Below are 46,176 nucleotides of genomic sequence, written 5' to 3'. Positions count from 1 at the left end.
CGGCGCCGATCAGCGCGGCGGTGGCGAGGATCTCGTCGATCTGGTCGCGCGCGGCGTCGATCGATCCGGCCTCGCGGATGGCCTTGACCATGTGCACGGCGAGTACGCCCTGCGAGTGGCCGAGCACGGCGGTCGGGTTGGCGCGGGTGACGTCGTAGCCCAGGTGGTTCAGGTCGATGAGCGCGCCGAGCTGGGTCAGGGCGATGCCCTCGACCGAGGCGGTGGCGTCGGCCGCGGCGCCGAGTCGGGCCGGGTTCGGGGTGAAGCCGAACAGGTCGACAGGGCGTCCGGTGGTGGCCAGCAGTTCGGCGTTGACGGGGGTGAGCTTGGCATAGGCGGCGTCCACGTGGGCGTGGAGCGCGTCGGCCAGCTCGGGGTCGGCGGTCTGGTCGGCGAGCGCGACCGGCCACGGCGTGGACTGGCCGGCGAAGGCGAGCGCGTGCGGTTCGCCTTCGGCCAGGCGGTTGAGGAAGAAGGTGGTCATGTGTGTTCCTATCTGTGTGTTTTTCTTACGTGCTGTTATGCGATGAGTCTGTTATGCGATGAGTCTGTTATGCGATGAGTCGATGAGTCAGAGCGGCTGGTTGCCGTGGTGCTTGGTCGTGTGCCGCACGCGCCGCTTGGTGGCGAGCGTCGCGAGCGATTCGACGATCGCCTCGCGCGTCTGCTCGGGGTCGATCATCGCGTCGATCTGCCCGAGTTCGAGCGAGAGGTTCGCGTTGACGGTGGTCTCCTCGTAGTCGGCGATGTACTGCGCACGCAACGCCTCCACGTCCTTGCCGGCGGCCTTGGCCTTGGCGAGGTCGTGACGGTGGATGATGTTGACCGCGCCGGCCGCACCAAGGACGGCGATCTGCGAGGACGGCCACGCGAAGTTCATGTCGGCGCCGATCGCCTTGGATCCCATCACGATGTACGCGCCGCCGAACGCCTTGCGCAGCACGACGGTGACGAGCGGCACCTGCGCGTTGGCGTAGGCGTAGATCACCTTGGCGCCGCGGCGGATGATGCCGGCGTGCTCCTGTTCGGCACCGGGCTTGTATCCGGGGGTGTCCACGAGGGTGATGACCGGCAGGTTGAACGCGTCGCACAGACGCACGAACCGGGCGATCTTCTCGGAGGCGTCGACGTCGAGGATGCCGGCGTTGACGTTCGGCTGGTTGGCGACCACGCCGACCGGATGCCCGTCGATGCAGGCGAAGCCGACAAGCGCGGACGCGGCGAAGCGTTCGTGCACCTGCACGAACTCGCCGTAGTCGACGATGCAGCGGATCACGTCGAGCATGTCGTAGGGCTGACGATCATTGTCCGGCACGATCTCGGCGAGACGCTTGGCGGTGTCGCGTTCGGCGCGTGTGGCGGCGTAGGCGTAGACCGGCGGCCGCTCGTCCGAATTGGACGGCAGGTAGGCGAGCACGGTGCGCGCGTAGTCGATCGCGTCGGACTCGTCCTCGCCGAGGTAGTGCGCGACGCCGGACTTGCGGCTGTGCACGTCGCCGCCGCCCAGATCGGCCATCGAGATGGTCTCGCCGGTCGCGGCCTTGACCACGTCCGGTCCGGTGACGAACATGTTCGAGTTCTCACGCGTCATGATGATGAGGTCCGTCAGGGCCGGGCAGTAGACGGCGCCGCCGGCGCAGGGGCCGAGGATCAGGGAGATCTGGGGGATGAAGCCGCTCGCCTCGCACGTCTTGCGGAAGATGCGCCCGTACTGGGTGAGCGCTGCGACGCCCTCCTGGATGCGCGCGCCGCCGGAGTCGACGATCGCGACGACCGGCACCTTGAGGCTGATCGCCATGTCCATCAGATGGCAGATCTTCTCGCCCTCCGCGGTGCCGAGCGTGCCGCCGCGCACGGAGAAGTCCTGCGCGTAGACGGCGACCTTGCGCCCGTAGATGAGTCCGAAGCCGCAGATCACGGCCGATCCGGCGTTGCCCGCGTTGATGTTGCCGCCCTGGAAGCGGCCGATCTCCTCGAAGCTGCCGGTGTCGAACAGCAGGTCGAGGCGCTCGCGCGCGGTCTTCTTGTGCTTGGCGTGCTGCTTGTCGCGGGCGCGGCTTTCAGCGTCGCGGGCGAGCTGCGCCGCTCGGATCACGGCGGCGCGCAGCGGCTGGCCGCTCTGTTCCACGGGTTGTTTCACGGCGTCACGCACGGCGGGGCTGTTCACGATGTCGGTCATTTCGCGGCCTCCTCACCCTTGGCCGAGCCGGACGCCCCAACCACGTCCAGCGTGACCAACGTGTCGCCGGCCTCCACGCCATCGGCGGGGCCGACGAAAATCTTCGTGACCGTGCCGGCGGCCGGCGCGTACACGTAGTTCTCCATCTTCATGGATTCGAGCACGACGAGCAGATCGCCCTTCGCGACCTGCTGGCCTTCGGCGACGTTGATGCGCGTGACGACCGCCTGCATCGGGGAGGCGATGATGCCGGACTTGGCGCCGTCGTCGACCGCGCCGCGGGCGGGGCCGGCGCTGTGCGAGCCGGAGCCACGCAACGGCTGCGTCGGGCGCTTCGCTCCGCGCGCACGCACGCCGCCGGTCAGGTTCTCGACGATGTCGATCGGCACGGTGAGCTTGACCCGCTTGTCGTTCATCTCGATGACGAACGTCTCGGTGGTCTCCTTCTTCTCGCCATTCGCATCCGCTCCCGCCGTCGCTCCGGCGAGGGATGCGGGCTGGCCCGCGTGCACCGTGTCCGGCTCGCGGTTGAGATACGTGCGTTCCAGCCACTTCGTGCTCACGTCGAAGGCGTGGCCGTGTTCGGCGGTGAACGCGTCGTCGCGGAAGATCTTCTTGAACAGCGGGATCGGCGTGGGCACGCCCTCGATCGTCATCTCGTCGAGCACGCGGCGCACGCGCGCGACCGCGTCGAGGCGGTTCTGCGCGGTGACGACGACCTTGCCCATCATCGAATCGAACTTCGGGGAGACAGTGTCGCCCTCGACCACGCCGGTGTCGATGCGCACGCCCGGGCCGGACGGCCAGACGATGCGCTCCAGCGTGCCGGCCGACGGGGTCAGGTTCGTGGCCGGATCCTCGGAGGTGATGCGCAGCTCGAAGCTGTGGCCGCGAGGCTCGGGAGCGGGGGTCAGTTCGCCGCCGGAGGCGATGACGAGCTGCTCGCGCACGAGATCGAGGCCGGAGACCTCCTCGGAGACGGTGTGCTCGACCTGAAGCCGCGGATTGACCTCGAGGAAGTAGACCTTGCCGTACGGCGTCACCATGAACTCGCAGGTGCCGAGCCCGGTGTAGCCGACCGTCTCGAACAGGCGGCGCGAGTACTCCTTGAGGGTCTCGACGACCTTCTCGGACAGGAACGGTGCGGGCGCCTCCTCGACGAGCTTCTGATTGCGGCGCTGCAGCGAGCAGTCACGCGTCGAATAGACGGTGAAGTTGCCGTGGGAGTCGCGTCCGGACTGGGTTTCGACGTGACGCGCCTTGTCGATGAACTTCTCGATGAAGTACTCGTCGAGGTCGCCGCCCTCGAGCGCGTCGTGATTGGTGTAGAAGCGGCGCAGCTCCTCGTCGTCGCGCACGACGGTGATGCCGTGTCCGCCGCCGCCGTCCGTGCGCTTCATCATGATCGGATAGCCGTGCGTGTGCGCGAAGTCGAGCAGCGTGCGGATGTCCTTGACCGATTCGGACAGGCCCGGCACCGGCGGCACCTTGGCGCGCAGGGCGACCCTGCGGGCGGTGATCTTGTCGCCGAGATCGACGAGCGCGGTGTGATGCGGACCGACCCAGATCGCGCCGGCCGCCTCGACCTTCTGCGCGAAGCTCGGCACTTCGGAGAGGAACCCGTAGCCCGGGTGCACCGCGTCGGCACCGGAACGGTGGATGATGTCGATCAGCAGATCCTCGTTGAGATACGTGTCCTGATAGGTGTCGCCGGGCAGGAGGTACGCCTCGTCCGCGAGACTGACGTATTGCGATCCGCGGTCCTGTTCGGCGTACACGGCCACCGTGGCGATGCCCATCTCGCGCGCGGTCCTCACCACGCGCAGGGCGATCTCACCACGATTGGCGATCAGCAGTTTCTTGACAATATGCCCCATAGCGTCAGATTCTTCTCCTGATTACTGACGCTTTCAATCGAAATGTCTACAAAACGACCGTGGAACTTTTGTCACGTTCCACAAACGTCACCGTAGCTTAACGGGATTATCGTCGGGGTCAATCACTCAACAGAAGGGGAACATCATGTCCAATACGCCTGAAACCACCGCCCGGACCGCCGAGGCGACCGAATCCAAGACCGTCTCCACCGCGCGCCGTGTGGCCGCCGTTTCGTGGAAGCCGGTGCTGTTCGCCGTGCTCATGTGGGTCTCCGCCGCGGCCGGCCAGATCCCGGTTCCGGGGACCCCGGTGCCGATCACGCTGCAGACCTTCGTCGTCATGCTCGCGGGCCTCATGCTCACGTGGCGCCAGGCCGGCGCGGCCGTCGCCGCCTACCTCGCCGCGGGCGCGGCGGGCCTGCCGGTGTTCGCCGGCGGCGCCTCGACGATGGCGCTGGTCGGCCCGAGCGCCGGCTTCCTGCTCGGCTTCCTGCCGGGCGTCGTCGTGATTGCGCTGCTCAAGGGCTCCAAGGACTCCAAGGACTCCAAGGGCAAGCCCGCCACGATCCTGACCGCACTGCGCTACTTCGCCGCGGCGTTCGTCGGCGGCGTCGTGGTCGTCTACACGTTCGGCATCCTCATCCAGTCGACGCTGACCGGCCTGCCGGTCGCCGCCGTGACCGCCGCCTCGATGGCCTTCATCATCGGCGACATCGTCAAGGCGTTCGTCGCCTCCCTCGCCGCCGCCGGCCTCGCGCGCCTGCGCTGAATCGGCCGGCAGGCCCCTGTCCTTCCGGCTCCCCTTGTCAGGGGAGCCGGCCCGCAAAGCGGGACTGAGGGGTAGTCCAGACCGCGGGATGGCTACTGCAGCAACCCCACCTCGCTCGCCAACAGCGCTCGCGTCACGCCATCGGGCGTCTCGACGTTGATCGACGCGTCGTCGTTCAACGCGACGACCACGCCGCGCACGGCCGACCCGTCGATCAGCTGCGCTTCGATCTCGCGTCCCATCATCCAGCAGACGTGACGCATCTCCGAACGCAGCCGCCCGGCCTCGACCATCGGCGAGTCCGCGAACGTCTCCAGACGCCTGCGCAGCGACTCGACGAACCGGGAGAGCACGCCGTCGCGCAGCTCCTCGATGCCGGGCAGGGGCCCCACGTTCATCTGCAGCGACGTGGCCTGCGGCGTGGGCAGGTGGTCGGCGGGCACCAGCAGATTCGCGCCGAAGCTGAACGCCACCACGCGCCACGCTCCGGACGCGGGGCCACCGGACGGCGACGGCATCACCTCGGTGACGGTGCCGCCGATCTTGAGCCCGTGGCAGTAGATGTCGTTCGGCCATTTCAGTTTGAACCCGCAGTCCTCGTCGTACGGGCGGGCGCCGCACGCGTCGATCTCGCCTTCGAGCGCGTCCAGCGCGGCGAGCTCGCCGATCATCGCCAGCCAGCCGTTGAACAGCTCGTCGTCGGCGACCCGTGTCGGCACCGGCACGACCGCCGTCGCAGTGAGCGATTTGCCCGGCACCGTGATCCACGGCCGGCCGAACCGCACCAGCGCGTTGCTCAGGTAGTCGGCGGCGATCACTGTGATCGGCAGGTGGCCCGAGGCCAGTTCCCCGGACTCGCCCACGTTCACGACGATCTCGCCACGCTCGACCATGCGTCGCGCCTCCGCATGAGTCGAATCCATGTCGGCCACCGAGACAACCATGTCCGCGACCGATCTCGTTCTTTCCAGTCGCGGCGCTGCGACCTTCAGCAATGACATCATGGTCTTCACCATACGCCCACATGTCCGACGAGTCAAAACCACTGGACGTAATCGGCCAGAAAACAACCCGTCAGCAGGGGAAGAGCGCGGTCATGGACCAGTTACCAGCGTCCTCCTCAATGGTGAGCGAGCCGCCGCGCCGCTCCGCGAAGTCCCGGTAGTAGGCGAGCCCTCGGCCGGTGGAAGCCCCCTCGGCCGGACGATCACGGTCGGCGCCGTGCGCGCCAGCCCGCTTCGGCGTATCCGCCAGTGACACGACGATGCCTTCCGCGCGCCCCGAAACGCCCAACGCATAGCCCCGTTCGGGATCGGCGTGCTTGGCGATGTTCGCGAAACACTCCTTGAGGAAGGACGCCGCCATCGTCAGATCCGCGCGCCCCAGACCGGTCGGCACACTCTGCGGCATCACCACGGTGCCATTGCATCCGATCCGCTCGAGCCGCGCGGATTCGGCCGTCACCAAGGCGCGCAACGCACCCCACGACGTTTCGTCACAGACGGACCCGCCGGACGCGCCAGACGGATCGGCCGGATCACCGACGCCGGGGCCCGCCGCATCCGCGCCCTCATTTCCCGAGAGCACATGCACCGCCCGCCGCGTACTGTCCAGTGCGTCACGCACGTCCTGAACCATCTCCTGATCGCGATCAGGCCGACCGCCATCACGACCGTCCCGATCATCGCGTTCGTCGCGCTGAAACCGGAGCAGCACGTAGCTCAACCGGTTCGCCACGTCGTCGTGCAGCTGATGAACGACCTGGTCGCGGCGCAACCGCTGATCGCGCTCCCACTGGTCACGCTCACGGCGACGGAGCGCGGACGCCGCCACGATCACCGCCATCACGGCGTTGAGGCACACCATGATGAAGGCACACAACACCACCATCAGGTAGTCGGGATGCACCACGTCCGCGATTGACCCAGTGACCAGCGGCGTCAGCACGCACAGATCAAACGCGATCTGTCCCGCCAGCACGTTCCCGTGCGCGGTCACGGCGATGGCGAGCAGCACGTTGAGCATCAGCGTCCACGACGACGTGAACAGCGACGCGGGAACGCAGCACATGACGAGCCATATCCCGCACACGACATGCGCCGCACGGTATGGCGTGCGGCCGATGAACGGCGTCGCGACCACAAGGCACGCCGTGCCCGCGAGGGAACAGACACCCATGAGCGCGTATCGGGGATCGTCGAGCGAAAACCACCCGTTCATGAGGAGGTTGCCCGTATCGACCAGATTGGCGACCGCGATCAGCACGGCCACCACCGTCAGCAACGGATGCGGACGGCCATCGGCCAGCCCACCCTCCGCCGCGGTTCTCGGCCGGAACAGCCTCATTAGCCCCGTCAACGATGTCATGAACGTCATATGCGATGCTGTACCTGACATATCCGTATTACCTCCTGTCGCGTGGCGACTCCCAGTTTCCTCATGGCGTGGTGCATGTGCACGTGGACGGTGGATTCGCTGATGCCGAGTGCCCGCGCGATCTCCCCGGTCGTCAGATGCCTGCCGTACAGTCTCGCGACCGCCAGCTCGCGTTCGCTGAGACGGCCGAGACGATCAGGACCCGCGGCCGGTTGACTGTGGCCGTCGGACGACTCCGGTCGACTCCAGCCCTGTGCCGCCTTGACTATCGCGGAACCGAGTACGCGCGGAATATCCTCTTTAGCGACGAGCGCCTGCCCGCCGGCCCGAGCCAGACTGTCGGCGAACGACTCCGGGTCGAGGGCTGTGATGCCGACGACACCGATCGTCGATCCGCCCCGGCGCAGGGCGGCGCACACCTCCGGCCCGGTCATGTCGGTGAGCGACATGTCGCTCACCAGCACGTCCGGCGGCTTCGGCGTGTGCAGACACCGGTGGATCGCCGCGGCCCCGGTGGAGACCGCCCAGATCATATGGAATCTCGGGTCGAGTCGTTCGATGGCCACGCGAAGGTACGCCAGGGCGTATGGATCGTTATCCACCAGCCCGATGGCGACGGCATGCGCGGACCTCACGGGTCCCGAGGACCCGTCGCGGGGAGATCCCGATGATTCCGATGCACGGCTGTTGTTGTTCATGAGGCCCATGCTAGGGAGCCGGCCGATGATCCCCTAATCGAAGTAAACGATCCCTTTACCGCGTCTTGGCGGGCGGGATCGGCCGGTTCACAATGGTGGTGACAGCACGGAATCGCGGCCACTCGCGAACGAGACGGGAGACGGCATCATGAACGCACGACACATGGCCAAGATCGCGGGATTCATCGTCCTGCTCATCGGCGGTCTCGCCGCCACGCCGATGCTCGACGGAATCCAGTACCTGCATTGGGAGATGCCCGTCTTCGCCGCGCACAGCAGCCGCTCCGAAGCGGGAACGACTGTAGAGCGGGCGATCGGACCGGGGTACGAGGTCACCGGACTGCGCACCGAGCACGACCGATACATGGACATCTCGCCGATATGGCGGACCGATACGGACTGCACCAAGCGCCCGGAGCCCATTCTCCGGGCGACGAGGAAGGCCGTATTCCACCGCCACAGCGCCGAGGTGACGGGTTACGACGACGGCATCGAAGGCGTCTGGGTAGCCAACTGCATGCCGCAGGAGGACGGCACGGTGGTCGTCTACGCCATAGCGGCCGAACGCAATGAATACGGATTGTCCCCGGACACCGTCAGCGCCGAATGTGTCACCCTGTCACCGCAGGATGACGGATATGTGGTCACCGACTACGCCGACGCCACCGACCCCGGACGGAACTTCCATTTCTCGCCGGAGAACGGCGGCTACCCGTTCCCCCAGTACATCTACGAGATGTGGACGGGGATGTCGAACCAATTCAACGACGCGGAAGGACGCCCGCGGGATCCGATGTTCTGATTCATCGATCCCTCACCGATCCGCCGGCACCCGAGCCGGCCTATGACCGGACGCGTCCGCGAAGGTGCGGCGCAGCCAGTCCTCCGCCAGGCGCGGCCAGCATTGCACGCACGGGACGACGTTGGCGAATTTGCCGTCGCCCGCGGTCTCCTCGTCGCCCAATGACAACCCGTGGCTGCCCTCGGGGAAGAGGTGCGCCTCGACGCTCACGCCGGCGGCATGACAGGCTTGGACGAGCATGAGCGTGTTCTCCACCGGCACGGTGGTGTCGGTCATCGTGTGCCAGACGAACACCGGCGGCGTCTTCACGTCGATGTGCCGCTCGATCGACAGGCGCTCCAGCATCGCCGCGTCATCCGCCGCGTCGTCCAATAGGCAGCGGAAACTGCCGTGATGAGCCAGCGGCCCGGAGGTGATGACCGGATAGGCCAGCATCAGCGCGTCCGGACGGACCTCGTCCGGGTCCAGACCGTGCGCGCGAAGGTCGTCGTCGCCGGCCGCGGTGGCGAGGTTCGCCGCCAGATGGCCGCCGGCCGAGAAGCCCAGCACCGCCACGCGCCGTGGGTCCACATGCCAGTCGTCGGCATGATCGCGAATGAGGCGCATCGCCTCACCCGCCTCGACCAACGCCACCGGATACCGGCTCGGACGAACCGAATACCGCAGGATGAACACATTGAATCCGCGGCCGAGGAACCTGAGCGCCACCGGCTCGGCCTCACGGTCCGAGGTCATTGCGTACCCGCCGCCGGGCAGGATCAGGATGGACGTGCGGCGCCGCACCGGATCCATCTCCCGACTGTTGTCCGCCACGTATCCGACGAACCGTGCCTCACTGCCGTCGATGCCCTCGATCGTCCGCTCGATGTACTGCATATATGCCTCCTCACTCTCCATCGTAACCACCACTGGCCGGATCGTCCCAACGCGCGCCCGCCGAAATGCGGACCCCGCGCGTATACTGTTCGCGGCCTTTTCGCGGACACCCGCCGTTTCCGTTCCGGACAGCTCCGGGCAACCCCGGACGGCGACCGCATATGAGGAAGCAGCACACGACAACGACCATCATCGATCGAGAGAGAGCATGATCAAGACCGACACCGACATGAGGAAACGACCCGAACCCGCACCCCCGTCCAACGACGACGCGACGACCGCCCAAACCATGGTCGGCGGCAGCGAGGCCACCGACCGCAACAGCAATAGCAAGCACGCACTGCACACCAACCTCAGGCGCGGCATGGAATCGCGACACCTGCAGATGATCTCGCTCGGCGGCGTGATCGGCACCGGCCTGTTCCTGAGCTCCGGCTACACGATCCAGCAGGCGGGCCCGATCGGCACGATCCTCGCGTACGGCATCGGAGCCGTCATTGTGTACCTGGTGATGCTCACGCTCGGCGAGCTGTCCGTGGCGATGCCGGTGACCGGCTCGTTCCACGTCTACGCCGAGAAGTTCATCGGACCGGGCACCGGATTCGTCATCGCGATCCAGTACTGGCTCACTTGGACGGTGGCCTTGGGATCGGAGTTCACGGCCGCGGGTCTGCTCATGCAGCGATGGTTCCCGCACACGCCCACCTGGATATGGTCGGCGGCGTGCATCGTATTGATCTTCGTCGCCAACGCCCTTTCGGTGCGATTCTTCGCCGAGGCGGAGTTCCTGTTCGCCTCGATCAAGGTGTTCGCGATCTGCGCGTTCATCCTCATCGGCCTATTGGCGATCTTCGGCGCGGTGCCGATCTCCGGCTACGATCACGCTCCTCTGTTCGGCAACCTCGTCAAGGACGGCATCTTCCCCAACGGCTTCATGCCGGTGTTCGCAACGATCCTCACCGTCAACTTCGCGTTCTCCGGCACCGAGCTGATCGGCGTGACCGCCGGCGAGACGCGCGATCCGGAGACCGCCGTGCCGAAGGCGATCCACACGACATTGTGGCGCCTCGTTCTGTTCTTCATCGGATCGATCACCGTGATGTGCGCGCTGATCCCATGGCGCGAGGCCGGCGTGGGCGAAAGCCCGTTCGTGCTCGTGTTCAATTCGATCGGCATCCCGTACGCGGCCGACATCATGAATTTCGTGGTGCTGACGGCAGTGCTGTCCGCGTCGAACTCGGGCCTGTACGCCTCCACGCGCATGGTGTGGTCGATGGGCAACGAGGGCATGATCCCCCGCTGGTTCGCCAAGACGAACCGCCACGGTGTGCCGATGCTGGCCCTGTGCGCGGCGATGGCCGGCGGACTCCTTGCCCTGCTGAGTTCGGTGATCGCGGCCTCGACCGTGTACCTGGTGCTGGTGGCGTTCTCCGGCCTGTCCGCGGTGGTGGTGTGGATCGCGATCGCCTACTGCCAGATCGTGTTCCGCAAGCGATGGATCGCCTCGGGACACACGGTCAAGGAGCTCAAGTACGCGACGCCGGGCTACCCGTACACCTCGTGGGGCGCGTTCATCCTGTGCACCGCCTCGTTCCTCCTGGTCTTCTTCGACAAGGAACAGCGGTTCGCTCTCGGCGCCGAGATCGTCTTCATCATCGTGTGCTACGCCGCCTACTTCGTCCAGCAGTGGTGGCGCAAGCGTCATCCGGCCCCCGAGCTCGACCTGCACTGACACGCACTGATATGCGAAGAGCCTCTGCCGGATTCCGGTGGAGGCTCTTCATGTTCAGGTGGGCGATGTAGGAATCGAACCTACGACCCCTTCGGTGTGAACGAAGTGCGCTAGCCGCTGCGCCAATCGCCCGAATCTTCGATTATTGGCTTACGAAAAACAAAACCGGCAGTCACCTGCCGGCCGTTTTCGAGTGGGCGATACAAGATTCGAACTTGTGACCCCTTCCGTGTCAGGGAAGTGCGCTACCACTGCGCCAACCGCCCGGGTCATTCATCCAGCCGAAACCGGCTTTCCGAGAGCGGACAACGGGACTCGAACCCGCGGTCTCAACCTTGGCAAGGTTGCGCTTTACCAACTAAGCTATGTCCGCAGTGCAACGCTCGAAGCGAAGCAACAGGGGGATAATATACACGACATTCCGCCGTCGCGCATCCTCGGCGTGTCGCGCCGATGTACAACCCATTTCCCAACCGCACGATTCCCCGATATCCGCCGAATATCACACGAAATCCTCAGGTTTATCCAGCGGATACACCACCCCTCCCCGACTACTATTGAGGCGAAGCCCGAAAGGAGGCGCGTCCATGACCAACGTGTTCGATTACGTCATGACGGAACGGCGGCCTCTCACCGACCCTGACGCGCCGTTCAACGAGATCGACGCCCTCGTCTTCTCCTCGCTCTCCTACGAGGACGTGACCGCCTTCTCCCCCACGATTTCACTCGACGAGGATCGCGAGGTCTCCTTCCCGGCCCGACTGCGCGCCTTCGAGCCGGATCACCCGTGGGCGTGGCTCAAGGGGCTGGTGCGCGAGCCGTTCGATTCGGTGACGCTCGCCGATGCGAAGGCGTCGCTGCATGACGGCGAAGGCACGGAGGCCGGGGATCTCGACACGCAGACGGTCGGACTGGTCGATCCGAACAAGACGCACGACTTCTTCGACGCCGTGGCCGATTCCCCGCGATTCGCCGAGGCCCGTCTCGGCGCGGTGGTCGAGCATGTAAATCCCGGCGAGCAGACGCAGTTCGCCGCGATGACGTTCATGCTCCCCGACGGCCGAGGCTGGAACGGCAAGCCGCGCGTCAAGGACCCGACGCGCGGCGGCACGCTGGTCCTCGCCTTCCGAGGCACCGATGATTCGCTCATCGGCTGGAAGGAGGACTTCAACATGGCCTTCCAGTACCCGGTGCCGGCGCAGCGGGCGGCGAGCGCGTACCTCGACATGGTGGCCCGTCTGTGGCGCGGCCCGATCGTGTTGACCGGCCATTCGAAGGGCGGCAATCTGGCCGTGTATGCGGCGATGAACGCGACCGAGGCCGTGCAGAAGCGCATCCGTCACGTCTATTCGCTTGACGGCCCGGGATTCCCGCCGAACGTGGTCACGTCCCGTCAGTACATCGACATCCAGCCGAAGGTGACGAAGATCGTGCCGAGTTCGTCGATCGTCGGACAGATCTTCGAGACGCCGGAGCCGTGCCGCGTGGTGACGTCCGATTCGGACGGCATCATGCAGCATTTCACGTTCTCCTGGCAGGTGGAGGGCGATCATTTCGTTTCCGAACCCGATCTGGCACCGAGTTCGCAGTTGTTCAACGAGTCGCTGAACAACTGGATGCAGGGGCTGACGGTCGAGCAGCGCGAGCGGGCGGTGGACGCCCTGTTCGCGGTGCTGCACGCGAACGGCGCGACGACGTTCTCCGAGGTGATCGCCGGATTCCCCGGCTCAATTCCGGCGATGATCGGGTCGATGCTGGGCCTGTCCGCGCAGGATCGCAAGCACCTTCTGGAGGCGGTGGCGATTCTGGTCAAGGCCACGATCGCCCGCAACAGCAAGCGGTAGTCCCACCTCTTCCGCCATGTCGCATTATTGGTTATACTGTCTAGACAAATCGTCTCAACAGGTCGCCCAATAATGAAGTAGAAGAGGTCGTCATCATGCCACGTCCACGCAGGGATTCGAACGTTCCGCCCGCCAAGCAGCGCATGGAGGACGCCTTCTGGGAGCTGCTCGCGGATCGCGAGTACCGGCGCATCACCGTCACCGACGTCGTGCGCAAGGCACAGGTGAACCGCAACTCGTTCTACTACCACTTCTCCGGGCTGCCCGAACTGGCCGACGCGGCGATCCTCGCGGAGATCAAGACTTCCCCGCTGATGCAGGAGGTGCCGCCCAGCCCCGAGGAGCAGGAGCACCTCAAGGAGCAGTGGCGCAAGCACGTCACCCAGCTCATCAGCACGCCGCGCGAGCGCGAACGCCTCAATCGCCTCGCCATGCTCGCCGGCCCCCACAGCTCCCCCGAACTGGTCGAATCACTGCGCGACTTCGAACGTCTGTCACTGATGGAGATGCTCGAGCTCGACCCGGAGCGCATCGATCTCAAAACCGATCTGATGCTCGACTTCACCGTCGGTGGCCTGCTCACGGTGCTTCGCCGCTGGCCCGAACTGCGACAGTCGGCCTCGATCAAGGACCTGCTCAACGAGGACGTCGCCGTGCTCGCCCTTGGCATCTACCTGTCGATGTCCAAGGAGAACATGCTCGACTACTGGAATCGCATCTTCAACAAGCGGCAGTAAGCTTTCTCACAGAGCCGAATCACACGATCATCATGGCGTTTCGCGCGGCCGCACGGGATGATGGGAAGTATGACGAACAACGATTCGAACATCGATCCCAAGGCCAAGGCACCCGCGGTATCTGCGACTTCCGCTCCCTACACCGCGCAGCTGGCAGACAAGGCGGCCGGCATCGTCCGCGGCAACGAACACCACACCCGCATCGAACACGACTGCATCGGTGAACTGCCGGTGCCCGACGACGTGTACTGGGGCATCCACACGCAGCGCGCGATCAGCAACTTCCCCGTCTCCGGCATCGCCGACTCGTCGCACCCGGAGCTGATCCGCGCGTTCGCGACGGTCAAGCGCGCCTGCGCGAGCGCCAACGAGGAGCTGGGCATCCTCGACAAGGACAAGGCGCGATTCATCCGCGAGGCGTGCCTCGAGATCGAATCCGGCAAACTCGCCGACCAGTTCCCGGTGGACGTCATGCAGGGCGGCGCCGGCACCTCGTCGAACATGAACATGAACGAGGTGATCGCCAACCGCGCGCTCGAACTCGCCGGTCACAGGCGCGGCGACTACGCGTACATCCACCCGAACGACGACGTCAACGAGTCGCAGTCGACCAACGACACGTACCCGGCGGCCTGCAAACTCGCCCTGATCGACGCGATCCACCCGCTCGCCGAGTCGACGAAGCGACTCGCGCAGGCGTTCCACGACCTCGCCGACAAGCACATCAACGACGTGACGATCGGCCGCACGCAGCTGCAGGACGCCGTGCCGATGACCTTCGGTCAGGAGTTTCACGCGTTCGCCACGCTCCTCAAGTCCGATCTGGCCGGTTTTGAGCGACTCGTACCGCAGCTCGCGCAGCTGAACCTCGGCGCCACCGCCATCGGCACCGGCATCTGCGCGGATCTGCGATTCCGCAAGTCCGCCACCGAGCATCTGGCGCGCATCACCGGCCTGCCGATTACGGCCGCGCCCGATCCGGTGGCCGCGATGACCGACATGGGAGCGTACGTGGCGACCTCCGCCGCCCTCAAGAACCTCGCCGTGCACTTGAAGAAGGCGGCCGACGATCTGCGACTGCTCAACTCCGGTCCGCGCGCCGGCTTCAACGATCTCGACGTACCGGCCCGTCAGGCGGGTTCCAGCATCATGCCGGCCAAGGTCAACCCGGTGATTCCGGAGTGCGTCAACCAGTGCTGCTTCATGGTGTTCGGCATGGACGTGACCGTCAACTGGGCCGTCGCCGAAGGCCAGCTGCAGTTGAACGCCTTCGACCCGGTGATGGTGCATGAGATCCTCTCCGGTATGGCGCTGCTCACCAACGCGATGGACACGTTCCGCGTCAACTGCGTCGAGGGCATCGTCGTGCACACCGAGATCGGACGCGCGCACGCGGAGACGTCACCGTCGATCGCGGCCGCGCTCAACCACTACATCGGCTACGAGAAGGGTTCGGCGATCGCGGCCGAAGCGGTGCGCACCGGCCGCACGGTGCGCGAGATCGCCGGCGAGCAGACCGATCTGCCCGCCGATCAGCTCGACGAGATCCTCGATCCGATCCGCCTCGCCCGCGGTCTCGGCCAGACCTGCCGCGAGCATCAGGAAGCGTAATCGTCTGGATTATCCTGTGACCGCATGGGACGGGATTTCCTGTTCGTGACACGCTCAAGGCCGCTCGGCCAAGCCTACGGTCCCGAACAGGAAATCCCGTCCCATGCTCCGTTTTCTATATAACTCGCCGTGTTCTTCACAGCATTTCTTCGGGTGATGCGCGGCTGTCGCCGGTTTGCCCGGTTATGGTGGGCGTATGACTGATTTCAATGAGATGGTGGTGGCCTGGTTCCACGCGAACGCGAGCAAGCTGATCTGGCTGCTGATCGTGTTGATCGTCGCCGCGATCGCGGATCGCGTGCTGCGTCGACTGGTGCGCAAGGTGCTCGATAATTCGCAGGTACCGATCCCGAGCGCGTCGATCTTCATCAACCTGATGCGCGTGGTGCTGTGGTGCCTCGCGGCGGGTATGGTGCTCAAGCCGGTGTTCGGCATCGACCCGACGACACTGGTCACCGCACTCGGCGTCGGCGGCGTCGCGATCTCCTTCGGTTTGAAGGACACGATCGCGAACGTGATCGGCGGATTCGGTCTGATGGTCGGACGCGTGATCCAGCCGGGCGATCCGGTCACCATTCAAAGCGTGACCGGCACGGTCGTGGACATCACATGGCGCCACACGGTGATCGAGACCCGTTCGGGTGATCGCATGGTGATCCCCAACTCGGTGCTCAACACGGCGTCGCTGACCAAGCTCACGGCCGCGTCCGAAGGATCTGTCTCCGTGCCGTTCACAGTCAAGGGCGGCAGCGATCCGGAGGCCGTGAGCCGCGACATGCTCAAGCGCGTGACCGAGGCCACCGCGGACATGACCCAGCCGGACAATCCCCCGCTGGTCAAGTTCACCGGGTTCTCCCCCTACGGCACCGAAGGCCAGATCCTCCTGTTCGCTCGAGAAGGCGTGTTCCTCTCGACCGTCAAGGACCGTGCCGCACGCGCCCTCGCCTCCGCCGACTACCTCGTCACCGACGGCGGCATCTCCGAGTGATACGTGCGCTGAATCCAGAATCCACATGCAATGCCGGGACATCATCCCGGCATTTTTCACTGCCGCAACATATCGAAATACGATACACTTAGTATCAAGTTACGATATTCTTCCCTAGGAGGAACCGCCATGAAATCCGTAACTGTCCGCAAGATTCTCGTTGGCGTCCTGCAGTTAGCCGCCGCTCTCATCACGCTGCTCGCCGTCGCCGTGATCCATGAGACGGTCGCCGAAGGATTCCGCAACTGGCCGGAGATCGCGTTCATCCAGCCGTTCATCACCGCCTCGATCATCATCGGAACTGTCCTGCTCCTCGTCGTCGAGGTCGAGACCGTCGCCATCTGCTGCGCATCCGTCACCCGCATGAGCGATAAGGCTCTGGCAACGCGCCTGCGCATCACCCGAGCCACCCTGCTCGCCCTGACCGCCTACATGCTGGTCGCGTTCGTCATCTTCTGGGCCACGACCGGACTCATGCACTTCACGATCCTCACCTCCACCATCCTCCTGAGTGCCCTCGGCCTGGCCGCATCCGGCCTCTTCACCGCCCGACTCCACAACTTGCGTCCGATCCCGTAGGATCCGACGTTATGGGGACTTGCGGAGGCCTCAAAACGTCCGATCCCGCAGGATCCACCACAGGATCCGCCGCGAGAGCTCTCATTTCTCGCTCCATTACGTTCGATCCCACAGGATCCGATACGGCGACCGGGGCGGATCGGGGATGGATGCGTGATGAGTTTGCCACTCGGCGTATGTCAATCGATTGATGTTCGTTGGGCGGCAGAAAACCGTGCCGCTCAACGCGATTTCGGTGTTTTTTCACGTTGAGCGGCAGACAGATCGGCGGCAGAGACAGTTCTTGAAATACTGGCTGTTGCAGAATCGCTGGAAAATAGCCATTTTGACAACATGTCAAAAAGGCGATGGGGTGGCAATGACGCATCGTCGTGCCGCTCAACGCCAAAAATACTGAAAAATGCGTTGAGCGGCACAGCCGGAGGCACAGCCGGGCAGCATGGTTAAAGCGGCGCGGCCGAGCAGCGCATCGGACGCAACATCCCCAACAAAACGGAGCGGGGGGGGACGGCGATCACCGCTGGAACCGGAATCAACCGGAACCAGCGGAATGATCAGACGAGATCAGACGGAAAGAAGGCCCGTCAGCAGGCCAGCGCCGCCACCGGGCGAGGCGCGACGACGACCTCGTCTCCGGTCGCGAGCCCGGCCGGCAGTTCGTTCGCCGGCAGCTGCACGGTGACCTTGAGCTGCTCGCCCTTGTTCCAGTGCTGGTATTCGCCGGTGGAGATCTCGCAGTCCACGCGCGCGACGGCGCCGAGGAAGTGGATCACCTCGACGCGGGCGTGCTCGCCCACCTTGGAGGTGGCTTCACCTGCGCGCACGAGCGTCAGATTCTCCGGACGCACGAGCACCGTGACCAGATCTCCCTTGCGGGAGTTCGGCAGCAGCGGGACGCGCTGGCCGAAGACGACCGCCTCCTCGCCGTTGGAGACGCCGGGCAGACGGTTGGTCAGGCCGATGAACGTCGCCACGTATTCAGTAGCCGGACGCTGGTAGAGGTCCTGCGGAGCGGCGATCTGCTCGATGCGGCCGTGGTTCATGACGCCGATGCGGTCGGCGACGGCAAGCGCCTCCTCCTGATCGTGGGTGACGAACACGGTGGTGGTACCGGTGTTGAGCTGGATGCGGCGGATCTCGTCGCGCAGCTGGACACGCACCTTCGCGTCGAGGGCGGAGAGCGGCTCGTCGAGCAGGAGCACGCGCGGCTTGATCGCAAGAGCGCGGGCCAGGGCCACGCGCTGCTGCTGACCACCGGACATCTGCTGCGTGTACTTGGTGGCCTGATCGGCGAGGCCGACGAGTTCGAGCTGCTCCATCGCGATCTTGCGGCGCTGGTCCTTGCCGACGCCACGCACTTCGAGGCCGAATTCGACGTTTTCGACAGCGGTCATGTGCGGGAAGAGCGAGTAGGCCTGAAACACCATGGCCATTTCACGCTTGTTGACCGGCACGCCGGTGACGTCCTGACCGCCGACGAGGATGCGGCCGCCCTGAATGTCCTCGAGACCGGCGAGGGAGCGCAGTGCGGTGGACTTGCCGCAGCCGGAGCCACCGAGCAGCACGACCATCTCGCCGGGCTTGATGTCGAGGTTGAAGTCGTCGAGCGCGCGGGTGGTGGCACCCGGGTAGATCTTGACGACGTCCTGCATCTGGATGCCGCCACCGCGGGTGGTGGAGTCCTTGAGCAGGGCCTTGGCGGCCTTGGTCACGTCCTTGCCGCGCACGCCTTCGAGCGTGGCGGTCGGATCGTTCTTGAAGGCGTCCTCGGCCTGATCGGCCGAGGCTGCGCTGACGTTCTGTTCTGCGAGTGACATGGGAGTTACTTGCCTTCCTTGGTTTTGGCCACACGCTCGGAAATCAGGTCGAGGGCGACCAACAGCACCACGCCGAACAGCAGAGCAAGCAGCGACATGGCGGTGGAGATCTGGGAGTTGGACTGGCCGAGCTGGTAGAGCGCGACCTGCAGGTTCATACGGCCGAGCAGCGAGGCCACGGTGTATTCGCCGAGCACGACGGCGATGGAGATGAAGCTGGCGGACAGGATCGACTGCCACAGGTTCGGGATGATCACGCGGAAGAACACCTTGGGCCAGGAGGCACCGAGCGAGCGGGACGCCTCGACGAGGGTCTTCACGTCAATCGAGTTGAGCCCGACGGCGATCGCGCGGAAGGCGAACGGCATGACGAGCACGACGTACGCGAAGCACAGCCAGATCGGGTTGGTGTCAAACACCTGGGAGCTCAGCCAGCGGTAGATCGGGCCAAGGCCGACGACGAGCACGATGGCGGGGATGGTCAGCGGCAGGGTCGCGACCCATTCGATCGCGCGTTCGAGCGCCTTGGAGCGGATGTGCACGATCACCATGGTCGGCACCATGAGCAGCAGCATGAGCACGACGGTTACGAGGCACAGGCCGAGCGAGGCGCCAAGGCCCTGCCACAGCACGGTCAGGTCGGCGCCGAGCGATTCGCCGTTGCCGGTGAAGATCGCGATCCACGGTGCCGCGGACCAGCGTCCGGACAGCGGGTGACGCAGCGTGAACACGAGCATGGAGATCAGCGGCACGAACAGGAACGCAAGCGTGATGAACAGGATCACGAACTTGATCACGCTCTGCTTGCGGATGCGTGCGGCGCGCAGCTGCGGCGGCTTGGGTCCGGTCGGCTCAAGCGTTTCGTTTGATTTCACTGCCAACGTCCGGCCCTCTTTTCCACGGCGTGGCTCAACAGCATGACGATGGCCACGACGATGATCATCGCGAATGCCAGCACCTGGGCGAAGCCCTGCTGGTTGGGGTCCATCTCGTTGCGCATCGCGCCCTGGATCATCAGCGGCACGAGGATCGAGCGCTGGGAGAACAGGGCGGCGGCCGTCGCGTACGCGGAGAACGCGGAGGCGAACAGCAGCAGGAACGCGGAGATGAATCGAGGGGCGAGGATCGGCAGTGCCACGCGCGTCCAGTACTGGAACGTGTTGCCGCCGAGCGACTCGCAGGCCTCACGCCACTGCGGACGGATCGAATCGACCGCGGGCAGGAAGATGATGATCATCAGCGGGATCTGGAAGTAGCAGTACACGGTCACGAGGCCCGGCAGGGAGCTCAGCCAGTTCGGGTTGACGGTCAGGCCGGTCACGGTCTTGATGAGCATCGTGCCGATGCCGTTGATGCCGATGGTCGCGATGAACGCAAACGCGAGCATGACGCCGCCGAACTGGGCGAGCACGGACGAGATCGCGGAGACCATGCGGCGCAGCAGGCCATTCGGCTTGGAGCCGATGACGAGCGCGTAGGAGGCGAGTCCGCCGACCACGGCACCGATCACCGACGAGGCGATGGACACGAGGATCGACGTGACGAACGCGGAAACGGTGTTCGCCTCGAACAGCTTGTTGAAGTTGGCGAGCGTGAAGCCACCGTCACGCGTCTGGAACGCGCCGATGATGACGATCACGGTGGGGGCGAGCAGGAAGCACGCCGTGTACGCGAAGAACGGGATGGCCACCGCGAAGGTGCCCAGTTCCTTGCGATGCCGCGCGATGGCGGACGATGAGGAAGTAGCGGAAGGGCCCGCCGGCTTGGCGGCGGACCCGTTCTGTGCGATTGCTGCAGTCATGGTGATTGCGTCTCGCGTGTGATCAGTGATGATCGGTGATCTGCGATTTGCCGCGGATCAGTTGCCGATCGTCTTGTCCCAGTTGTTCTGGAGCCACTCGGTGATGCGGGTGGCGTCATCGTTGGTGTAGGAGACCGGCTTGCCTTCGATGGTGATGGCGTCCTTCAGGGTGTCCTGATCGACGGTGCCATCTTCCTTCATGGAGGAGAGCAGGACCGGGTTGGCGCCGCCCTTGAACCACAGGTTCTGGGCTTCGGCGGAGTACAGGTACTCCTCCCACAGGCGGGCGGCCGCCGGGTGCGGGGCGTCCACGTTGATGGCCTGGTTGTAGTAGCTGACGACCTGGGCCTTCGGGAAGGTCTTGTACTCCCAGTTGACGCCCTTGGACTTCAGCTCCTTCTTGTAGGAGGCCTGGTTGTAGGTCCAGTCCATGACGACGCCGGTCTGGCCGGAGTCGATGGTGCCGTTGGTCACGTCGACGGTGGTGAGGTTGCCGGCGTCCTTGAGCTTCTTGAAGAAGTCGAGGCCGGGCTGGAGGTTGTTGATGTCGCCGCCGGCCAGCTGGTTGATCATCAGGTAGCCGTTGAAGGCGGCGCCGGCCTCGGCGGGCTTGCCGTTGAGGGCGACGGTGCCGGCGAACTTCGGGTCGAGCAGGTCCTCGAGCTTGTTGATGTCGCCGTACTTGTCCTTGTTCCAGCCGATCGACATGATGCCGGTGTAGTCGGCGTAGTAGGCGCCGTTGGCGTCCTTGTTCTCAGCCGGGATCTTGTCCCAGGCCTGCACCTTGTACGGAGCGAAGGCGTCGGTGGAGGTGGCGGCGATCTGCTGGCCGACGTCGAAGACGTCCGGCGCGGCGTCGGTGCCCTTGTTGGTCTTGGCGGCGTCGAGCTCCTCCTTGGAGGAGGCGTTCGGGTTGAGCTCGGTGACCTTGATCTTCGGGTACTTCTTCTTGAAGGTGGAGATGACCTCACCGTAGTTGGACCAGTCGTGCGGCAGGGCGATGACGTTCAGAGCGCCCTCCTTCTCGGCTGCGGCGACGAGGTCGTCCATGGCGCCGAAGTCGGACAGGGAGGTGGCCTTGGCGGACTTCTGGTCAACGGTGACGGACTTGCCGGCGGACTGCTGGGAGTCGCCGTTGGAGGAGGCGCTGCTCGAGCCGCAGGCGGCCATCGAGAACGCGAGCACGGTGGCGATGGCGCCAGCCGCAAGCTTACGCAGGTTCTTCATTCGATTTTCCTCTTTACTCAACTAACCTCTAGGGAGTCGGGGCTTTCATTCGCGCTGTATTCACGCGGCCCATAATTCCAAGGCAACAAGCTACGGCCGCTATCTGTCGCGACACCGGACTGCCGGTGAACATCGCGCGACCTTGCGCGACACCTCGATGAATTTCAGAAAACTACAAGTGAACTGTGACAGCTACGTCATTTTCGTCACTTTTTCGTGAGGACTCTTCCGGCTGTTATTTTCAGTTCCAGCAGTGGCCGCGGGGGATGGCGATTCTCTGTTCGCGACACACTCAAGGCCGTTCGGCCAAGCCTACGGTCCCGAACAGGGAATCGCCATCCCCCGCTCCGTTACGTTTCAACGTTACGCTTCACGCCCCTCAGCTCCGTTACGTCAAACGTTACGTGACATTCCCGCCGCTTCCGCTCCCCACGCTACGTTTCGCGACGTCCCCACTCAACGGAGCAGTGGGCGGCGATTTTCTGTTCTGGACCGTAGGCTTGGCCGAGCGGCCTTGAGCGTGTCCAGAACAGAAAATCGCCGCCCACTGCGGCCACCCGCTAAAGAGCGAGAAAAGGACAAAGCGAAACGCTAGCGCAGCACCCCTTCGATGAGACGCGTGATCAGCTCGGTGTAGCTCACGCCGGTGGCGTCCCACGCCTTGGGGTACATGGAGATCGGCGTGAATCCGGGCATCGTGTTGATCTCGTTGACCATCACGGAGCCGTCGGGCTGCACGAACGTGTCGACGCGGCTCAGGCCGGCGCCGTCGACCGCGACGAACGCGCGGCGGGCCACGTCGCGCACGTCCTCGAGGACGCTGACGGGCAGGTTGGCCGGCACTTCGACGTGGCTGGCGGTGGCGTCCATGTACTTGGAGTCGAAGTCGTAGAACTGGTCGTCGTCGTTGTGGTCGAGGACGATCTCGCCCGGCCAGCTGGCTTCGGGTTCGTCGCCCGGATGCGCGCACAGTACGGCGCATTCGATCTCGCGGCCGTCGATGCCCTGCTCGATGAGGACCTTCCAGTCGTGCTTGCCGGCTTCGGCGATGGCCGACCCCAGCTTCTCGATCTGTTCCTCACGCGTGCGCGCTTCCTCGACCTTGGTCACGCCGAAGCTGGATCCGGCGCGAGACGGCTTGACGAACAGCGGGTAGGTGAGTCCCGCCTGTTCGACCTGCTCCAGCGCGGCCGCAGGCTTGACGGTACGCGCGTCGACCATGACGCCGGGCGCGGTGGGGATGCCGGCGGCAGCGAGCACGACCTTCGTGTAATGCTTGTCCATGCAGGCGGCGGAGGCGAACACGCCGCAGCCGACGTACGGCACGTTCATCATCTCGAGCAGGCCCTGCACGGTGCCGTCCTCGCCGTACGGCCCGTGCAGCACGGGGAACACGGCGTCGATGTGGCCGAGCGATTCGAGCGTGCCGTCGGCGTTGCGCGCGAAGAAGCCGTCCTGCCCCAGAGCCACGTCGAGCACGACGTCGCGCGCGCCCGCGATCTTTTCGACGACCGGCAGCGTACCGCCGTCGAGGTTCCAGCCGCGCGGGTCCTCGCCGTCGACGATCCACTTGCCGTCCTTGGTGATGCCGATCGGGATCGCCTCGAACCTGTCGGTGTCGAGCGCGCCCAGCACGCCGGCCGTGGAGATGCAGGAGATCGAATGTTCGTCGGCCCTGCCGCCGTACAGCACCACGATGCGCTTCTTGGCCATGTTCCTTGTTGTTCCTTTCGTCGCCTTCCGGCCTCGTGCCGGATCGGCCGGTCGGTGTCGCCCGCCCATTGTCGATTACGGTTGCCCGGTTGCCCGGCCCGTTTCTGTCCGTCGTCGATTATCGTCCGTCATGGGACGACGGTCCAGCGGACGCGGGGTTTCTCCACAGATTACCCGGCGACAGTTTCGCGTCGATGGCGCGCGGGCCTCACTCGGCGGTGACCTCGCGGCCGAACAGCTGGGAGAGCATGTCGGCGCAGGAGATGCCCTCGTCGAGCACGCGGCTCATCGCGTAGGCGAGCGGCGTGGGCACGCCGAGTTCGTCGCCGAGCGCGACGACCGCTCCGGTGGTGGGCACGCCTTCGGCGACGCCGTTGCTCACGCGGGTCGCCTCCTCCTTGCTCAATCCCTTGCCAAGGTTCGAGCCGAACGTGTAGTTGCGGCTCAGAGGCGAACCGCACGTGGCGATGAGATCGCCCACGCCGGCGAGTCCGGCGAAGGTCTTCGGGTCGGCACCGGCCGCCTGACCGAGGGCGGTCAGTTCGGCCAGTCCTCGCGTCTCGATCATCGCGGCCGTGTTCTCGCCGTATCCGGCGCCGCGGGCCATGCCGACGGCGAGCGCGACGACGTTCTTGAGCGAGCCGCACATCTCCAGTCCGATGACGTCGGTGGTGACGAACGCCTTGAAGTAGTCGGTGGTGCAGGCCTGGGCGACCTTCGTCGCGTTGTCGATGTTCTCGCAGCCGACGACGGTGGCGGAGGGCTGGCGAAGCGCGATCTCCTTGCTCAGGTTCGGGCCGGAGATGGCGGCGAAGCGTTCGGCGGGCAGGTCGAGGGATTCTCGCACGACCTCGTCCATGCGCTTGTTCGTGCCGCGTTCGATGCCCTTCATGAGGCTCACGACGATCGCGTCATCGGGGATGAGTCCCTTGAAGTCCTCGAGTGCGACGCGGGCGAACTGCGCGGCGATGGCGACGACGACGATTTCGGCGTCCTTGACGGCTGCGGCCTTGTCACCGGTGGCGTCGATCGCGTCGGGCAGATGTTCGATGAACGGCAGTCGCACTTCGTTGCAGTGACGTTCGTGGATGCCTTCGACGATTTCAGGCTCGCGCGCCCACATCATGACCTCGTTGCCGGCGTCGGCTAGCACCTGGCCGAAAGCTGTACCCCATGCGCCCGCGCCCAATACCGTGATTCTCATACGTGTTCTCCTTACTTCTTACGCGCTATTTCTCCGCTGGCAGCGGTTTGCGGCTCATCGTGCGATAGTCCCAGTATCCGGCTTCGGGGAACCGTTCGCCGCGGATCTCCTCGAGCTGCCTGTTGAGCTGGCGGAAGATGCGCCAGTTGAGCGCGTCCACCGCCTCGGCCGGCGGCTCGTCGCCCCACGAATCCATGTCGGCGAGCAGGTCGGAGTAGTCGAGCTGCGGCCCGTAGTACATGACGACGTTCTTACGCGGCCATGGCCACCAGTGGTTGATCGACGCCGCGCCCCAGGTCGCCGCGCAGAACAGCGGCACCTGAGCCCCAAGCCTGCGGGACGCTTCGAGCGCGATGAACGCGGCGCCTTCCTTGGTGCTCATCACCCATTTCTTCGGGTCACGCGTGACCGTGCCTTCGGGCCAGACGGTCAGCGGGCGGCCGGAGGTGAGGATGTCGATCGACGTCTCCTCGATCTGCTTGGCCTTGCCGGAGTGGCGCTGGACCGGCTGCATGCCGACCAGCTGGAACCATTTGCCAATGACCGGCCATTTGGCCATTTCAGCCTTGGCCATGTAGCGCGGGCGGCGGCCCATGTGGAACAGGCTCGCCATCGGCACGAACACGTCGAACATCGTCACATGCGAGGCTGCGGTGATGAACGGGCCGTCCTCGGGCACGTGCTCGAGCCCCCATGCGCGCGTTTTGCAGCTGGCGCGGAAGACCACGTCGACGCCGGTGAGCAGTCGCTTGGTCGCTTTCGGGTTCTGCGCATTGATCTCGGCGACGTTGGCCTTGCGGTCGCGCCCGGTCGGGAAGTCGTGCATCGGATCGACGAGATGATGCCGCTCGGCGAGCTCGGCGACCCTCGCATTGCTTAAGGGTGTGACCGCGGAGCGCGGCGACGGTTTTCCTTTGGATGCCATGCGCCTTATTCTACAGTCCCTTACAGCGACTTGTTCTCATTAACGAAAGTGTGAGGATTGACGATCCGTCAATCGCACACCAATACTCCGTTTTCCGCGTGATTCCGCGGTTTTGACCCGATGTGCGATTGTGCGGAAGCGTGCGTTTGGCTCACACGTTTCCTATTGAGAATGATTCGCTGTAAAACGCCTAGTATACATACCGACCGTCGGTATGTATACTAGATGGTCAAGGAGGCACGCATGGCACGCAACAAGCACCCGGAACGCACCCGCGCACGCATCCTCGACGTCGCGAAGCGGCTATTCCTCACCAAGGGGTATGACGGCACCACGATGCAGGACATCGTCGACAGCCTCGGCGACCTGTCGAAAGGCGCGGTCTACTACCACTTCAAGTCGAAGGAGGCAATCCTCGACGCGATCGGCGAGGAGGACCAATCCCGCCATGACCCCACGGCGATCAACGACACGGGGCTGACCGGATTGGACAAGCTGCGTGAGGCCTTCCGCCGTTCCGCGGCCGACAACGAGCATATGCGTCTGATGAACATGGCCTATCCCGCGATGCACGATCCGAAGCTCCTGGCCGCCAATCTCAAGGTCTGGCGTACCCAGGTCGCCGATATGTTCGAGGCGATGATCCGCGAAGGCGTCGCCGACGGCTCGATCGACACCGCATACCCACGCGAGGCGGCGGAACTGCTCGCCCTGTTGACCAACTACTGGCTCGTCCCCACGTTCTACCCGGCGACGGCCGACGAACTGCATCACCGCGTCGAGGCTCTGGCCGCGGTATGCACCGGGTTGGGCGTACCGATCCTCGACAAGGATCTCATCGAAACCGTTTCCCGCGGATACACCGCCCTGATCTGATCGGCCCCCCTCATGAACCCGAATACCCATCTTATTTCACGCGATTTCATCCTACTGGTCGCCGGTCAGGGCATCTCCCTGTTCGGCAATCTCATGCTCCGGTTCGCGATGTCGATGTGGGTGCTCGACGAGACCGGTTCCGCAACGGTCTTCGCGTCGATCCTCGCGGTCTCGATCGTCCCGACCATCATCCTCTCGCCATTCGGCGGCGTGCTCGCCGACCGCATGAACCGCCGCACGATCATGGTGGCACTCGACGCACTCTCCGGCGTGCTGGTGCTCGCGTGCGCGCTGCTCTTCGCCACGATCGGCTTCAATATGATCGCGATCGCGGCGATGCAGGTGGCCCTCGCCGTGCTCGGCGCGTTCGAGACGCCGACCGTGCAGGCCGCGCTCCCCCAGATGTACCGCAAGTACGGCCAGTCGACGCTGCGCCGGGCGATGGCGGTCGTCAATCAGACGCAGCAGCTCGGCTCCCTGCTGCCGAGCTTCCTCGGCGGCGTGCTGTACGCGATGTTCGGCATCCATCTGATGATGGCGATCACGATCGCGAGCTTCGCCGCGGCCGCCCTGCTCGAATGCTTCATCCGTCTCGGCGCGCCCGACCGCGGCGACGAGGAACTGCCGACGCCACTCGAGGACCTGAAGGCCGGCGTCCGCTTCCTCACCCATGACCGCCCGAACGTGTTCCGGCTGGCGTTGTTCGTGGCTGGACTGAACTTCATCGTGATCGGGTATTCCGCAGTCGGATTCCCGTATACGATCCGCACGGTGCTCGGGTTCGACTCGACCGTCTATGGTGTGGCCGACGGGCTGGTGGGTGTGGCCGGAGTCGCGGGCGCCTTCATCGCCGGACTATTCGCGGCGAAGCTCACGATGCGGCATATGCCGGTGGCGTTGGCCGCGTTCGTGCTGCTGCTCGTCCCGCAGGGAGTCGCTTTCCTGCTGCCGATCGGCGCGTGGGCGCAGCTCATCGTACTGGTGGCGTTCACCTGCGGCACGATGGTCGCGACCTGTTTCACGAACCTCATCACGATTCCGGCGATCCAGCTGAGCACGCCGGAGGCGATGACCGGCAAGGTCATGGCAATGCTCTCCGCGCTGGCCATGTGCGCCCAGCCGCTCGGACAGATGGTGTACGGCTGGGCCTACGACCGGTTCCCCGTCGCCGTGGTGCTGTTCGCCAGTGCCGCTGCGATGGCCGTGCTCACCGCGGCGATGGTGCCGCTCGCCCGCAGATTCGACGAATAACGCCTCCGATCAGTCGATGTCGGCGCCGAGCTGGTGCAGCTTGCCGCGGAAGTCGGCGTAGCCGCGGTCGATGAGCGAGATGCCCTGCACGTTGGACGGGCCCTTCGCCGCAAGCGCCGCGATGAGGTGTGAGAATCCGCCGCGTAGATCCGGCACGTCGATGTCGCGGCCGGTCAGCGGGGTCGGTCCGAAGATCACGGCCGAATGCTTGTAGTTGCGCTGCTGGAAGCGGCACGGCAGGGAGCCGAGGCACTCGCGGTACAGCTGGATCGTCGCACCCATCTGCACGAGCGGCTTGGTGAAGCCGAAACGGTTCTCATAGACGGTCTCGTGCACGATCGACAGGCCGTTGGCCTGCGTCAGGGCGACGACCAGCGGCTGCTGCCAGTCGGTCATGAAACCGGGGTGCACGTCGGTCTCGATGGCGACCGGGTGCAGGTCCCCACCCGGGTGCCAGAAACGGATGCCCTTGTCCGTCACGTCGAACTGGCCACCGACCTTGCGGAACACGTTGAGGAAGGTGATCATCTCGGGCTGCGTGGCGCCCTTGACGAAGATGTCGCCGTGCGTGGCGAGCGCCGCGGAGGCCCAGGATGCGGCCTCGATGCGATCGGTGAGCGAGGTGTGCGTGTAGCCCTTGAGCTCCTTGACGCCCTCGATGCGGAACGTGCGGTCCACGTCCACGGAGATGATCGCACCCATCTTCTGCAGGACGCACACGAGATCCATGATCTCGGGCTCGGTGGCCGCGCCGGACAGCTCGGTCTTGCCTTCGGCGAGCACGGCGGCGAGCAGCGTCTGCTCGGTGGCGCCGACGGACGGGTACGGCAGGTGGATCTTCGCGCCGTGCAGACCGTTCGGCGCGGTGATGTGGATGCCGTCCTTGTGCTCCTTGTCGACGTTCGCGCCGAGCTTGCGCAGGGTCTCCAGATGGAAGTCGATCGGACGGCCGCCGATGTTGCATCCGCCAAGCGCGGGGATGAACGCCTCGCCGAGACGATGCACGAGGGGGCCGGAGAACAGGATCGGGATGCGCGAGGAGCCGGAAAGCGTGTCCACGTCGGCCACGTCGGCCAGCTGCACGTGCGAGGCATCGATGGTGACGATGCCGCCCGCGCCGTCCACGTCCACGTCCACGCCGTGCAGGCGCAGCAGATCGGAGACCACGTGAACGTCGCGGATCTCGGGCACGTTCTTCAGCACCGACTTGCCCGGTGCGAGCAGTGCGGCGACCATCGCCTTGCTCACGAAGTTCTTCGCGCCACGCACCTTGATCGTGCCGTTGAGGGGCTTACCGCCCTCGACATGCAGCACATCGTTCTCGTTCTCGCCCACGACTACCTCTTTCGTCTTCTTCCTGGACCGCGGAAACACTATATGACAGTGTGCCATACGGCATGTGCGTACGTCGTGAAATAAAGGCGGTGGTATGTTCGCAGCGAAACCGGACCCCAGCACCGCAATGTGACCCGCATCACATTATCGCCCTGCGATACGCGCCAATCGCAACACCCGATCGCGGCTTTGCTAATGTGGTGAACAGCTGGTGAACGTTCACAGGCGGAGGCAACGAAAGACTCCGCACGTTCCCGACCAACCTGCAAAGGAGCTGTACCTATGACCACCGTCGCCATCGTCGGATGCACGCATGCCGGCACCTTCGCCGCCACCTCCATCCTCGCCGAGCATCCCGATTGGACCGTCCACGTCTTCGAACGCAACGGCACCCTGTCGTTCCTGTCCTGCGGCATCGCCCTGTGGGTGGGCGATCACGTGTCCGACCCGAAGAAGATGTTCTACTCCTCGCCGGAACAGCTCGCGCAGGCCGGCGCGACCATGCACATGCGCACCGACGTCACCTCGATCGACGTCGCCGGCAAGACGCTCGCCTACCGTCCGGTCGACGATCCGGACGCCGAACCCGAGATCCTTCACTTCGACAAGCTGGTCGTCACCACCGGCTCACGCCCGGTGATCCCGCCGATTCCGGGCATCGACAGCCCGCACGTGCTGCTGTGCAAGAACTGGGACCACGCGATCGCGATCAAGTCCAAGGCCAAGGAGGCCAAGTCCGCGGTCGTGATCGGCTCGGGCTACATCGGCGCCGAGATCGCCGAGCAGTTCAGCCTCACCGGCGTCAAGACCACGCTGGTCGACGGACTCGACCGACCGCTCGCGAACAACTTCGACAAGCAGATCACCGATCAGGTGGCCGCCGCGTTCGAGGAGCACGGCGTCACGCTCGCGCTCGGACAGAAGGTCACCGCCTTCCGCGACAACGACGACGACACCGTCACCGTCGTCACCGAGAAGGGTGAGTACACGGCCGAGATGGCGATCCTCGCGGTCGGCTTCCTGCCGAACACGGACCTCGTCAAGGGCCAGGTCGACATGCTGGCGAACGGCGCGATCGTCATCGACGAGTACATGCGCGCCTCCATGCCGGACGTGTACGCGTGCGGCGACTCGGCGACCGTCTTCTACAACCCGACCGGCAAGCACGACTACATCCCGCTGGCCACGAACGCCGTACGCCAGGGTCTGCTGGTCGGCCGCAACATCGACAAGCCGACCGTCAAGTACCTCGGCACGCAGGCGACCTCCGCCGTGCAGCTGTACGACCTGTCGCTCGCCGCGTCGGGTCTGACGAAGGCGGGTGCGGAGCGCCGGGGACTTACGGTCCACGAGACCGAGCTGACCGAGGACTACCGCCCCGACTTCATGCTCACCACCACGCCGGTCACGTCGATCCTCACGTGGGACCCGGTCACGCGCGAGGTCAAGGGCGGCCAGTTCTGCTCGAAGGCCGACATCTCCGGCGCCGCGAACGTCATCTCGATGGCGATCCAGGCGAAGTTCACCATCGACGAGCTCGCCAACGTCGACTTCCTGTTCCAGCCGAACTTCGACAAGCCGGTCTACTACGTCGGCGCCGTAGCCATGAAGGCCGCCGCCGAAGCAGCGGAATAAATAGGTTGCCGTGGGGTGGCCCCCCTCTGACGGGACGTTGCCGTAAAGCAAACAGCAGAGCTGTTTGTAGGCAACGTGCGAGCCGACAGGCGAGCTAGCCATCTGCGCGCGCAGCGCGTCCACAATTGCAGGACGGGCTGGCAGCCGCAGGCTGACTGGAGGAGAGAAGGCGAGCAGCACAGCATCGGCCTACGGCCGATCCCGTCTCACTCCGCCTTGATCTCGCGGGCGAGTTCCGCGTCCCACATCGCGCCGGTGGCGGACATCACACTGTCCGCGCCGGCGCTCTTGTATGCCCGGTAATCAGCCGGGGTGATCACGCCGCCGACGCCGTTGATCGCGAAGTCGAGGCCGAGCTTCTCGCGCAGGGCGGCGAGGCGGCGGACCATGTCGAGGCCGGCGCCGCGGATCGCGTTGCCGCACACGCCGGAACGGTCGCGGCCGGCGCCGGGCAACGCCTGACGCCCCTCGGCGTCGACGAGCTTCGCGGAGATCGTATTGATCGTGCTGAAGCCCTGCACGGTGCCACGTTCCACGGTGGAGCGGATCATCAGCTCGAGCGAGGAGTCGTCAGGGAAGTACGCGAGCTTGACCATGAGCGGGGTGTCGCCGATCTCGTTCTTCACCGCCTCGGTGATGCGCCCGACCAGCTGCGGGTTATGGCACAGCAGGCGATTGTGCCCCTCGTTCGGGCAGCTGGTGTTCATGACCATGACCTTCGCGCCGGTCTCCTTGACCAGTCGCGCGGTGGTGGCGTGGTCGGCGATGTAGTCCTCCTCGCTCATGCCCTCGACGCGCGATCCCTGGAAGCTCGGCACGAGCAGCTGGCCGGGGCCGGCCGCCTCGATCGCGCGGAACATGTCCGGCTGCCAGCGGTCCGGGTCCTGCGAGGGCACGCCGAAGCTGTTGGAGATGGAGATCGGCAGCTCGTAGTTCGTGTCGGCGAGCACGCCCTCGTCGAGTTCGTCGCTGCCGGGGGTCAGGGAGCCGTCGGCCGACTTCGGATGCACGGCCAGCACGTTCGGGAACGGGTTGCAGCCCCACGCCCGCGAGCGCACGGTCTTGTACGTCGCGAGGTCGAAGCCCATGCGGAATGCGGCCGTCGTGAAGCGGCTGTTGAGTAGCGGCCCCGCGGGGATGCCGAACGCGAGGTTCACCGGCACGCCGAGGAACGACTCGGCGGGCTGGGCCGGTTCGGCGGCGGCCGCGCCCTCCTCGGCACCCGGCTCCCCCTTCAGCGCCTCGGCGAACAGCCCGAACGGCCCCTGTTCGTAATTGTCCTCATACGTGCGATTGACGTCGTAAAACGGTTCGAACTGCTCGCTCATATATCCTCCTTGGTACCGCTATACGTTCCAGCATAGGGCAAGGGACAAGCCGAACCGCTGACAGCGCAACGTCAGCCCATCAGCGCTCCGATGAAGGAGACGATGGCCGTCAGAGCGTTGCCGGCGACGAACACGATGAACGTCCACGACGTCCAGCCGAGGTACGTGCCCGGCGCGCTGCGATTGGCGCGCACGTAGGCCTTCAATCCCCTGCCGTAGACGACGAACGCGAGGATCGTGCCGGCGACCCCGATCAGGCTCAGGATGAGCGAGTACGCCAGATACCCGTTGTCGTCCAGATAGTGCGAGGCGAGGCCGTCGACCACGCCGCTCAGGATCGCGTTGTTGAAGATGTGCAGCGCGATCGACCACACCAGCGAGTACTCCATCGCGACAAAGCCCAGCAGCAGGCCCATCAGGAAGGCGAACGCGCCCTGCACCACGTCGCCGTGGAAGAGACCGAAGAGGAGCGCCGAGGTGACGATCGCGAAGTTGCGTCCGAATGGCTTCAGTTCCTTCAGCAGGACGCCGCGGAACAGCACCTCCTCAAAGATCGGACCGATCAGGCCGATGTACAGCCACATGCTCACGGTGACGGCCGATTCGGTGATGCTCTCCGACGTGGGCGACGGCAGGGACAGGCCGATGGCGGAGAAGCCGAGCTGCACCAGTGTGACCACGCCTTGAATACCGAGGCACAGGGTGAGAAACACCAGGAGCCACAGCGGTTTCATGTGCGCTCCGCCGTACCGGCTGACGCGCCCGATCTGCCACGGCTCGCCATAGTTGTCCCTGTGCGGCCCGCCGAGCCAGAACTCGCGGGTGAGGATGTCCTTGCGACGCATGAACAGCAGGAACACGATCGCGCACGTCACCGCGACCAGCATCACGATGCCGGTGTGACGAATAACCATGAGGTTGGTCAACTCGGAACGCTCCGCCATCGTCACGATCACGATGGTCAGCGCGGCCATGGCAGCGCCGATGTTCATCACCACCTCATACGCCAGCGTCAGGCCGACCGGCCGGTTGATCATCCTGCGCTGCCTCCTGCGGAGCACCTTGCGTGGATCCTCCGGCAGGGGCTGCGGCGGATAGTACGTCTGTGCCGGCTGCCTCACCGGCTGCTGAGCTTGGTAGTTCGCCGCCGGATAGCCCGGCTGGGGCGATTGCGGCTGCGACTGAATTTGCGACGGTGCCGCCGGCCGCTGCGGCTCTTGGTTTGTGTTCATGATTCATACGCTAATCGCTCAGACTGTGGAACGCATGACAGTTGTACACACGCGTCGACCCTGGTACACAGATGATTACCAGCCTTTGCCCAGCTTGTCGGTCACGAACCGCGCCGAAACCGTCACGCATCTCCCGGCCTTCCCACGCATCAAAAGCGCCGTCAGTGGCGAAAAATCCACTGACGGCGCTTTCTTGAAACGGATCGGAGTATCGGCAATGTCATATCGGTGTCAGATCATCGCCTCTCAGCCCATCACCGCGCCGATGTAGGAGAAGATGGCGGATGCGAGGGTGATCGCGACGAACACGATGAACGTCCATGAAGCCCAGCCGGAGTAGGTGCCCTTCACGCTGCGGTTGGCACGCTGGTACTCCGTAAGCCCCTTGCCATACTTCGCAAACACGACGATCAGGCCGATCAAACCGATCGCAATGATGGCCCACATGAATGCCGCGTCCCCGGTCTCGCCGAAGTAATGCGTGATGCCAGCACTCAGTCCGCCGAGGACCGCGTTGTTGAATACGTGGAGCGCGATCGCCCATATCAGCGAGTACTCCATCGCGATGAAGCCGAGCACCAGGCCCATGGCGAACGCGTAGGTGCTCTGCACGAGATCCTGATGGAACAGGGCGAATATCAGCGCGGACGTGACGATCGCGAAGTTCTTGCCCAGCGGCTTCAACTCCTTCATCAGCACACCGCGGAACAGCACCTCCTCGCAGATCGGCCCGATCAGACCGGCGTACAGCCACATGCTCACGGTGACGGACGCCTCACTGATGCTCTCAAGCGCCGGTGAGACGAGATCGACGCCGACCTGGCTCAGTCCCCAGGTGATGGCCATCCGAACTCCCTGCACGCCGAACGCAAGGGCCAAGAATACGAGGGCCCACCTCGGGGTCATGCGCGCGCCGCCGTATTGGCTGATGTGTCCCAACTGGTTCGGTTCGCCGTAGGTGTCGGTATGCGCGCCTCCCAGCCAGAACTCGCGTGTGAGGATGTCGCGCCGACGCACGATCGTCAGGAATCCGACGGCGACGAGCACTACGGCGAGGCTTGCCACACCTTGCCCCCGGAAATACTCGTCACGACTGGAGGACGTGAAAGCGAGGAAGGCGAGGGCGGCACTGCCGAGGATGATCAGGATCATCTGGTAGATGAGCGTCACCCCCATCGCCCGGTTGACGACGCGGCGACGCCATCCACGCCACCACTTGCGCTGTTCGGGGGATTCGGGGGATTCGGAGGCGGAAACGGAGACGGGCTGCTGCGGCTGCAGCGGCTGAGCGGTGAGTACCGACTGGGACTGAAGCGGCTCAAGTGCCGGCCGCTGCGGCTTCGTGGTTGTAATGTTCATGATTCCAAGGTATCCGTTGGAAACAGGGCGATTCCGGCGGTGTACACACGCGTCCACCCTTGTACACACACGTCTACAGACGGTTGTCGAGGACACCCATCGCGCCTGAAAACCCACCTTTTGGCTCCCCTTGTCAGGGGAGCTGGCTCGCGAAGCGGGACTGAGGGGTAGTCAGAGGACCAGAATCCCCCTAACTGCACAGACCGACCACTAGAATGGCGCGTATGAGTGCTGAGAAGGGACAATCCGCACAGTCCGTGCCGACGCTGGTGGCCATGGTGGACAACGACCGCATGGCACTGCTGGCGTTGAAGGGGATTCTGCCGCAGTTGCTGCCGTCGGCCCGTTGGATCTGGGACGCACAATCGGCCGACGAGGCGGTGCGCAAGGCGCTGGACCCCGAGACCCGCCCGAAACTGCTGCTGGTGGACATGTCGTTGGGCGACGCCACCGGTGTGAGCGTGTGCCGCAAGATCCGCATGCGCACCGATCGCGTGGCGCTGCTCGGCATCACCGCGTTCTCGGTGTCCGACTATGCGACGCGAATCGCGGAGGCGGGTGCACAGGGCATCGTCTCGAAGGCGGATATCCCGCAACTCGCGCAGGCGCTGCGCATGGTGTCGTCGGGCGAGGTCTACACGCCTCCCGCCTTGCGTTCGATGGTCACGTTCCGTACCGCATCCGAAGCGCATCGACTGCTCGTCGACACCGTCGATGACGCCAATGAAAGCAACGACGGCAACGCCCCCGAACGCCCCAAACTGGGTTCCAAGGAGGCGGAGACGCTGCATCTGCTCTCGCGCGGGCTCACCTACGACCAGATCGCCGCGCAATGGGGTGTCGCGGCCTCCACGGTTCGCACGCACGCCCATCGCGCGGTCGACAAGCTCGGCGCGAATTCGCTCGCGCACGCGATCGCGATCTGGCTGAGTCAGTGAGTTCCGAGCGGGATGTCGGCGCTGATCATCCAGGTGTCGTCCAGATTGCTGGTGGTGAGGGTGCCGCCGACCATCTCAATCGCCGCGCGATGCAACGCCAGTCCGCTGCCGTGGCGCCTCCCGTGCACCAGGGTCTTCGATTCGTCCGCGATCGCGTTGACCTCGCTGATGCGGATATGCTCCGCGGTGATCTCCACGAACAGGCTGTACGCGGGCTCGTCGATCCGGCGCGAGCTCGCCGCGGCGTTGGCACCGGCACCGGCACCGGCACTGGCAGTCTCGTCGACATCGTCCATCGCGCAATGCCGCACGATGTTCGCATAGATCTCCTCGGTCAGCCCCATGACCACGCGACGCACGGGCTTGGGCACAACGACGTCCGGCGCGCTGTTGAATCGGGTGACGCCGGCGAGTCCCAGCATGGTCATCGCCCGATTCTGATCCTCAATGTACTTCTCAAGTTGGGCGTCGAAGGACAGATCACCCGCATGCGCTCCGACGGCGCCGCCAGCGTCATATCCCTCCTCCGCGGTCAGCTCGGTGATGTCCCGCTTGCCGTTGAGCACGTCGATGACCTCGTGCACGCGGTCGAGCGCGTGATGCGATCTGGCGTAGATCGCGTCGAGCACCTCATCGTCATCGTCCATCGCCTTGGCGCGCCAGGCGAGCATCGCGATGGTGGACATGTCGTTGGCCACGGAATCATGGATCATGTGTGCAAGCTCCTGCTCGCGCGTGATCCGGTCGAGCATGCGTTCGACGCGCGCCACCCGCTCGCCCGCCGCGGACGCGCGACGGAACGCGGCGCCGAAGACGACGAAGAATCCGAGGATCATCAGATCGAGTATGAACGTACCGACGACGATGAGGATCGTGTAGAGCGGCGAGACCTCCATCGAGCGCACGGGAATCGTACCGTCCGCGCCGATCCTGTTGAACTCCTCGACCATGCCGCGGATCACACCGCCGCCGATCGACGCCGTGTCGAACAGAGCGAAGCAGACGGCATCGGCCAGCGAGTACGCGAGCAGCACCCCGATCATCGCTCGATTGGACAGCGCATACCCGATCGCCAGGAAAACGGTGATGATGGCCGTCCCGCCGCTCGCCCACCACACGTCGACCGGCAGGAACGGTACGACCAGCAGCAGCACCGGCGCGAGCAGGCATATCAGTCTGGTTCGGAACGGCACGGCGACGACGACAACGAGCCATGCCAACGCCAGCAGCATCTGCGTAGGGCTCGCCGGCGGGACGAGGATCATCTCGATCACCAGCAGGAGCGCGCCGACGATCGCGTTCTTCTCCAGAAAGTGCGGCTCGCGCAGCCATGCGCGGACACGCCGTGTCAGATCACGCAGTTCATTCACCGCCATTGCGCTGCCCCATCCCCGCTATGTGCCGGATTATGAATCGGATCGGCACCGGCCGCCGGAACGGTGCGATTCGGCGCTTCATACCCGCGCAGCACCGGTTTGTCGAATCGCACGCCCCTGGGATTGCTGGGCAGAATCATCATCACGATGGAGATCAGATTCGACAGCAGGATCGCGCCGAGAATACCCATCACCGATGCGGCGAGACCCATGATGCTGATGGCCGTGTCGTCGGACCTGGCGGCGAGGAAGAAGACGACGGCTCCCGCAATGAGTCCGCCGAACATCACGCCCAACGGCGCCAGATACCACCATCCGCGCAGATTCACGTCATGCAGACGACGAATGGACAGCGACAGCTGGGGCAGGAAACACACCAGCTGAGCAGCGATCATGGCCAGCGTCATGATGTCCGACAACGGCGTCTCGGGCGATTCCTCCCCGTTCCATCCGGCCGAGAAACCGGCGGAGAACGCTCCCGACAGCGACGACGCTGAGTCGATGGCGGCATCCTTCACTCCGAACGCCGACGCTATGCTATACGCGGCAAACCCCACCACGATCTCGACGATCACCATGAAGAGAACCGCCCACCAGTATTCGCCGCGGGAGGCGCGTCCGCTGTAGATGAACGTCTTGCGGAAGAACCGCACGATCGCGTCGCCGAATCCGATGCCGTACCATGGCGCGTCGAGCGGCGGTTTGGCGTTCGGCATGTACGCGTACTGCGTATACGGGTTGACGGGGGATTGTGGAGCGTACGGCGCCGGAGTGAACGGGCCGTCATCCCCCTTGACGGATCGGTCGTCGCCGGCGAATCGGTTGCTGCCATCGCTGCCGTTACTGTTGTCCTCACGCATCAGCGGATCCTTTCCTCGTTATGCTCCACTCAACCGCATCGAACGTCGTTCGTCCAGCCGGGCGGTATCAGGTCGACATCTGTGTACAGTGCCGCCGTGGAGACGGCTCGCTCGGATACAGTGGGCCATATGAACGAACTTGGGGAAGGCTCCGGCACTGACGGCTGCGACGACAACTGGCGATCGCTGCCCGGCCGCACGCGAACGGCGTGGCTCGTAAACGAGGCGATCAGCTGTGTGATCGCACTGGCGGTATGCGGCGTGGTGGTCGCGGTCTGTGTGGCGAACGGCTGGTGGGGATTCTGGCAACGGCTCATCGTGGGCCTGTTCGCCGCGTACGCCGTGCTGGATCTGGCGTTCCAGCCGTTGCAGACGAAGTACGCGTACACGTTCTACCGGTTCCGTATCGGCGAGCGTGATCTGCGCACGCGTAGGGGATGGCTGCTGCGCAAGTCGACCGCCGTGCCGTACAACCGCGTGCAGCATGTGGATACGAAGCAGAATCCGGTGCTGCGTCACTTCAATCTGACCACGGTGGTCGTGCATACGGCCGCCGACGAGGTGGAGATCGAGGCGTTGGATACGGCCGAGGCCGAACGCGTGGTGGCATTGATCACCGAGCGTGTGGCGAGCGCGAAGGATAACCTGTGATGGGTGCGTTCGGGACTCCTGCCGAAGCGCGCTCCGGCGCACATGCCGACGGATGGCGGATGCTGCATCCGCTGGGGTTGCTCGTCGCGCTGGTTCAGTCGATCCGTGCGATCATCAGCACGTTCATCTCGCTGCTGGTGGTGTTCCGGCTGCTGATGGAGGGGCGATCCATGTCATGGGGCACGTGGGCGCTGATCGTGGCGGCCGTGGCGTTGACGCTCGCGCAGCCGATCATCCGATGGGCGTCGACGAGATATCGGCTTGGCGTGGACTCGCTGCAGTTCCGCTCGGGACTGTTCTTCCGCAAGAACCGCACGATCGGCTATGGCAGCATCCATGCGATCAGCAGTTCGTCGCCGGTGTACATGCAGCCGTTCGGCATCGTGCAGCTGACCGTGTCCGCCGCGGGTGCGACTGATACCGACATCACGCTTGATGCGGTGCCCGCGGCGTTGCAGCTGGAGTTGGAGCGTCTGCGGGCTCAGGCGCGCACGGGCGAGGCGATCACCGCCGGGACCACATCAACCGCAGTCACACAGGGTTCACCGTCGATTGCGGCCGCCGTCCCATCCACTTCGTCACTCGTCACGCCATCCCCATCCCAGTCATCCCCAGTTCTGCCATCCGACGCGCGCCCGGAAAGCAACGCCCCCGTCTTCCGCGCCTCGGTGCGGGACATCACGCTGTTCGCGGTCACCGATCTGGGATTCATCGCGGCCGCGTTCGTCGTGTTCGGGTTCGTGCAGAATCTGCAGGACATGCTGCCGCGTGACTGGGTGCGCACCGCGGAGCGGTCGGTCGGCGACTACGTGGCGCGGGGTGTGATCTCGATCGTCATGCTGGTGCTGGTCTGCGTGATCGTGCTGATGGTCGTCAGCGTCGTCACGTCGCTGCTGCGGTTCTATGGGTTCGAGGTGTGGCGTCGCGGCGACGATCTGGTCGTCGTGCGCGGCCTGTTCACCCGCCGTACGACGACGATCCCGGTCTCGCGCATCCAGTCGATCGTCGTACGCCAGTCGCTGCTGCGTCGCCCGTTCCACCTGTGTTCGGTGGGATTGGGGCTTTCCTCGTCGGTCAGCGGCGAGAGCGAGGAGAGCGGCATCTCCGCGGCCCGCATTCTGCCGGTGATCGGCACCTCGCGCGTGTACGACGTCCTCGCCGCGATGCTGCCCGAATGGGACCCGCGCGAACCCGGCGACGCCACGGAGCCCATCCATCGCACCGGCCGCGGACTGCTGCGCTACTACGTGACGACGCCGATCGTCGTCGCCCTCGTCGCGGCCGCAGCAGTGGGCACCGGTGTGATGGTGACGATAAGCGGCGCACCATCCCGATGGCTGTTCATCGTGCCGCTGGCGATCGGCGCGTACTGGACGGCCTGCCGCGCACTGAAGTCGCGCACCGAGGGGTACGCGATCCTGCCCGATCGACCCGATGCGTTCTGCTCGTCCGATTCGTCCGATTCGTCCGAGCCGCTGCCCCATCGCATCCTCGTGACGGGAGCCAAGGGACTGACCACGTTCGCGATGACGACCCGACGATCGCGCGTCCAGTCGATCACCCGGTCGACGACGCCGTGGCGTGAACCGCGCGGCATCGAAAAGGCGGAGATGCCGCTGTTCGTGATGAACGGCATCTCCGCCCTACGGTTCACATTCCTTCACCGAAGTGACGCCGAAACCCTCGACGCCTGGCTCACCCGGCCTGCGGCTAGATGATGCCGCGATCGGCCAACGGGCCGGCCCATTCCTGATCCTTGGGCTCGCGGGCGGAGGCGATGGGCTCTTCGGGCAGGTGCTTGGCGGGGAGGGTCTTGGGCTTGAACGGGAACCTCTCGGCGCGCATCTTCTCGTAGGCGGCGATGTCGTCCTCGTGCTGGAGCGTCAGGTCGATGTCGTCGTAGCCGTTCATCAGACGCCAGCGCGTGTAGTCGTTCACCTCGAACGGGAGGGTCACGTCGCCGCAGGTCACGGTGCGATCCTCGAGCGAGACGGTCATCTCGCGTCCGGGCTCCTCCTCGAGGAGCTTCCACAGCAGTTCGACGCTCTCCTGCGGCATGATCGCGGCGAGCACGCCATTCTTGGCGGTGTTGCCGTAGAAGATGTCGGCGAAGCTCGGGGCGATGACCACGCGGAAGCCGTAGTCGTGCAGCGCCCACACGGCGTGCTCACGGGAGGAGCCGATGCCGAACTCCGGGCCGGCGACGAGGATCTGGCCCTTGCCCGCGTATTCGGGCTTGTTGAGCACGAACTCGGGGTCGCGGCGCCACGCGTAGAACAGCGCGTCATCGAAGCCGGTCTTGGTGACGCGCTTCAAAAACACGGCCGGGATGATCTGGTCGGTGTCGACGTTGGAGCGGCGAAGCGGCACGCCCACGCCGGTCAAAGTGGTGAGTTTTTCCATGAATTGTCCTTTCGGGGTCTCCCCCACCCGGCTCTGCCGGGAGCCCCTCGTCGGAGTGGACCGCGGAGGGGGCCGATGCGAAGTTTACGAAGTCGGAGTCGATGGTCGATGGATCAGCGGGTCACAGGTCGGCGGGCGACGAGATCGTGCCGCGGATGGCGGTCGCGGCGGCGACGGCCGGCGACGCCAGATGCGTGCGCGAACCCTTGCCCTGACGTCCCTCGAAGTTGCGGTTCGACGTCGAGATCGAACGCTCGCCCGGCACCAGCTTGTCCGGGTTCATGCCCAGGCACATCGAGCAGCCGGCGTTGCGCCATTCGGCGCCGAAGTCCTCGAACACCTTGTCGAGTCCCTCGCGCTCGGCCTCGAGGCGCACACGCGAGGAGGCGGGCACGACGAGCACGCGGTGGATGTTCTTCGCCTTGTGATGGCCCTTCATGATCGCGGCGGCCTGACGCAAATCGTCGATGCGGCCGTTGGTGCACGATCCGATGAACACGGTGTCCACGGCGATGTCCTTGATCGGCATGCCGGGCTTCAAACCCATGTAGTTGATCGCGCGTTCGGCGGCGGCGCGCTTGGTGGCGTCGGCGATCTTGTCCGGCTCCGGCACGCTCGCGGTGATCGGCAGGCCCTGACCGGGGTTGGTGCCCCACGTCACGTAGGGGCCGAGCTTGGTCGCGTCGATGTCCACGACCTTGTCGAACACGGCGTCGTCATCGGTCTTGAGCGTCTTCCAGTACGCGACCGCCTTATCCCACATCTCGCCCTCCGGCGCGTGCGGACGGCCCTTCAAGTATTCGAACGTGGTCTCGTCCGGGGCGATCATGCCCGCGCGGGCACCGGCCTCGATGGACATGTTGCACACGGTCATGCGCTCGTCCATCGTCAGGTCGCGGATCGCCTCGCCGCGGTATTCGATGACGTAGCCCTGGCCGCCGCCGGTGCCGATCTTCGCGATGATCGCGAGGATGATATCCTTGGCGGTCGCGTCGGCCGGCAGCTTGCCGTTGACGTTGATCGCCATCGTCTTGAATGGCTTCAAGGACAGGGTCTGCGTGGCCATCACGTGCTCGACCTCGGAGGTGCCGATGCCGAACGCGAGCGCGCCGAACGCGCCGTGCGTGGAGGTGTGCGAGTCACCGCACACGATGGTCATGCCCGGCTGGGTGAGGCCCAGGATCGGGGCGAACGCGTGCACGATGCCCTGATCGGCGTCGCCCAGCGGGTGCAGACGCACGCCGAACTCCTTGCAGTTCTTCTCGAGCGTCGACAGCTGCAGGGCGCTCGTCTTGTCCGGGTTCGGACGGTCGATGTCGACCGTCGGCGTGTTGTGGTCCTCAGTCGCGATGAGCTGATCGACGTGGCGCGGCTTGCGTCCCGCCAGCCGAAGACCCTCGAACGCCTGCGGGCTGGTGACCTCGTGCATGAGCATCAGGTCGATGTACAGCAGGTCGGGCGCTCCATCGCTGCCCTTCCGTACCAGATGATCGGCCCAGACCTTCTCGGCCAGTGTCGTTCCCATGAGGATTCCTCCTAATTTTCTTCGCGCTAGGTATTGCTTTTGCGCTTTGTTCGTGGTAATAGACTATGCGGCGGCTCTGAGGGCGATCACATTCCGGCCGGATTATGAGATACATGATGTGGCCACGCATTCGCACACGTGCGACGGATTGCGTCGATGAGACATCGCACACGGACATCCTTCCGCAATTCGATCAAATGCTTGATTCCAGGCCCGAATCGCCTATCATGCCTCGCCATATCCGCACTTTTCCGCTGTGCGTTTTCACTGACGAGTCGTCGTTTTCCCCTTCTCCATACCCCCGCAATGCAAAGCTCACCTCGTGAGACACCTCCTCGATTTGGCATTTCACTATGTGAGATGGTATAAACGGCAATTATGACTTCAACAAGCGCAGACCCCACCGTGGCCGAAACGCCGCTCGCGGAACAGATCCCCGCCGAAGAACCGACCTCGGAGACCGCCGAGCAGAACGACGGCGAGGTACACTCCGGCGTCGGCGTACTTGACAAAACCGTAAAGATTCTCGACGCCCTCGAAACCGGCCCCTCCACGCTCGGCCAGCTCGTCGCCGCCACCGGACTGGCGCGACCGACCGCCCACCGCCTCGCCATCGCACTGGAACGCCACCGCTTCGTGCTGCGCGACCAGCACGGACGCTTCGTGCTCGGCTCCCGCTTCGCCGAACTGGCCGCGGCCGCCGGCGAGGACCGTCTCCTGACCGCCGCAGGCCCGATCCTGCAGACCCTGCTCGACCGCACCGGCGAATCCGCGCAGATCTACCGCCGTCAGGGCGATCAGCGCGTCTGCATCGCAGCCGTGGAACGCGCCTCCGGCCTGCGCGATTCGATCCCCGTCGGCGCGATGCTGTCGATGGAGGCCGGATCCGCAGCCCAGATCCTGCTCGCCTGGGAGGATTCCGAGCGCATGCATCAGGGCCTTCGCCACGCCAAGTTCAACGCGACCAAGCTCGCCGCCGTGCGCAAGCGCGGCTGGTCCGAGTCGGTCAACGAACGCGAGGAGGGCGTGTGCTCGATCTCCGCGCCGATCCGCAACGCCTCCGGCCAGGTGATCGCCGCGATCTCGATCTCCGGCCCGTCCGGACGCATGGGCAACGCCCCCGGCCGCCGCTACGCGCCGCTGGTCATGGCCGCCGGCAAGTACCTGACCGAGGCTCTGATCAAGGCCTCCTCCGGCCGCTGAGCCGATTCCTTTCTCTCGGCCCCCTCTGACGAGGGGGCTGTCGCCGACCGCCCACGTGACGGTCATGCCCCACGGCTCGGCCCCCTCTGACGAGGGGGCTGTCAGCGAAGCTGACTGGGGGAGAGAAAGTCCGGGACAAAACCAGAGAAGGCCTAGCTAAACAGCCCCTTGATCTGCGCCCACAGCGACGGCTTGCGCAGCAGATCGTCGCCCTCCCCCTCCTGCGGGGGCTTGGCGTTGAGCGCGTACGTGTACGCCTTCTTCGAGCTCGGCTTGCCGACAAGCTCGCCGAACTCCAGCAGCTGCGTGCGCGGCTCGTACGGGTGACGAATATCGAACTCAATGAGTCGCGTCGCCCGCTTGGCCGGCGCCGGGCCGTAGGTGTCGAATCCGCAAGTCGGCGTCGCGGTCATCAGCACGCCATCCAGTTCACCGACGAACCCGTTGCGATGGTCGTGTCCGGTCGCCACACCTATATACAAAGGCGCATCCGTGGCATCCCGCTCGGACAGGATCGCGAATTCGTCCGACTCGTCCGGGCAGCTGATGCCCTCGCCCAGATACCCGCCGGGGCGCACCTTCTCCTCGTCCAGCACGTAGTACTGCGAAGCGTGACCACGGTATCCCTGCATCGCGTACGCCGTGGTCGACGAGACCGGCTTGAGCAGGCCGTAGTACTCGGGCAACGGCAGATGCTGGAACACCCCCGATTTCGCCCCGATCAGCCTCGGCACCTCACGCAGGAAACCGAGCGTGTCCTCGGACGGACCGGAGAACCCGCCGCCGTGCACGTAATCGCCCGAATCGAGAATGACCAGCCCCAGCACCGTACGCTTGTTGTCCGGGTCAGCGACCGGCAGCGCGAACGTGCCCACCGCATGCGGATACACCACCTGATCATGCAGCAGGCTATCCACGGGCAACACGTCGGCCTCGACCCCGGGAGTCGGGTTCACACAGCCGGGGAACCCGCGGTAGATCGCGTCGAGCTCCGCGTTGTCGAGCCCGCACTGGAAATCGTGATTGCCGTACGTGACCGCGAACGGCACCTTGCGGTCGATCAGCGGCTGCAGGAACTGCCCGATCGCGCTTTGCACGAGGTCGCGCGTGCGTGACATCGCCTCAGCCGCGGCATCGGCGTCGTCGAACTCGTTCGCGGGGCTCCAGCGACGCTTGCGGAACGTCGGCGCGAACGCCGGGTCATATCCGGCGATCTGATTGCCGGTGAAGACGACCAGATCCGGACGCACCGCATCGAGACTCGCCCCGATCAGGCGGATGGTGTCCTTCGCGACCTTCGCGCCGGCCTGGATGTCCGCGACCTGCAGGACGCGGAACTTGCCGGAGGTGTGGAACTGCAAGCGCCCAAGACGCGCCGATATGGACAGAGGTCGGGTCTCCCCCGCCTCCGCCGGCCTGATCCTCGGCTTTGAAGACAACCCTTCGGGCGCACGCTGTGTTTCCGTCATATCCCCCACTGTAGCGATGATTCGGCTAACCGTATATTTCCCACGACGCATTTTCCATCGCACTGTATGTATTTCATGTATTTCTACTGCATATCCTGTTACGATGCATTCCCATTGCGAACGCACGCCGCGCACACCGCACACTCGCACTGAAAACAAAAAACCCTCGCTTTCCGCGAGGGTCATTGGCTGGGATGCCTGGACTCGAACCAAGAATGGCTGAACCAGAATCAGCTGTGTTGCCAATTACACCACATCCCAATTTGGCAGGCGTACAACCTTGTGAGCTGTGCGTCTTCGTACCCCCGACCGGATTTGAACCGGTGTTGGCGCCGTGAGAGGGCGTAGTCCTAGACCGCTAGACGACGGGGGCATATTCAGTTTTTCACTGGCTGCTCGGCGAACCGCGCAACAGGTGATTAATATACGCGGCATACCCAGATGACGCAAGTCACGGCGTGTCGCCAGCATTTCCAACGTTTCGCACCGCCACCGGTCACCACATCACCCACTGACGGCCGCCGACCACCCACTAACCACCCACTGCCCCACCGATCACCCCACTACTCCACCCCAGCGGGAGAGACCACAACCAGTCTGACGGAAACCTCTCACCGAGGAGGTCAACAGCGAGACAAAGCGGACACATGCCACCGGAAACCTCTCACCAAGAACAGTTCCGCAAGAGTTCTCCGACACGGCATGGCCACAACCTCTCGCCAAGGAGCCTCCCCGCGAGACAAAACGGTCACAAGCCACCGGAGACCTCTCACCAAGAACAGTTCCGCGAGAGTCCCCCAACGCAGCATGACCCCAATCTCTCGCCAAGGGGCACCCTGGCGAGAGATCAGTGACACAACCAGACAGACAGCTCTTGCCGCAGGCGTCAATGCCCAAGAAAAGCGACCAGGTACGGTCAGACCAGATACAGAAAAACCCTCGCATCTGGCGAGGGTTCCTTCGCTGGGATGCCTGGACTC

At 64.8% G+C, this 46,176-nt stretch carries 39 protein-coding genes and 6 tRNA genes (1 of these 45 running past the window's edge); 15 read left to right on the top strand and 30 right to left on the bottom strand.

All coding sequences use genetic code 11. From position 1 onward, the window contains the following. From BCAL_RS06560 to BCAL_RS06550, 3 genes are all read right to left on the bottom strand, one after another. The coding region (locus BCAL_RS06560) for a hypothetical protein (RefSeq protein ID WP_043260050.1) at nucleotides 1-484 on the bottom strand (484 nt) is incomplete at its 3' end. Between the two features lie 87 nt (nucleotides 485-571). After that, on the bottom strand, nucleotides 572-2,179 hold the full coding sequence (locus tag BCAL_RS06555; RefSeq protein WP_043164666.1) for an acyl-CoA carboxylase subunit beta: 1,608 nt from the start codon (nucleotides 2,177-2,179) through the stop codon (nucleotides 572-574). Then, nucleotides 2,176-4,056: an ATP-binding protein gene (locus BCAL_RS06550; protein ID WP_043164670.1), complete on the bottom strand. Its 1,881-nt coding sequence runs from the start codon at nucleotides 4,054-4,056 to the stop codon at nucleotides 2,176-2,178. The genes BCAL_RS06555 and BCAL_RS06550 overlap by 4 nt, the downstream gene beginning before the upstream one ends. A 145-nt stretch (nucleotides 4,057-4,201) precedes the next feature. On the opposite strand from BCAL_RS06550, the gene BCAL_RS06545 reads away from it, so the two are divergent. Then, on the top strand, nucleotides 4,202-4,825 hold the full coding sequence (locus BCAL_RS06545) for a biotin transporter BioY (protein ID WP_043164671.1): 624 nt from the start codon (nucleotides 4,202-4,204) through the stop codon (nucleotides 4,823-4,825). 92 nt (nucleotides 4,826-4,917) lie between these two features. Here the strand turns inward: BCAL_RS06545 and BCAL_RS06540 are convergent, their stop codons facing one another. From BCAL_RS06540 to BCAL_RS06530, 3 genes are all read right to left on the bottom strand, one after another. Continuing rightward, nucleotides 4,918-5,829: a biotin--[acetyl-CoA-carboxylase] ligase gene (locus BCAL_RS06540; protein ID WP_043164737.1), complete on the bottom strand. Its 912-nt coding sequence runs from the start codon at nucleotides 5,827-5,829 to the stop codon at nucleotides 4,918-4,920. Nucleotides 5,830-5,899: 70 nt separating this feature from the next. Next, complete coding sequence (locus BCAL_RS06535; RefSeq protein WP_140444572.1) at nucleotides 5,900-7,201, bottom strand: sensor histidine kinase; 1,302 nt, start codon at nucleotides 7,199-7,201, stop codon at nucleotides 5,900-5,902. Beyond that, nucleotides 7,198-7,803, bottom strand: coding sequence for a response regulator transcription factor (locus tag BCAL_RS06530; RefSeq protein WP_160268281.1), 606 nt, complete (start codon nucleotides 7,801-7,803; stop codon nucleotides 7,198-7,200). Before BCAL_RS06530 ends, BCAL_RS06535 begins: the two co-directional genes overlap by 4 nt. Nucleotides 7,804-8,047: 244 nt before the next feature. On the opposite strand from BCAL_RS06530, the gene BCAL_RS06525 reads away from it, so the two are divergent. Further along, nucleotides 8,048-8,701 carry a hypothetical protein gene (locus BCAL_RS06525; protein WP_043260049.1) on the top strand — a complete coding sequence of 218 codons (654 nt, stop codon included), beginning with the start codon at nucleotides 8,048-8,050 and terminating at the stop codon, nucleotides 8,699-8,701. Between the two features lie 12 nt (nucleotides 8,702-8,713). Here the strand turns inward: BCAL_RS06525 and BCAL_RS06520 are convergent, their stop codons facing one another. Then, nucleotides 8,714-9,577 (bottom strand): alpha/beta hydrolase, encoded by an 864-nt coding sequence (locus BCAL_RS06520; protein ID WP_052119020.1) that lies wholly within the window; start codon nucleotides 9,575-9,577, stop codon nucleotides 8,714-8,716. Between the two features lie 208 nt (nucleotides 9,578-9,785). Here BCAL_RS06520 and BCAL_RS06515 point away from each other — a divergent pair, with 208 nt between their 5' ends. Beyond that, nucleotides 9,786-11,309, top strand: coding sequence for an amino acid permease (locus tag BCAL_RS06515; protein ID WP_052119021.1), 1,524 nt, complete (start codon nucleotides 9,786-9,788; stop codon nucleotides 11,307-11,309). Nucleotides 11,310-11,368: 59 nt separating this feature from the next. On the opposite strand, the gene BCAL_RS06510 is transcribed toward BCAL_RS06515, so the two are convergent. The 3 genes from BCAL_RS06510 to BCAL_RS06500 all read right to left on the bottom strand — a co-directional run bounded on the left by BCAL_RS06510 (nucleotide 11,369) and on the right by BCAL_RS06500 (nucleotide 11,682). Next, nucleotides 11,369-11,441 (bottom strand) — tRNA-Val (locus BCAL_RS06510). Nucleotides 11,442-11,503: 62 nt separating this feature from the next. After that, nucleotides 11,504-11,575: transfer RNA gene (locus BCAL_RS06505), tRNA-Val, on the bottom strand. A gap of 34 nt (nucleotides 11,576-11,609) precedes the next feature. After that, nucleotides 11,610-11,682 (bottom strand) — tRNA-Gly (locus tag BCAL_RS06500). Nucleotides 11,683-11,896: 214 nt separating this feature from the next. Here BCAL_RS06500 and BCAL_RS06495 point away from each other — a divergent pair. From BCAL_RS06495 to BCAL_RS06475, 5 genes are all read left to right on the top strand, one after another. Continuing rightward, on the top strand, nucleotides 11,897-13,153 hold the full coding sequence (locus BCAL_RS06495) for a DUF2974 domain-containing protein (RefSeq protein ID WP_043164678.1): 1,257 nt from the start codon (nucleotides 11,897-11,899) through the stop codon (nucleotides 13,151-13,153). A gap of 95 nt (nucleotides 13,154-13,248) precedes the next feature. Further along, nucleotides 13,249-13,890: a TetR/AcrR family transcriptional regulator gene (locus BCAL_RS06490; protein ID WP_043164680.1), complete on the top strand. Its 642-nt coding sequence runs from the start codon at nucleotides 13,249-13,251 to the stop codon at nucleotides 13,888-13,890. 69 nt (nucleotides 13,891-13,959) lie between these two features. Then, the gene (locus BCAL_RS06485) at nucleotides 13,960-15,501 is read left to right on the top strand and encodes an aspartate ammonia-lyase (RefSeq protein WP_081887311.1); all 1,542 of its coding nucleotides are present in this window, start codon (nucleotides 13,960-13,962) and stop codon (nucleotides 15,499-15,501) included. A 196-nt stretch (nucleotides 15,502-15,697) separates the two neighbouring features. Beyond that, a complete protein-coding gene (locus BCAL_RS06480) occupies nucleotides 15,698-16,489 on the top strand; it encodes a mechanosensitive ion channel family protein (protein WP_043164682.1) in 792 nt (263 codons plus the stop codon). 129 nt (nucleotides 16,490-16,618) lie between these two features. Beyond that, nucleotides 16,619-17,068: a hypothetical protein gene (locus BCAL_RS06475; RefSeq protein WP_043164683.1), complete on the top strand. Its 450-nt coding sequence runs from the start codon at nucleotides 16,619-16,621 to the stop codon at nucleotides 17,066-17,068. Between the two features lie 221 nt (nucleotides 17,069-17,289). Here the strand turns inward: BCAL_RS06475 and BCAL_RS13395 are convergent, their stop codons facing one another. The 8 genes from BCAL_RS13395 to BCAL_RS06440 all read right to left on the bottom strand — a co-directional run bounded on the left by BCAL_RS13395 (nucleotide 17,290) and on the right by BCAL_RS06440 (nucleotide 25,755). Next, the gene (locus tag BCAL_RS13395; RefSeq protein WP_152600309.1) at nucleotides 17,290-17,484 is read right to left on the bottom strand and encodes a hypothetical protein; all 195 of its coding nucleotides are present in this window, start codon (nucleotides 17,482-17,484) and stop codon (nucleotides 17,290-17,292) included. Between the two features lie 168 nt (nucleotides 17,485-17,652). Next, the gene (locus BCAL_RS06470) at nucleotides 17,653-18,885 is read right to left on the bottom strand and encodes an ABC transporter ATP-binding protein (RefSeq protein ID WP_043164684.1); all 1,233 of its coding nucleotides are present in this window, start codon (nucleotides 18,883-18,885) and stop codon (nucleotides 17,653-17,655) included. Between the two features lie 5 nt (nucleotides 18,886-18,890). After that, nucleotides 18,891-19,766, bottom strand: coding sequence for an ABC transporter permease subunit (locus tag BCAL_RS06465; protein ID WP_043164685.1), 876 nt, complete (start codon nucleotides 19,764-19,766; stop codon nucleotides 18,891-18,893). Continuing rightward, nucleotides 19,757-20,686: an ABC transporter permease gene (locus tag BCAL_RS06460; RefSeq protein ID WP_043164686.1), complete on the bottom strand. Its 930-nt coding sequence runs from the start codon at nucleotides 20,684-20,686 to the stop codon at nucleotides 19,757-19,759. Before BCAL_RS06460 ends, BCAL_RS06465 begins: the two co-directional genes overlap by 10 nt. Nucleotides 20,687-20,743: 57 nt before the next feature. Beyond that, nucleotides 20,744-21,913 (bottom strand): ABC transporter substrate-binding protein, encoded by a 1,170-nt coding sequence (locus BCAL_RS06455; protein WP_043164687.1) that lies wholly within the window; start codon nucleotides 21,911-21,913, stop codon nucleotides 20,744-20,746. A gap of 591 nt (nucleotides 21,914-22,504) precedes the next feature. Next, nucleotides 22,505-23,626 (bottom strand): D-alanine--D-alanine ligase family protein, encoded by a 1,122-nt coding sequence (locus tag BCAL_RS06450; protein ID WP_043164688.1) that lies wholly within the window; start codon nucleotides 23,624-23,626, stop codon nucleotides 22,505-22,507. Between the two features lie 208 nt (nucleotides 23,627-23,834). Continuing rightward, a complete protein-coding gene (locus BCAL_RS06445; RefSeq protein ID WP_043164689.1) occupies nucleotides 23,835-24,830 on the bottom strand; it encodes an NAD(P)H-dependent glycerol-3-phosphate dehydrogenase in 996 nt (331 codons plus the stop codon). A 25-nt stretch (nucleotides 24,831-24,855) separates the two neighbouring features. Continuing rightward, a complete protein-coding gene (locus BCAL_RS06440) occupies nucleotides 24,856-25,755 on the bottom strand; it encodes a lysophospholipid acyltransferase family protein (protein ID WP_043164691.1) in 900 nt (299 codons plus the stop codon). A 243-nt stretch (nucleotides 25,756-25,998) separates the two neighbouring features. Between BCAL_RS06440 and BCAL_RS06435 the strand changes: the two genes are divergently transcribed. Together BCAL_RS06435 and BCAL_RS06430 are read left to right on the top strand one after the other, a co-directional pair. Continuing rightward, nucleotides 25,999-26,631, top strand: coding sequence for a TetR/AcrR family transcriptional regulator (locus BCAL_RS06435; RefSeq protein ID WP_043164692.1), 633 nt, complete (start codon nucleotides 25,999-26,001; stop codon nucleotides 26,629-26,631). Nucleotides 26,632-26,643: 12 nt separating this feature from the next. Next, nucleotides 26,644-27,882: an MFS transporter gene (locus BCAL_RS06430; protein WP_043164694.1), complete on the top strand. Its 1,239-nt coding sequence runs from the start codon at nucleotides 26,644-26,646 to the stop codon at nucleotides 27,880-27,882. Between the two features lie 9 nt (nucleotides 27,883-27,891). On the opposite strand, the gene murA is transcribed toward BCAL_RS06430, so the two are convergent. Next, nucleotides 27,892-29,217, bottom strand: a complete 1,326-nt coding sequence (murA, locus tag BCAL_RS06425) for a UDP-N-acetylglucosamine 1-carboxyvinyltransferase (protein ID WP_043164695.1) — start codon at nucleotides 29,215-29,217, stop codon at nucleotides 27,892-27,894. 282 nt (nucleotides 29,218-29,499) lie between these two features. Between murA and BCAL_RS06420 the strand changes: the two genes are divergently transcribed. Continuing rightward, entirely contained in the window at nucleotides 29,500-30,852 is a 1,353-nt protein-coding gene (locus BCAL_RS06420) for an NAD(P)/FAD-dependent oxidoreductase (RefSeq protein ID WP_043164696.1), read from the top strand. Between the two features lie 206 nt (nucleotides 30,853-31,058). Here the strand turns inward: BCAL_RS06420 and BCAL_RS06415 are convergent, their stop codons facing one another. The 3 genes from BCAL_RS06415 to BCAL_RS06400 form a co-directional block, all read right to left on the bottom strand. Further along, nucleotides 31,059-32,180: a beta/alpha barrel domain-containing protein gene (locus tag BCAL_RS06415; RefSeq protein ID WP_043164697.1), complete on the bottom strand. Its 1,122-nt coding sequence runs from the start codon at nucleotides 32,178-32,180 to the stop codon at nucleotides 31,059-31,061. A gap of 71 nt (nucleotides 32,181-32,251) precedes the next feature. Continuing rightward, nucleotides 32,252-33,412: a CPBP family intramembrane glutamic endopeptidase gene (locus BCAL_RS06410; protein ID WP_081887310.1), complete on the bottom strand. Its 1,161-nt coding sequence runs from the start codon at nucleotides 33,410-33,412 to the stop codon at nucleotides 32,252-32,254. A 246-nt stretch (nucleotides 33,413-33,658) separates the two neighbouring features. Next, nucleotides 33,659-34,771: a CPBP family intramembrane glutamic endopeptidase gene (locus tag BCAL_RS06400; RefSeq protein WP_081887309.1), complete on the bottom strand. Its 1,113-nt coding sequence runs from the start codon at nucleotides 34,769-34,771 to the stop codon at nucleotides 33,659-33,661. Between the two features lie 224 nt (nucleotides 34,772-34,995). Here BCAL_RS06400 and BCAL_RS06395 point away from each other — a divergent pair, with 224 nt between their 5' ends. Further along, a complete protein-coding gene (locus BCAL_RS06395) occupies nucleotides 34,996-35,709 on the top strand; it encodes a response regulator transcription factor (protein ID WP_160268282.1) in 714 nt (237 codons plus the stop codon). Here BCAL_RS06395 and BCAL_RS12220 read toward each other — a convergent pair. Both BCAL_RS12220 and BCAL_RS06385 read right to left on the bottom strand, forming a co-directional pair. Further along, entirely contained in the window at nucleotides 35,703-37,085 is a 1,383-nt protein-coding gene (locus tag BCAL_RS12220; protein ID WP_052119022.1) for a sensor histidine kinase, read from the bottom strand. The genes BCAL_RS06395 and BCAL_RS12220 overlap by 7 nt on opposite strands. Next, nucleotides 37,076-37,945, bottom strand: a complete 870-nt coding sequence (locus tag BCAL_RS06385) for a DUF805 domain-containing protein (RefSeq protein ID WP_043164701.1) — start codon at nucleotides 37,943-37,945, stop codon at nucleotides 37,076-37,078. Before BCAL_RS06385 ends, BCAL_RS12220 begins: the two co-directional genes overlap by 10 nt. A gap of 129 nt (nucleotides 37,946-38,074) precedes the next feature. Here BCAL_RS06385 and BCAL_RS12215 point away from each other — a divergent pair, with 129 nt between their 5' ends. Both BCAL_RS12215 and BCAL_RS06375 read left to right on the top strand, forming a co-directional pair. Then, nucleotides 38,075-38,596 carry a PH domain-containing protein gene (locus BCAL_RS12215; RefSeq protein WP_052119023.1) on the top strand — a complete coding sequence of 174 codons (522 nt, stop codon included), beginning with the start codon at nucleotides 38,075-38,077 and terminating at the stop codon, nucleotides 38,594-38,596. Beyond that, nucleotides 38,596-40,314 carry a PH domain-containing protein gene (locus BCAL_RS06375; protein WP_043164703.1) on the top strand — a complete coding sequence of 573 codons (1,719 nt, stop codon included), beginning with the start codon at nucleotides 38,596-38,598 and terminating at the stop codon, nucleotides 40,312-40,314. The genes BCAL_RS12215 and BCAL_RS06375 overlap by 1 nt, the downstream gene beginning before the upstream one ends. Here the strand turns inward: BCAL_RS06375 and leuD are convergent. Continuing rightward, nucleotides 40,307-40,999, bottom strand: coding sequence for a 3-isopropylmalate dehydratase small subunit (gene leuD, locus BCAL_RS06370; RefSeq protein WP_043164705.1), 693 nt, complete (start codon nucleotides 40,997-40,999; stop codon nucleotides 40,307-40,309). The two genes, BCAL_RS06375 and leuD, sit on opposite strands and share 8 nt — an antisense overlap. Before the next feature lie 121 nt (nucleotides 41,000-41,120). Beyond that, complete coding sequence (gene leuC / locus BCAL_RS06365) at nucleotides 41,121-42,524, bottom strand: 3-isopropylmalate dehydratase large subunit (RefSeq protein WP_043164707.1); 1,404 nt, start codon at nucleotides 42,522-42,524, stop codon at nucleotides 41,121-41,123. Between the two features lie 378 nt (nucleotides 42,525-42,902). Between leuC and BCAL_RS06360 the strand changes: the two genes are divergently transcribed. Continuing rightward, a complete protein-coding gene (locus tag BCAL_RS06360) occupies nucleotides 42,903-43,727 on the top strand; it encodes an IclR family transcriptional regulator (protein ID WP_043164708.1) in 825 nt (274 codons plus the stop codon). A gap of 152 nt (nucleotides 43,728-43,879) precedes the next feature. Here the strand turns inward: BCAL_RS06360 and BCAL_RS06355 are convergent, their stop codons facing one another. The 4 genes from BCAL_RS06355 to BCAL_RS06340 form a co-directional block, all read right to left on the bottom strand. Continuing rightward, nucleotides 43,880-45,196: a metallophosphoesterase gene (locus BCAL_RS06355; RefSeq protein ID WP_043164709.1), complete on the bottom strand. Its 1,317-nt coding sequence runs from the start codon at nucleotides 45,194-45,196 to the stop codon at nucleotides 43,880-43,882. A gap of 186 nt (nucleotides 45,197-45,382) precedes the next feature. Then, nucleotides 45,383-45,457 (bottom strand) — tRNA-Gln (locus tag BCAL_RS06350). A gap of 39 nt (nucleotides 45,458-45,496) precedes the next feature. Further along, a tRNA-Glu gene (locus BCAL_RS06345) sits at nucleotides 45,497-45,569 on the bottom strand. Between the two features lie 590 nt (nucleotides 45,570-46,159). Next, nucleotides 46,160-46,176, bottom strand: a tRNA-Gln gene (locus BCAL_RS06340) (it continues 55 nt past the right edge of the window).

The organism is Bifidobacterium callitrichos DSM 23973, from assembly GCF_000741175.1.
Taxonomy (GTDB): domain Bacteria; phylum Actinomycetota; class Actinomycetes; order Actinomycetales; family Bifidobacteriaceae; genus Bifidobacterium; species Bifidobacterium callitrichos.
Note: the sequence above shows the minus strand (reverse complement) of the source record. Positions and strands in the feature narration are given on the sequence as shown.

What these genes read in the sequence shown, in the direction of transcription:
- BCAL_RS06555 (WP_043164666.1), bottom strand. Translation starts at nt 2,179, where the DNA reads ATGACCGACATCGTGAACAGCCCCGCCGTGCGTGACGCCGTGAAACAA.
- BCAL_RS06550 (WP_043164670.1), bottom strand. Translation starts at nt 4,056, where the DNA reads ATGGGGCATATTGTCAAGAAACTGCTGATCGCCAATCGTGGTGAGATC.
- BCAL_RS06545 (WP_043164671.1), top strand. Translation starts at nt 4,202, where the DNA reads ATGTCCAATACGCCTGAAACCACCGCCCGGACCGCCGAGGCGACCGAA.
- BCAL_RS06540 (WP_043164737.1), bottom strand. Translation starts at nt 5,829, where the DNA reads ATGATGTCATTGCTGAAGGTCGCAGCGCCGCGACTGGAAAGAACGAGA.
- BCAL_RS06535 (WP_140444572.1), bottom strand. Translation starts at nt 7,201, where the DNA reads ATGACGTTCATGACATCGTTGACGGGGCTAATGAGGCTGTTCCGGCCG.
- BCAL_RS06525 (WP_043260049.1), top strand. Translation starts at nt 8,048, where the DNA reads ATGAACGCACGACACATGGCCAAGATCGCGGGATTCATCGTCCTGCTC.
- BCAL_RS06520 (WP_052119020.1), bottom strand. Translation starts at nt 9,577, where the DNA reads ATGCAGTACATCGAGCGGACGATCGAGGGCATCGACGGCAGTGAGGCA.
- BCAL_RS06515 (WP_052119021.1), top strand. Translation starts at nt 9,786, where the DNA reads ATGATCAAGACCGACACCGACATGAGGAAACGACCCGAACCCGCACCC.
- BCAL_RS06495 (WP_043164678.1), top strand. Translation starts at nt 11,897, where the DNA reads ATGACCAACGTGTTCGATTACGTCATGACGGAACGGCGGCCTCTCACC.
- BCAL_RS06490 (WP_043164680.1), top strand. Translation starts at nt 13,249, where the DNA reads ATGCCACGTCCACGCAGGGATTCGAACGTTCCGCCCGCCAAGCAGCGC.
- BCAL_RS06485 (WP_081887311.1), top strand. Translation starts at nt 13,960, where the DNA reads ATGACGAACAACGATTCGAACATCGATCCCAAGGCCAAGGCACCCGCG.
- BCAL_RS06480 (WP_043164682.1), top strand. Translation starts at nt 15,698, where the DNA reads ATGACTGATTTCAATGAGATGGTGGTGGCCTGGTTCCACGCGAACGCG.
- BCAL_RS06475 (WP_043164683.1), top strand. Translation starts at nt 16,619, where the DNA reads ATGAAATCCGTAACTGTCCGCAAGATTCTCGTTGGCGTCCTGCAGTTA.
- BCAL_RS06470 (WP_043164684.1), bottom strand. Translation starts at nt 18,885, where the DNA reads ATGTCACTCGCAGAACAGAACGTCAGCGCAGCCTCGGCCGATCAGGCC.
- BCAL_RS06460 (WP_043164686.1), bottom strand. Translation starts at nt 20,686, where the DNA reads ATGACTGCAGCAATCGCACAGAACGGGTCCGCCGCCAAGCCGGCGGGC.
- BCAL_RS06455 (WP_043164687.1), bottom strand. Translation starts at nt 21,913, where the DNA reads ATGAAGAACCTGCGTAAGCTTGCGGCTGGCGCCATCGCCACCGTGCTC.
- BCAL_RS06450 (WP_043164688.1), bottom strand. Translation starts at nt 23,626, where the DNA reads ATGGCCAAGAAGCGCATCGTGGTGCTGTACGGCGGCAGGGCCGACGAA.
- BCAL_RS06445 (WP_043164689.1), bottom strand. Translation starts at nt 24,830, where the DNA reads ATGAGAATCACGGTATTGGGCGCGGGCGCATGGGGTACAGCTTTCGGC.
- BCAL_RS06440 (WP_043164691.1), bottom strand. Translation starts at nt 25,755, where the DNA reads ATGGCATCCAAAGGAAAACCGTCGCCGCGCTCCGCGGTCACACCCTTA.
- BCAL_RS06435 (WP_043164692.1), top strand. Translation starts at nt 25,999, where the DNA reads ATGGCACGCAACAAGCACCCGGAACGCACCCGCGCACGCATCCTCGAC.
- BCAL_RS06430 (WP_043164694.1), top strand. Translation starts at nt 26,644, where the DNA reads ATGAACCCGAATACCCATCTTATTTCACGCGATTTCATCCTACTGGTC.
- BCAL_RS06420 (WP_043164696.1), top strand. Translation starts at nt 29,500, where the DNA reads ATGACCACCGTCGCCATCGTCGGATGCACGCATGCCGGCACCTTCGCC.
- BCAL_RS06415 (WP_043164697.1), bottom strand. Translation starts at nt 32,180, where the DNA reads ATGAGCGAGCAGTTCGAACCGTTTTACGACGTCAATCGCACGTATGAG.
- BCAL_RS06410 (WP_081887310.1), bottom strand. Translation starts at nt 33,412, where the DNA reads ATGAACACAAACCAAGAGCCGCAGCGGCCGGCGGCACCGTCGCAAATT.
- BCAL_RS06400 (WP_081887309.1), bottom strand. Translation starts at nt 34,771, where the DNA reads ATGAACATTACAACCACGAAGCCGCAGCGGCCGGCACTTGAGCCGCTT.
- BCAL_RS06395 (WP_160268282.1), top strand. Translation starts at nt 34,996, where the DNA reads ATGAGTGCTGAGAAGGGACAATCCGCACAGTCCGTGCCGACGCTGGTG.
- BCAL_RS12220 (WP_052119022.1), bottom strand. Translation starts at nt 37,085, where the DNA reads ATGGCGGTGAATGAACTGCGTGATCTGACACGGCGTGTCCGCGCATGG.
- BCAL_RS06385 (WP_043164701.1), bottom strand. Translation starts at nt 37,945, where the DNA reads ATGCGTGAGGACAACAGTAACGGCAGCGATGGCAGCAACCGATTCGCC.
- BCAL_RS12215 (WP_052119023.1), top strand. Translation starts at nt 38,075, where the DNA reads ATGAACGAACTTGGGGAAGGCTCCGGCACTGACGGCTGCGACGACAAC.
- BCAL_RS06375 (WP_043164703.1), top strand. Translation starts at nt 38,596, where the DNA reads ATGGGTGCGTTCGGGACTCCTGCCGAAGCGCGCTCCGGCGCACATGCC.
- leuD (WP_043164705.1), bottom strand. Translation starts at nt 40,999, where the DNA reads ATGGAAAAACTCACCACTTTGACCGGCGTGGGCGTGCCGCTTCGCCGC.
- leuC (WP_043164707.1), bottom strand. Translation starts at nt 42,524, where the DNA reads ATGGGAACGACACTGGCCGAGAAGGTCTGGGCCGATCATCTGGTACGG.
- BCAL_RS06360 (WP_043164708.1), top strand. Translation starts at nt 42,903, where the DNA reads ATGACTTCAACAAGCGCAGACCCCACCGTGGCCGAAACGCCGCTCGCG.
- BCAL_RS06355 (WP_043164709.1), bottom strand. Translation starts at nt 45,196, where the DNA reads ATGACGGAAACACAGCGTGCGCCCGAAGGGTTGTCTTCAAAGCCGAGG.